Origin of the sequence: Pseudomonas putida, assembly GCF_001976065.1 — a bacterium.
In the GTDB taxonomy this organism is placed as follows: domain Bacteria; phylum Pseudomonadota; class Gammaproteobacteria; order Pseudomonadales; family Pseudomonadaceae; genus Aquipseudomonas; species Aquipseudomonas serbica.
In genome coordinates this window covers 116,704-174,374 of sequence record NZ_MNAH01000004.1, presented here as the reverse complement: position 1 = coordinate 174,374, position 57,671 = coordinate 116,704, and the positions used below count along the sequence as shown (strand labels likewise).

The window sequence follows — 57,671 nt, the reverse complement described above, 5'->3', positions numbered from 1 at the left end:
TTGCGGCGCCAACCTCGATGGCTTGATGCGCGCGTCCGACATCGCCATGTACGAAGCCAAGCGCGCCGGCCGCCAGCAGTATCGGTTCTACGACCACGAAATGAACGGCCGGGCTCGCTCGCGACTGATGCTCGAGGAAAGCGTGCGCACGGCCATCGAGAATCGTGATTTCAATCTTGTGTATCAGCCTCAGGTGGCTGTTGCCGATGGGCGGCTTCGTGGGTTCGAGGCGTTGCTGCGCTGGCAGCACCCGAGCGTCGGCGACGTGCCCCCAGGGTTGTTTTTGCCGCTGCTGGAAGAGGCGCGGTTGATCAGTCGCCTGGGCAGCTGGATCTACCAGCGCAGTGCCGGGCAGCGCAAAGCTTGGGAGGCGCTGTTTGCCGAGGACCTGGTGGTGGGCGTCAGCTTGAGCAGCACACAGTTTGCCATGCCCCATCTGGTCACCGAGTTGCGCCAGGTACTGGAGCGGCATGGTTTGCAGTCGCGTCACCTGGAGGTCGAGGTGACGGAAGAGGCCTTGATGCATAACCCGGAGGAAACCCGGAAGCAGCTGCGTTTACTGCGCAATCTTGGGGTCCGGGTGGCGCTGGACGACTTCGGTTCCGGCCCGTGTTCGCTGTCTCATTTGCGCGACCTGGAACTGGATACGCTCAAGCTTGATCGCCATCTGATCAGCCGGCTTCCGGATTCCTCCAGGGACGCCGCCCTGGTGCGCAATGTGATCGACCTGTGCAAGGAGTACGGGATGCTGGTGGTTGCCGAAGGGGTCGAAACCCTGGCGCAATACCAGTGGCTGCAAGCCAATGGCTGTGAGTATGTGCAAGGTTTCCTGGTGGCGCGGCCGATGATGGCCGAAGACACCGGGCTCTTTGTGCAGCCCTTCGACTGGGGCGCGCTGACCGGCTGAATTCGCTACACTGGCGACCTTTTGCTGATTTGTGTTGCCGCTGCGATGACCGCGTTGAAATACCTCCAGGCCTACCCGGCTACCTTGCAAGACCAGGTGCGTCAGATGATCACCGACGGTCGGCTGGGCGATTACCTGAGCCAGCGTTACCCGCAAAAGCATGGAGTGCAGAGCGACAAGGCGCTGTACACCTATGCCCTGGACCTCAAGCAGGAATACCTGCGTAACGCCCCTTCCATCGACAAGGTCCTGTTTGACAACCGTCTGGACCTGACACACCGCGCACTCGGACTGCACACCACCATCTCGCGGGTGCAAGGCGGCAAGCTCAAGGCCAAGAAAGAAATCCGCATCGCCTCATTGTTCAAGGAGGCGCCATCGGAGTTTCTGAAAATGATCGTGGTGCATGAGTTGGCGCACTTCAAGGAGTCCGACCACAACAAGGCCTTCTACAAACTGTGCGAGCACATGTTGCCCGGTTATCACCAGGTGGAGTTCGATGTGCGGGTGTACCTGACCTGGCGCGACCTGCAATGAATCGATCCGACGAACAAGGAGCGCATGGATGGACGTAAGCAAGACCAAGAGCAGCTTCTACCGCCGCCTGTACGTGGCGTACCTGATCGACAGTGGCCTGGCCAGCAGCGTTCCGGCCTTGACCGAAGTCACCGGTATGCCCCGGCGCACAGCCCAGGACACCATTGCTGCCCTGGCGGACCTGGATATCGTCTGCGAGTTCGAGCAGGAAGAGGGCGCACGCAACCATGCCGGGCGTTATCGCATTCGCGGGTGGGGGGCGATCGATCGCGGGTGGATCGAGCGTAATCTTCGGCAGATCAAGGCGGTGCTGGAGTATCCCTGAGTTTCTGCGGTGATTGATCGGACGCCTTCGCGAGCAGGCTCGCTCCCACAGTAGATATTTGGCTTAACAAAGATCGACTGTGGGAGCGAGCCTGCTCGCGATAGGGCCCTCAGGAACGCCGCATGCCGATATGTGGAATCCCGTCCTCGACATACTCCTCACCCGCCACGACAAACCCGTACCGCCCGTAATACCCCTGCAAATGCGCCTGGGCCGAGAGGTAGACCGGCATGTCTGGCCAGCGTTTTGCGATCTGCTTCAGCGCCTGGGCCATCAACTCATGGCCCAGCCCGGTGCCTCGCGCCTGTGGCGCAATGATCACCCGCCCGATCACCACGTCACCGCCCTGTAGCTCGGGATCGAGCAGGCGCAGGTACGCCACCAGCCGATCTTCGTCCCAGGCCATCAAATGGCAGGTGTCACCCTCCAGATCCTGGCCATCGATGTCCTGATAGATGCATTTCTGTTCGATGACGAACACTTCGGCGCGCAGTTGCAAAATGGCATACAGCTGCTCCTTGCCCAGATCGCTGTGGTGTTTGCAGACCCAGTTGATTGTCATGTGCTGATTCCCTGAAAACGTCTTGGTGATACTAAGCGCCTCGGCGATGGATGTCTTTATGGCGTAGGAATCTGTGACAAAGACCAAAATGCCATCATTCATTTGGCGCGACGCTGTCTTCTTTGTGTAATCTGAATCTAGCGCTGTGCAGAGCTGCAACGCGCTGACATTGAGTGCCTGGGGGTGCCGGTACGGGTCTTGGCGTTTTCGCTGAAAAACACGTCGGGCAGCCGCCCGCTAAGGATTTTCTGGCATGCCGCGATTGCATCGAGCCTTTGCTTTGCTTGGATTGCTGTTGCTGACTGAAAGTGTGGCTGCAGAAAAGTTGCGGCTGGTGGCGGATGCCTGGCCACCCTTTACCGACGCCACCTTGTTCAATGGTGGGTTGGCCACGGACATTGTCAGTACCGCCCTGGCGCGGTCCGGCTATGCCAGTGATTTCCAGCAGGTGCCGTGGGCGCGGGCGTTGCTTGGGTTGGGCGAGGGCCGTTATGACGTTTTGGTCAACGCCTGGTTCAATGAGGAGCGCACAGGGCTCGGGCAGTTTTCGGACGAGTACCTGATCAATCGGGTGCGCTTTCTCAAGCGTAAGGATGCACCCATCGAATTCAACCATTTGCAGCAGCTGTATACCAATCCGATTGCGGTGGTGCGTGGCTACGCCTATTCACCGAGTTTCGATCAAGATGTGTCGTTGCAGAAGATTCCGGTACACAACTTTGCCATGGCCGTGCGCATGGTCGCTGCCGACAGGGTCAAGCTGACCTTGGAAGACGAATACGTCGCTCGTTATTATCTGGCCCGAGAGTCGCCCAAGGTTCGCAACGCCGTGGAGTTCTTGCCCAAACCGCTGAGCGAGAACGGCCTGCACATTCTGGTCAGCCTGAAAAATCCGCAGCACGAGCAGATCGTCGCCGGTTTTGATCGTGCCATCCTGGCAATGAAGGCCGATGGCACGTATGCGCGGATCATGAAGCGACACGGAATGTGAAGTGTGACACCTCTCAATCCTCGCTCGTGTCCTTGATCAAATGCGCCGCCAGCGTGCGCAACGGTCCCAACTGTCGGCAGATCAACGCCAGTTGCGTCTGCACCAGTCGCTGGCCCTCATCGATCTCGTCGGGCATTTGCTCGAGCGCGTTGGCCAGCGCTTCTTCCTCATCGCTCTGAATGGCAATGGCGGATTTGCTTGCCAGCCCCTGGGCTATTTCATCGATGCTGGACGCCAGTTTCACCCCCGCGCCTTCGATCAGCTGTTCGCGCACATTCTGCGGTAATTGAGTTTCCCGGTGGGCGCCCAGTCCGGACAAATAGCTGAGCAAGGTGTGCGACAGCACCAGGAAGCGAAACCCGACATCCGCTTCCTTCCGGAAATGCCCCGGCTCCATCAGCATGTTGGCCAGGGTGGTCGACAACGCCGCGTCGGCGTTGTGTGCGTTGCGCCGCGCCAGGCGATACGCCAGGTCGTCGCTTTTGCCAGCGGCGTATTGCTGCATGATCTGGCGCAGGTAGATGCTGTTGCAGGTCAGGGTGTTGGCCAGCACTTTGTTCAGGCGCCGACCCTGCCAGTCCGGCAGGAACAGGAACACCGCCAGGCCGGCAATCAGGCTGCCGAGCAGGGTATCGAACAGCCGAGGCAGGAACAGCCCGTAACCGTCGCCCACCTGGTTGAAGCAGAACAGCACCATCAGCGTGATCGCCGCTGTCGCCAGGGTGTAGCGGGTGGTGCGGTTGGTGAAGAACACCACCCCGGCGGCAATCGCGAAACAGGACTGGATCAGCGGGTTCGGGAACAGATCGAACAGTGCCCAGGCCAGCGTCAGGCCGATCGCGGTGCCGATGATCCGCTGGCCGAGCTTGCGCCTTGTTGCACCGTAGTTCGGCTGGCAGACAAACAGCGTCGTGAGGATGATCCAGTAACCCTGGGAGGGGTGAATCAAATGCACCATGGCGTAGCCGATGCTCAAGGCCAGGGGCAAGCGCAGGGCATGGCGGAACAGCAGCGAGGTGGGCGTCAGTTGGGTGCGCAAGCGTATCCAGACATCCTTGAAGTTGCGCGGCGAGCGGTCGAGCAGGCTGCTGTCGGTGGCGTCGGCCAGGGTGTCGGGATTGCTGGCATCACTGAGCAGGCGGTCGAGCGTGCCGAGGTTGGCCGCCAGCGCCCGCAGTGAGCGCAGTAGCCCGCGCCAGGCGGGATTGCTCTGGATGCGCAGGTGTTCGAGGGAGGCGTGCAGGTCGCCGAGGGCCTCGGCAAAACTCGCGTCGTAGGTGAACGGCTGGCGCATCTGGATCGACTCGGCCAGCGCCCGGCACGCCTTGCCTTGCTGGCGCAGCAGGCGCTGGCAGCGGAACAGCACATCGCTGTGGAAGAACGCTTCGGCCAGGGCGTTGTACGGGTAATGCGAGGAACTGGCGCGTTCGTGGATGTCCTGGGCGAGGAAGTACAGCTTCAGGTAGCGGCTGACTTTTGAGCCTGGGCGACCGTTGCCGACCCGATGCAGGATGATTTCCTTGGCGGCGTTCAGCGCCGCAACCACGCGGCCGTTTTGCTGGGCCAGTTCCAGGCGCCGGGCTTCCACGTCCATCTGCCGGATCGGCTCGAACAGCGAAGACTTCAACTTCAGGTAAAACCCCAGCTCACGGAACAGCCGCGCCAGGCTTTGTTGCACCGGCTGGTTGGAAAACAGCGCCTGCCACAACACCGACAGCAGGCCGTACCAGGCTGCACCGGCCACCAGCAGCACCGGCTCATGCCAGAAATCGGTGACCGCGCCACCGCGCTGGTCGACGCCGATCATGGTGTAGACCGACAGAATCAGGGTCGCCGAGGCAATCGCCCCATAACGTTCGCCCAAGGCGCCGAGCATCGTCAGGCAGAAGGCGGCCAGGGCGAAGGCGATGATAAAGAGAATGGGGTAGGGGAACAGCAGTTCGACCGACAGCGCGGCGACGGCGAAACACACCAGCGTCACTGCCAGAGCGTTGAGGCGGCCCTGCCAGCTGTCATCGGTTTCGGCCAGGGCGCTGGCGATAATCCCCAGGAATAACGGGATCAACAGTCCCATTTCATCCTGATACCAGCACAAAGCCATGGTGCCGGTCAGGGCGATGAACACCCGCACGCTGTAACTGAATTTATCCAGCGCCCAAAGCCGGCGCAGAGACTGACGGAACGAGGTCGATGACATGAAGTGCGAAGGCCTTCCGAGGCAATGACGCTAAATTGAGCCAATGATGACGCCGACGCAATGGCGGCAATCACATCTGACAGCAAAATCTGTTCCTTCCCTATGTCTGTTACATCGCCTTCGCTGGCAAGCCAGCTCCTACAGGTCTTGCGCGGTCTTGTAGGAGCTGGCTTGCCGGCGAAGAACGATGGCGCGGTCGATCAGGCGTACTGCGCGGCGGCGTAGCCGGAGGCCCAGGCCCACTGGAAGTTGAAGCCGCCCAGGTGCCCGGTGACGTCCAGCACTTCACCGATGAAATACAGGCCAGGGCTCTTCAGCGACTCCATGGTCTTGGACGACACCTCGTTGGTATCGACGCCGCCCAGGGTCACCTCGGCGGTGCGGTAGCCTTCAGTGCCTGCCGGTACCACTTTCCAGTTCGCCAGTTTCTCGGCGATGGCGGCGATTTCCCCGTGGGTGTATTGCTTCATCGGCTTGGAGACGAACCAGTTGTCCGCCAGCAGATTAGCCATCTTCTTGGTGAAGATTTCGCCGAGCAGGGTTTTCAGTTCGCTGTTGGGGCGTTCGGCCTGTTGCTGTTGCAGCCAGGTTGGTACGTCGTGGTCCGGCATCAGGTTGATTTCCACCGTGTCGCCGGATTCCCAGAACGAAGAAATCTGCAAGATCGCCGGGCCACTCAGGCCGCGGTGGGTGAACAGGATATTCTCGCGAAAGCTCTGGTCATTGCAGCTGACCAGGCAGTCCACCGAGGTGCCGGACAACTCGGTGCACAGTTCCTTGAGTTGATCGGTGATGGTGAACGGCACCAGGCCGGCGCGAGTCGGCAGCAGGTCGTGGCCGAATTGCTTGGCCACCTGGTAGCCAAAACCGGTTGCGCCCAAGGTCGGGATCGACAGGCCGCCGGTGGCGATCACCAGTGATTCGCAGGTGACCTGGCCGAGGGTGGTGTCCAGCAAGTAGCCTTTCTCGAGCTTCTCGATGGTCTGGATCGAGGTGTCCAGGTGCAGACTGACGCCGACCTGATCGCACTCGTTGAGCAGCATTTCGAGGATGTCGCTGGATTTGTTATCGCAGAACAGTTGGCCGAGCTTTTTCTCGTGGTAGGGCACGCCGTGCTTGGCCACCATGCCGATAAAATCCCACTGGGTGTAGCGGGCCAGGGCGGATTTGCAGAAGTGCGCGTTCTGCGAGAGAAAATTGCCAGGTTCAGTGTACATGTTGGTGAAATTGCAACGGCCACCGCCCGACATCAGGATTTTCTTGCCGGCCTTGTTGGCATGGTCGAGCAACAGCACCTTGCGCCCGCGCCCGGCGGCGGTCAGTGCACACATCAACCCTGCGGCGCCAGCGCCAATGATCACGACTTCGGTAGAGCGCAAAACGGTGTCCTCAACTGTACTCGATCGTTCCCACGCTCTGCGTGGGAATGCCGCCATGGACGCTCTGCGTCCGCTGATATGTGACGCAGAGCGTCACGGGATGCGTTCCCACGCAGAGCGTGGGAACGATCAGGGTCAGAGGATGCGCACGCGCAACGAACGGCCCTTGATCTTGCCGTCGTTCAGGCGTTGCAGGGCTTGCTTGGCGACGCCGCGTTCCACGGCCACGAAGGCCTGGAAGTCGAAGATCGCGATCTTGCCGACCTGGGCGCCCGGGATGCCGGCTTCACCGGTCAGTGCACCAAGGATGTCGCCTGGACGAACCTTGTCCTTGCGGCCGCCAGCGATGCACAGGGTGCTCATCTGCGGCAGCAGCGGGCCACCGCCCTGGGAGGTGAGGTTGTCCACCTGGTCCCAGTTCAGCGGGCTCTTCTGCAGCTGCTCGATGGCCTGGGCGCGGTGCGCTTCGGACGGGGCGACCAGGCTGATGGCGAGGCCTTTCTCACCGGCACGGCCAGTACGGCCAACACGGTGGATGTGGATTTCCGAATCCCGGGCCAGTTCGACGTTGATCACCATGTCCAGCGAATCGATGTCCAGGCCGCGGGCGGCAACGTCAGTCGCCACCAGCACGGAAGTACTGCGGTTGGCGAACATCGCCAGTACCTGGTCACGATCGCGCTGTTCCAGATCACCATGCAGGCCAACGGCGGAGATGCCCTTGGTTGTCAGGTGATCAACGGTTTCCTGGACCTGCTGCTTGGTGAAGCAGAACGCCACACAGGACGCCGGACGGAAGTGGCCCAGCACCTTGGTCACGGCGCTCATGCGATCATCCGGGGAAATTTCGTAGAAGCGCTGCTCGATCTGCGTGTCGTCGTGAAACGCCTCGGCCTTCACTTGCTGCGGGTTGCGCATGAATTTCGAGGCCAGCTGCTTGATGCCCACCGGGTAGGTGGCGGAGAACAGCAGGGTCTGGCGACGCTCGGGGGCCTGCATGATGATTTCTTCGATGGAGTCGTAGAAACCCATGTCGAGCATGCGGTCGGCTTCGTCGAGGATCAGGGTGTTGAGGCCGTGCAATACCAGCGAGCCCTTGCGCAGGTGCTGCTGGATGCGCCCCGGGGTGCCGACGATGATGTGCGCGCCGTGTTCCAGCGAAGCGATCTGCGGGCCGAGGGACACGCCGCCGCACAGGGTCAGGACCTTGATGTTGTCTTCGGCACGGGCCAGGCGACGGATTTCCTTGGCGACCTGGTCGGCCAGCTCGCGGGTCGGGCACAGGATCAGCGCCTGGCAACCGAAGTAGCGCGGATTGATCGGGTTGAGCAGGCCGATACCGAAGGCGGCGGTCTTGCCGCTGCCGGTCTTGGCCTGGGCGATCAGGTCCATCCCCTTGAGGATCACCGGCAAGCTTTGCGCCTGGATCGGCGTCATCTGGGCATAACCGAGGGAGTCGAGGTTAGCCAGCATGGCGGCGGACAGCGGCAAAGTATTAAATTCGGTGGCGATGGTGGTCACGGGACTGGCCTGCAAAACAAAATGTCGCGCAGTGTACCAGCCCGATGGCCATTCGCCCTAAGGCTCTATGTGTTCTTCCGGACGCTTGACGCGCCGTCCGTCTTCCTTTGAGAGCTGCGAGAAGATGGTCGCGGCCAGCATTGCCATGATTCCGACGGTCACAAACGTCAGTTGGAACGCACCCAGCACCGTCTCAACACCATCGTTTCCGATCTCTGCGGTAAAGCCGCCGAGCAGCGCACCGGCACAGGCCACCCCCAGGCTCAGGGAGAGTTGAGCGACCACCGACAGCAGACTGTTGCCGCTGCTGGCACTGGCATCGTCGAGGTCGATCAGGGTCACGGTGTTCATCGCGGTGAACTGCAAGGAGTTGATCGCCCCCAGGACTGCCAGCAGGCACAACAGCAGCCAGTACGGCGTCTGCTCGCTGACCAGGCCCATGCTCGCCAGCATGATTCCCAGCGCCAGGGTGTTGCCGGTCAGCACGATGCGGTAGCCCAGCCGTTCGATCAGCGGTCGCGCCACCCACTTGGCGATCATCGCTGCAGCGGCCAGCGGCAGCATGCTCATCCCGGCCTGGGACGGCGAATACCCCAACGCCACTTGCAGCAACAGCGGTACCAGGAACGGCAGGGCACCGCTGCCGAGGCGGGCGAAGAGGTTGCCGAGAATGCCGACGGCAAAAGTGCGGGTCTTGAACAACGACGGCGCAAACAACGGATTGTCGATGTGCCCGGCGCGCAGCCAGTAGGCCGCCAGGCAGGCCATGCCGCCGAACAACAACAGCATCACCCGCAGGTGTGGCAGGTGCAGTTCGCCCAAACCTTCCATGGCGACCGTGATCAGGATCATCGCCGCGCCGAACAGCAGGAAACCCAGGCTATCGAAACGGGTCCGTTCGGAGCCGCGCAGGTCGGGGATGAATTTCCACACCGCGTAGCAGCCCACCAGTCCCACCGGCAGGTTGATCAGGAAAATCCAGTGCCAGGTCAGGTACTCCACCATCCAGCCGCCCATGGTCGGGCCGATCAACGGCCCGAGCAGGCCGGGAATGGTGATGAAACCCATGATCCGCACCAGTTCCGAGCGCGGGTAGGCGCGCAGCACCACCAGTCGTCCGACCGGCAACATCAACGCGCCGCCCAGGCCCTGGATCACTCGTGCACCGATCAGCATGCTCAAGCTGCTGGACAAGGCGCAGAGCAACGAGCCGAAACTGAACAGCAGGATCGCGCTGAAGAAGATTTTTTTCGTGCCAAAACGGTCAGCGATCCAACCGGAGGCGGGGATCAGCAAGGCGACCGTGAGCATGTAGGCAATGATCACGCCCTGCATGCGCAACGGGTCTTCCGCCAGGTCGCTGGCCATGGCCGGCAGGGCGGTGTTGAGGATCGTCCCGTCGAGGGACTGCATGAAGAACGCAATGGCGACGACCCAGGGCACCCAGCGGGCGGTGACTGGATCGAGAGGCGGGCGGTTGGGCATGGGACCTCTTGTGGTGGTCAGGGAACCGAACCCTGTGGGAGCGGGCTTGCTCGCGAAGGGGCCATCACATTCAACATCAATGCTGAATGACCCACCGCTTTCGCGAGCAAGCCCGCTCCCACAGGGGGATTGTGTTTACAGGGTCAACGTCAGCCGCCGGACGATCGCCCCCGGCAACAACGCCGATGCCGTCGCCCGCTGGCTATAGGTACTCGCCGACAACAGCAATTCGCGCTCCGCGGTCAGTGCTTCCAGCTGCGAACCCAGCAGGCTGTAGGCGCTGTCGTCGAAACGCATGGTGCTGACCGGCGCCTGGATCTCGCCGTTTTCGACCCAGAACGTGGCAAACCGCGTCATGCCGGTCAGGCGCGCCGCCGGTTGATCCGAGAAGTTCAGGTACCACAGGTTGCTGATGTACAGGCCGGTACCGAGTTGCTTGAGGATCTGTGCCTCAGGCAAGTTCCCGGCCTGCATATTCAGGGCCGTTGGCGATTCCCCGCCGCTGGCGCCGTTGGCGGTCAGTCCGTACTCGGCGGCGCTGCGTGATCCGACCAGTTGCGCACCGGCCCTGCCTTCGACGATCAAGCCCAGGTCGCTTCGCGGATAACCTTCGTCGGAGAACGCCGGGCTCAGCGAACCGCTGACTTTTTCGTCCAGCGAAACCAGCGGGCTAAACGCCTGGTCGCCGCCGTAGAGCTTCTGCAGTGGGCTGCTTTTGCTGGCGATCGACTGTGCCGAAAAACCGCCCCAGCACAGCATGCCCATGATTTCTTCCAGCGCGGCGGGCGCCAGGTAAGCGCGGTATTGGCCTGGGGCCAGGGTGCGCAGTGGCCGTCCCAGGTACTCAAGCTGCTCCCGAGCCTGCTGGAAGCGTTTGGCAAAGCCTGCGCTGTTCCAGTCGTGCCCGGCGTAGCTGGCCTTCACCGCCTGGCCGTTTTCATGGAACAGGCTGAAGTCGAAGTTGAAGCTGTTGGCCTGGTGCCAGCCGAACGCGCCGGCGGAACTGGCGAAACCACGGCTGATCGGCCCGGCGGCGTAGAACCCGACCAAGTCCAGGCCTTCGGCGGCCTGGGAGATTTCGGCGACCACTTGCTCGGTGTCCGGCAGCGGATGATCCTGCACGTTTTTGCTTTGCCAACCGTTGTGGTTTAGCAGCAGGTAGGGGTCCTGGGGCAGCAACGGCAAGGTTTCGCGCAGCTGTTGCAGGCCTTCGGCCAGGCGCTGATGGTCGACCGCAGGATCGCCCGCCAGGGTGATCTGCAGGTCGGCGTGGCGACCATCGTTGATCAGTTTCAAGCCGACGCTCGCCTGTTGCACCTGCCCGGCCTGACGCACCTTGGCGTGGTTGAAACGCACGAAGGCCGACGATTCGGCGGCATAGCTGAGGGTGAATTGCTCCGGTTCGTGCAGCGCTTCGCTTAATCCGGCGACCAGTGCCTTGAACGACTCGGCCTGGGCTTTCGACGTAGTCATCAGCTGTCTCCCCCAAATACATCAACGTTGCTGAACACGCAGGCTGGCGAAGCGTGGCCGACGCGGATCACTTGATTCGGCTCGCCCTTGCCACAGTTCGGTGTGCCCAGGACCTTGAAGGTGCTGGCGTCGCCGACTGCGCTGAGGCTTTTCCAGAACTGTGCGGAAATCGCCCGGTAGTTCGGGTTTTTCACCACGCCCTTGAGTTCGCCGTTTTCGATCAACTGGCCCCATTCGCAACCGAACTGGAACTTGTTGCGCGCATCGTCGATGGACCAGGAGCGGTTGGTGCTCATCAGGATGCCGTGTTCGATGTTGCCGATCAGTTGCTCGAGCGGCTGGTCGCCAGGCTCGATGTTGAGGTTGGCCATGCGGTCGATCGGCGGGCGGTTCCAGCCGCAGGCACGGCTGTTGGCGACCCCGTCCAGGCCGGCGCGGAACTGCGAGAGGGCACCGCCCAAGGGACGCAGCAAGAGGCCTTGGCGAATCAGGAACTGTTTGTTGGCCGCCGTGCCGTCGTCGTCGTGGCCGTAGCTGGCAAGCTGCTCGGGAATGTCCGGGTCGAAAGTCACGTTGAGCAGGCCGGAACCGTATTGCAGGTGACCGAAATCACTGGCTTTGACAAAACTGGTACCGGCGTAATTGCGCTCATCGCCGAGGATACGGTCCAGTTCAAGCGGGTGGCCGATGGATTCGTGGATCTGCAGCATCATCTGGTCGGGCATCAGCAGCAGGTCGCGCGGCCCCTGCGGCGTGTTCGGTGCCAGCAGTAATTGCAGGGCCTGATCGGCAATTTTTGCCCCAGCGCCGATCAGTCCGCAGCGGCTGATGACATCGAAGCCACCCTGCTGGCCGAAGTTTTCCCGGCCGAGCGTGCGGGTCTGGCTGTCGTTGCCATCGTAGGCGGTGACGTCGAGGCCCGGGTAGACGAAGCGCTGTGCCTGGCGCAGTTCGGCGCCGGCGCTGTTGAGGTAAATCTGTTCGACGTTAGTGATGCCGATGCTGACCTGCCAGCTCACCAGGCGTTCGTCCTTGGGCACGGCGGCGGATTCGGCGCTGAGCAGCTGGTAGCAGTCGCTCAGGGACGGGAAGGGCTGGTCGAGGTTCGGTGAAAAATAATCGGCACGCTCGCTGGATACTGCTTGTTCGCGCAGGTCCAGCAGGGCGTGAGGCTTGAGTCGGCGCGCCTGCTGTTCGGCGCGCTCGAGGGCCGCTTGCAGGCCCTGTTGCGACAGGTCATTGGTGGCGGCATAGGCTTCCACGCCATTGACCCGCACGGTCAGCATCGCCCCTTCGTCGCGGCTCAGGCTCGGCGGTTCGGCGACGTTCTTGCGCACCGACAGGTACTGGCCGGACTCGCGCACAAAACGCAGGGAAAAGAATTCGGCGCCCGTGCGCAAGGCAGCGAAGCGCTGCCTGAGCTGGGGGTGGAAATCGAACATTCGGGAACCTCCTTGGTATGGAGTGGCGGTGCAGCGGTGCGGCGAGGGGATGAAACGATTGCGCGGCACTAGAGTAGGCCTGCATGGGGGGAGGATCAAGTTTGGATCGGTAGAGGTGTGTTGTTTGGTCGGGCCTCTTCGCGAGCAGGCTCGCTCCCACAGTGTTTTTGTGTTGAATCACGATTGAGCGATCAACGCAGAACAATGTGGGAGCGAGCCTGCTCGCGAATGGCCGTGACGCGGTCTAAAGCCTTACGCCGTCTGGCCCACTTCACGCATAGGCTTGCCCTTCACCGGCGCGTCGCCCGCTACGTAGTAGTTGGCCTTGCTGCGCGGCAATGGCTGGCGGCCGCGGATCTTGTCGGCGATTTTCTCGGCCATCATGATCGTCGGCGCATTCAGGTTGCCGGTGGTGATGATCGGCATGATCGAGGCATCGACCACGCGCAGGCCTTGCATGCCATGCACGCGGCCTTCGCCATCGACCACGGCCATTTCGTCGGTGCCCATCTTGCACGAGCAGGACGGGTGGAACGCGGTTTCGGCGTGCTCGCGGATGAACTTGTCCAGCTGCTCATCGGTTTGCACTTCGATGCCCGGGCTGATTTCGCGGCCGCGGAAGGCATCCAGCGCCGGTTGCTGCATGATTTCACGGGTCAGGCGGATGCCGTCGCGGAACTCCTGCCAGTCCTGCTCGGTGGCCATGTAGTTGAACAGGATGCTCGGGTGCTGGCGTGGGTCCTTGGACTTGGCCTGGATACGCCCGCGGCTTGGCGAACGCATGGAGCCCATGTGCGCCTGGAAGCCGTGTTCTTTCACACCGTTGCTGCCGTTGTAGTTAATCGCCACCGGCAGGAAGTGGTACTGGATGTTCGGCCATTCGAATTCCGGACGGGTACGGATAAAACCGCCCGCTTCGAACTGGTTGCTGGCGCCGATGCCGGTGCCGTTGAACAGCCACTCGGCACCGATGGCCGGCTGGTTGTACCAGAGCAGCGACGGGTACAGCGAGACCGGTTGGGTGCAGGCGTATTGCAGGTACAGTTCAAGGTGGTCCTGCAGGTTTTCACCGACGCCTGGCAGGTCGTGGACCACCGGAATGTCGAGCTTGTTCAGCAGTTCAGCCGGGCCGACGCCGGAGCGTTGCAGGATCTGCGGCGAAGCGATGGCGCCGGAGCACAGCAGCACTTCCTTGCGCGCCTTGGCTTCGACGCGCTCTTCGGCGTCACCGACCAGGTAACGCACGCCGACCGCACGCTTGCCTTCGAACAGAATCTTGTCGGTCAGGGCGTGGGTGACGATGGTCAGGGTCGAGCGCTTCTTGGCCACGTCCAGGTAACCGCGGGCGGTGGAGGCACGACGACCTTTCGGCGTCACGGTGCGGTCCATCGGGCCGAAGCCTTCCTGCTGGTAGCCGTTCAAGTCTTCGGTGCGCGGGTAACCGGCTTGCACGCCGGCTTCAACCATGGCGTGGAACAGCGGGTTGTTGCCGGCTTTCGGCGTGGTCACGCTGACCGGGCCGTCGCCACCGTGGTAGTCATTCGGGCCGATGTCGCGGGTTTCCGCTTTACGGAAATACGGCAGGCAGTCCAGGTACGACCAGTCTTCCAGGCCTGGCAATTTTGCCCAGCCGTCGTAGTCCATGGCGTTGCCGCGGATGTAGCACATGCCGTTGATCAGCGAGGAACCGCCCAGGCCCTTGCCGCGTCCGCATTCCATGCGGCGACCGTCCATGTGCGGCTCTGGATCGGTTTCGTAGGCCCAGTTGTAGCGACGGCCTTGCAGCGGGAACGCCAGGGCGGCCGGCATTTGCGTGCGGAAGTCGAAACGGTAGTCCGGGCCGCCCGCTTCGAGCAGCAGGACGGTGACGCCGGCGTCTTCGGTCAGGCGGGTCGCCAGGGTGTTACCGGCCGAGCCGGCACCGATGATGATGTAGTCGAATTCTTGGGACATTGAATGCACCCTCTTTGATAGTGGTCAGGTCGGGCTTCGGCGAGTGCTGCGCACTCGATTCGCGAGCAGGCTCGCTCCCACAATGGAATGAGGTCTCCTGTGGGAGCGGGCTTGCTCGCGAAGAGGCCCTCGCGAGCAATACAGGTCTCGGGTCTTAGAACACCGAGACGTAATCGCCCAACTCGACCTGTACCGATTTGATGCGGGTGAAGTTGTTCAGCGAGCTGATGCCGTTCTCACGGCCAACACCCGACTGCTTGTAGCCGCCAACCGGCATCTTCGCGTCGGACTCGCCCCAGGCGTTGATCCAGCAGATACCGGCTTCCAGCTGATGAATCACGCGGTGGGCGCGGTTCAGGTCCTTGGTGACGATACCGGCGGCCAGGCCGAAGTCGGTGTCGTTGGCGCGGCGGATCACTTCTTCTTCGGTTTCGTACGACAGGATCGCCATGACTGGGCCAAAGATTTCTTCACGCACGATGGTCATGTCGTCAGTGCAGTCGGTGAACACGGTCGGCGCCACGAACGCGCCCTTGGCGAATTCGCCCTCGGTCAGACGCTCGCCGCCGCACAGCAGGCGGGCACCTTCTTCCTTGCCCTTGGCGATGTAGCCCAGCACGCTTTCCATGTGGGCAAAGCTGACCAGCGGACCGAAGTTGGTGTTTTCGTCTTGCGGGTTACCGACGCGGATGCGTGCAACGCGCTCAACGATCTTGGCTTCGAAAGCGGCTTTCAGGTGCGCCGGCACGAACACGCGAGTGCCGTTGGTGCAGACCTGGCCGGAGCTGTAGAAGTTGGCCATCATCGCGGTGTCGGCGGCGCGGTCGAGGTCGGCGTCGTCGCAGATGATCAGCGGCGATTTACCGCCCAGTTCCATGGTCACGTCCTTGAGCGAAGAGCTCGAAGCGCTGGCCATGACTTTCTTGCCGGTGTCGGTACCGCCGGTGAACGAGACTTTTTCGATGCGCGGGTGCTCGGTCAACCAGGTGCCGACTTCACGGCCGCTGCCGGTCAGGACGTTGAACACGCCGGCTGGCAGGCCGGCTTCGGTGTAGATCTCGGCCAGTTTCAGCGTGGTCAGCGAGGTGACTTCGCTTGGCTTGAAGATCATCGCGTTACCGGCCGCCAGGGCAGGTGCGGATTTCCACAGGGCGATCTGGATCGGGTAGTTCCACGCGCCGATACCGGCTACGACGCCCAGCGGCTCGCGACGGGTGTAGACGAAAGAGGTGGTGCGCAGCGGAATCTGCTCACCTTCGATGGCCGGAACCAGGCCAGCGTAGTACTCCAGCACGTCAGCGCCGGTGACGATGTCGACGTAGCGGGTTTCGGAGTACGACTTACCGGTGTCCAGGGTTTCCAGGGCAGCCAGTTCATCGTTGCGCTCGCGCAGGATGTCCACGGCGCGACGCAGGATGCGCGAACGCTCCATGGCGGTCATTGCGGCCCAGATTTTCTGGCCCTTTTCGGCGCTGACCACAGCGCGCTCGACGTCTTCCTTTGTCGCGCGTTGCACTTTTGCGAGGACTTCACCGTTAGCCGGGTTGATGGCTTCAAACGTGGCATCGCTGCCAGCATCCGTGTAGCCGCCGTCGATGTAGAGTTTTTGCAGTTCGAAACGGGCCATAAAGTCCTCGCAAGTGCATTGGTTGTTGGCACGGTGCGGGTGTCGAGCGTTCTATGTGTGCTCTAACTCACCCGCTTGGCCAGTTGGAAATCCATGTATTCGTAAGCGATCTGGTGCGCCTGCTCAGTGTCGAAAGCATCTCCCGACAGTGCGCCGCGCAACCACAAACCGTCGATGAGGGCTGCCAGGCCACGGGCTGCACTGCGCGCATCATCGAGCGGCAGTACGCGGCGGAACTGGCAGCACAGGTTGGAATACAGACGGTGATCGTTGATCCGCTGCAACCTGTGCAAAGACGGGTGGTGCATGCTGGTGGCCCAGAAGGCCAGCCAGGTTTTCATTGCCGGGCCATTGACCTGGCTGGCGTCGAAGTTGCCTTCGATGATCACCTGCAGATGCGCCCGCGGGCTTGCATCTGTCAGCGCCTGACGGCGCGCGGTGACGTTCTCGCTGAGGACACTCATCAGGTACTGCGCCGTGGCAGCGATCAGGCCGTTCTTGTCCTGAAAGTAATGACTGATGATGCCATTCGAGACACCGGCCAAACGGGCGATCAGCGCAATGCTGGCGTCCCCCATTCCGACCTGGTCGACCGCCAGCAATGTGGCTTCGATCAACTGCTGGCGACGGATGGGTTGCATACCGACCTTGGGCATCTTGCACATCTCCTTAGGCCTTCCATCAGACGCAAGGCGTCTATCGGATTGAGGGCCAGTCTATTTTGTTTTGATTGAACGTTCAATCAACAAAGAATAAGATCTGCGACAAATCGTCGCTGCCTACAGAATTTTCCTACGCGTAGCGGCGAAAAAAACGACTTCCGAAAATGCTCGAAACCTACGCGCCACAGCGCTCAAGGGGCTTCGGGCCCTTTGGGGTTGTCTTTATATCACCCGCTGGTCGGCTGCCCACTAACCGATTGGTCGGGTACCCCGTTTGTCTTGCGTTCTTCTCTCGCACTGCCCGGAGCATCTGTGCCATGAGTTCTGCCTCGCTAATAAAGACCCCGCCCGAGAAGGTGACGGTCAACGGTTGGGTGTTCTACACCTCTACCGCGTTGATTCTATTGTTGACCGCCATTCTGATCATCGCCCCGCAAGAGGCGGGCAGACTGCTCGGTATGGCGCAAGCCTGGTTGTCCCGCAGCTTCGGCTGGTACTACATGGTGGTGATTGCCGCCTACCTGATCTTCGTGGTCGGCCTGGCGTTCTCGTCCTACGGCAAGCTCAAGCTGGGCAGCAAGGACGACACCCCGGACTTCAGCTACGGCGCCTGGGCGGGGATGCTGTTCTCCTCGGGCATCGGCATCTCGCTGCTGTATTTCGGCGCGTCCGAGCCGCTGGACCACTACTTCAACCCGCCGGAAGGCGTGGCCGGCAGCAACCTGGCCGCCCGTCAGGCGGTGCAGCTGACGTTCCTGCACTGGGGCCTGCATGGCTGGGCGATCTACGCCTTGGTCGGCCTGGCGGTGGCGTACTTCGCCTACCGGCATAACCAGCCGCTGGCGCTGCGTTCGGCGTTGTACCCGCTGGTGGGCGAGCGTTGGGTCAAGGGCGCGGCCGGTCATGCGGTGGACGGCTTCGGCATGTTCGTGACGCTGCTGGGCCTGGTGACCAACCTGGGGATCGGTTCGCTGCAAGTGTCGTCGGGCCTGGAAAACATGTTCGGCATGGAGCACAGCAACACCAACCTGCTGATCGTGATCATCGTGATGAGCACCGTGGCGACCATCGCTGCCGTGTCCGGGGTGGAAAACGGCATTCGTCGCCTGTCCAACCTCAACATCGTGCTGTTCAGCGGCCTGCTGATTTTCGTCCTGCTGTTCGGCCCGACCCTGCACCTGCTCAACGGCTTCGTGCAAAACGTCGGTGACTACCTCAACGGCGTGGTGATGAAGACCTTCGACCTTTATGTGTACGAAGGCGACAGTGAGAAGTCTGACCGCTGGTTGGGCCTGTGGACCCTGTTCTACTGGGCCTGGTGGATTTCCTGGGCGCCATTCGTCGGCATGTTCATCGCGCGTATTTCCCGTGGTCGCACGGTGCGTGAGCTGGTCGCTGGCGTGTTGCTGATTCCGCTGGGTTTCACCCTGGCGTGGCTGTCGATCTTCGGTAACTCGGCCCTGGACCTGGTGATGAACCACGGGGCGGTGGAGCTCGGAAAGACGGCGCTGGAACAGCCGTCCATGGCGATCTACCAATTGCTTGAGCATTACCCCGCATCGAAAGTGGTGATCGGCGTGTCGATTTTCGTGGGGTTCGTCTTGTTCCTGACGCCAGCGGATTCCGGCGCGGTGATGATGGCCAACCTCTCGTGCAAGGGCGGCAATGTCGACGAAGATGCGCCGCACTGGCTGCGGATCTTCTGGTCGGTCGTGATCACCCTGGTGACCATCGGCCTGCTGTTCGCCGGTAACTTCGAAGCCATGCAAACCATGGTGGTGCTGGCCGGCCTGCCGTTTTCGGTGGTGTTGGTGTGCTTTATGTTCGGTTTGCACAAGGCCATGCGCCAGGACGTGCAGATCGAACAGGAGCAAGCGGAACTGGCGGCCCGTGGCCGTCGTGGTTTCAGCGAGCGTTTGACCCAGCTGGACCTGCAACCGAGCCAGTCGGTGGTGCAGCGCTTCATGGACAAGCATGTGAGCCCGGCCTTGCAGGATGCGACGACGCAAATGCGCGCCCAAGGCCTGGAAGTGCAGACGCTGCTGGGCAAGTCCAAGCGTTGCATGGGCGTTCGGGTCGAGATGGAGGAGGGCAACCCGTTTGTCTACGAAGTCAGCCTGGACGGCTATCTGGCCACGCCAACCGAGTCGGCTCAATCCGATGAGGCGCGTCAGCGTTACTATCGCGCCGAGGTGTACCTGCACAACGGCAGCCAGGACTACGACCTGATGGGCTTCACTCAGGATCAGATCACCCGTGACGTGCTCGATCAGTTTGAAAGCCATCGGCAGCTCCTTGGCCGCGTCTATAGCTGAGTTGTGAAGTGATGCGGTGTTTCTGTCTGAGGCACCGCATCGCATTCTTCGCGAGCAAGCCCGCTCCCACATTGGATTTGTGAACACCGCAGATCAAATGTGGGAGCGGGCTTGCTCGCGAAGGGGCAATCAGCCGCAAAGCTGAATGTCCCTATACCCCACAAACAAAAACGCCGCGATCTCTCGCGGCGTTTTTGTGTCTGTTGCCTTACCCCAGGTTCTTGCCGAGCAGCGCGTGGTACAGCTCGCTGTCGCCGAGAATCCCGACAACCTTGTTGTTGTCGTGCAGCACCAGTTTGTTGCCGGTCTGATAACGAATCTGCAGCGCATCGCGCATGCCGATATTGGAATCCACCAGTGTCGGCCGGCGACCCAGGCCTTCGACTGCCTGCCCTGGAATCCAGTTCTGCAGATCCAGGCTCGAGCCGTTCTGGCGTGCGCCCTTGATGGTGTTGCCTTCGGCCAGGTCCAGCCACGAATCGCCACCCGGGTCCAGGCACACCGAACCGTTGATGCGCTTGCAGTTGTCCAGGGTGCGCATCAGGCTGCGACCGCACAGCACGTTCAGTGGGTTGGTGTGGGCAACGAAAGTGCGCACGTAGTCGTCTGCCGGGTTGAGGACGATTTCTTCCGGCTTGCTGTACTGGATGATCCGGCCATCTTTCATGATCGCGATACGGCTGCCCAGCTTCAGGGCTTCATCGAGGTCGTGGCTCACGAACACGATGGTCTTGCTCAGCTTGCGCTGCAGCTCCAGCAGTTCGTCCTGCAGGCCCTGGCGGATCAGTGGGTCGAGCGCCGAGAACGGCTCGTCCATCAGCAGGATGTCGGCATCCATCGCCAGCGCACGGGCCAGGCCCACACGTTGCTGCATGCCACCGGACAGTTCGTCAGGCTTCTTGTTGCGCCATTGGGTCAGGCCCACCAGCTCGAGTTTTTCATCGACCAGCTTACGGCGTTCCTTCTCCGGACGGCCCTGCATTTCCAGGCCGAAGCTGATGTTCTCGCGCACCGTCAGCCAAGGCATCAGGGCGAACTTCTGGAACACCATCGCGATGCGCTTGGTGCGCATCATTTTCAGTTCGGCCGGGGTACAGGAAGCAATGTTGATCTGCTTGCCTTCGTGTTCGACGAACAGCTTGCCGCGGCTGACGGTGTTGAGGCCGTTGATGCAGCGCAGCAGGCTGGATTTGCCGGAGCCGGACAGGCCCATCAGCACGCAAATTTCACCTTTTTCGATGTCGAGGCTGGCTTTTTCCACGCCCACGATCTGACCGGTTTTTTTCAGGATCTCGCTGCGGGTCAAGCCTTGATCGAGAAGCTTCAGGGCTTCGCGCGGATCCTTGGTGAAGATCACGTCCACGTCTTCGAAGCGAATTATGCTCATGCGTCACCCCCTACTTTGGCGTCGGGTTGTTTGCAGATACGGTCGAGCATGATCGCCAGCAGTACGATCGCCAGGCCTGCTTCGAAGCCCAGGGCGATATCAGCGGTATTCAGTGCGTTGACCACGGGTTTGCCCAAGCCGTCAGCGCCCACCAGTGCCGCGATCACCACCATCGACAACGACAGCATGATGCACTGGGTGATGCCGGCCGCGATGCTTGGCATGGCGTGGGGCAGTTCGATGCGCGAGAGCAGTTGACGACGCGAGCAGCCGAAGGCCTTGCCGGCGTCCATCAGTTCTTGCGGGACATCGCGGATACCCAGGTAAGTCAGGCGGATGGGCGCGGCAATCGCGAACACCACCGTCGAGATCAGGCCCGGGACCACACCCAGACCGAAGAGAGTCAGGGTAGGAATGAGGTAGACGAAGGTCGGCACGGTCTGCATCAGATCGAGCACCGGACGCATCATGGTATAGAACATCGGTTTGTGCGCGGCGACGATACCCAAGGGTACGCCGATGACCACGCAGACCAGGGTGGCGAATAACACCTGGGCGAGGGTTTCCATGGTTTCCTGCCAGTACCCCAGGTTGAGGATCAGCAGGAAGGAGGCAACGACGAAGGCGGTCAGGCCCCATTTGCGCTGGATGAAGTGGGCAAGTATTGCGATTAGGCCGATCAAGACCAGCGGGTTGAACCAGGTCAGCGCAAACGTCACGCCGTGGATCATCGTTTCCAGTGACACGGCGATTGCGTCGAAGGTGTTGGCGCCGTGTTGCGTCAACCATTCAACGAAGCCTGCGATGTACTGGCCTAGAGGTATTTTCTGATCAATCAGCATGGTAGTGAACGTCCGCATGCAAGGAAATAAACAGCCCGGGCGGCTTGCCGCCCGGCGTAAGCGATGCTCCCTAAGCTCAAGGCTGTGCGAGCTTGGCTTTCACGGCTTCCAGGCCAGGTTTACCGTCAATGGTGGTCACGCCAGCGAGCCAGGTATCGAGCACCTGGGGATTCTTTTTCAGCCAGGCCTTGGCGGCCGCGTCAGGCTTCATTTTGTCGTCCAGGATGTTGCCCATCAGTTCACTTTCCATGTCGACGGTGAACTCCAGGTTCTTCAGCAACTGACCGACGTTGCTGCATTCCGTGGCGTAGCCCTTGCGGGTGTTGGTCGCCACGGTGGCGGCGCCAAAGTCGGGGCCGAAGAAATCGTCGCCGCCGGTCAGGTATTGAATCTTGAAACGCTTGTTCATCGGGTGCGGGGCCCAACCCAGGAACACCACGGCGGTATCGCGTTTCTGCGCGCGGTCGACCTGCGACAGCATGCCGGCCTCGCTGGACTCGACGACCTTGAAGCCGGCGTCCTTGAGGCCGAAGGCGTTCTTGTCGATCATACTCTGGATCAGGCGGTTGCCGTCGTTGCCCGGCTCGATGCCGTAGATCTTGCCGTCCAGTTCCTTCTTGAACTTGGCGATGTCGGCGAAATCATGCAGCCCTTTGTCGTACAGCGCCTGGGGCACGGCGAGGGTGTACTTGGCGCCCTGGAGGTTGGTGCGCACGGTTTCCACGGTGCCGGCATCGCGGTAGGCCTTGATGTCGTTTTCCATGGTAGGCATCCAGTTGCCCAGGAAAACGTCCATGTTCTTGCCGTCGGCCAGGGACTTGTAGGTCACGGGCACGGAAATCATGGTGGTCTTGGTCTTGTAGCCAAGGGCGTTGAGCACGACGCTGGTGGTCGCGGTTGTCGCGGTAATGTCGGTCCAGCCGACATCGGAGAAGTTTACGGTGTTGCACTGGGCCGGTTCGGCAGCTTGCGCCAGAACCGGCAGACTAAGCAGGGCGGCCAACAACAACGACGGGGAACCTTTCATGGATGGACTCCTTGGTGTTTTTTTTGGCAGTGTTTCCGATTGGAACCACCGCACTTATAGGTTGCGGTTGGATGGCGTTTTGGAGACAGCTCTACCACGGCGCCTTGCAATCGAGTCGATACGATCATGTACCAGTGAAAATCTGACGCCTACAGGGTGCGTCGTAACCAGTACAGGGATGGTCGCATCCAGTGTCGGTGACGTCGTTTACAGCTTTTTTCAGCCTCCTTTGTCCGTCTGAGCCGCAAAAAAACGGCGCAAACACGACGTAAAAGACACGCGGCGTTCGTGGACATGAGTGCGTCGGTGTGAGACGTCGAGCGACAGGACAAAAGCCTGATGATGCGGCCATCCCGACGGATTGCAGCTTGAGCGTAGCAGCTCCGTCACCGGGCGCTTTTGCGCCTGGAGTTGGCACATCCAGGAGTCCGGCAGCAATGGCTATCAGTGTTTTCGACCTGTTCAAAATCGGCATCGGTCCTTCCAGTTCTCACACCGTGGGGCCTATGCGGGCGGCGGCGCTGTTCGTGCAGGGTTTGCGTGAGCGGGGCCTGCTTGAGCAGGTTCGGCGTGTGCAGGTGCAGCTCTTTGGTTCACTGTCGGCCACCGGCATCGGCCACGGCAGCGACAATGCCGTGATCATGGGGCTGATGGGCGAGTGGCCAGATGCGATCGATCCGTCGCAAATCGGCATCCGCATCGACACCCTGCGCGAAACGGACACCTTGTTGCTCGACGGCCGTTTGCCGGTCCCGTTCATCTGGTCCAGGGACATGCGCCTGATCGACGAAAACCTGCCGTTTCACCCCAATGCCATGACCTTGATTGTCGAAGGCGATGACGGCGAGTTGCATCGCGATACCTACTATTCGGTCGGCGGCGGTTTTGTCGTCGATGAGGCGCAAGCCAGCAGCGGAGTGGTCGATATGGATCGCACCGAGCTGCCTTACGATTTCTCCAGCGCGGCGCAGCTGCTGGACTTGTGTAAAAAACACAACCTGCGGGTGGCCGAACTGATGATGGCCAACGAGAAGGTCTGGCGCAGCGAAGAGGAGATCCGCAGTGGTCTGATGCACCTGTGGCGCGCCATGCAGGATTGCGTCGAGCACGGCCTCAAGCACGAGGGCATTCTGCCTGGCGGCCTGAACGTGCGCCGGCGCGCGGCCAAATTGCATCGCAGCTTGCAGGAGCTGAACAAACCCAACGTGATCGGCTCGACGCTGAGCGCCATGGAGTGGGTCAACCTGTTCGCCCTCGCGGTCAACGAGGAGAACGCTGCCGGCGGGCGCATGGTCACGGCGCCGACCAATGGCGCGGCGGGGATTATTCCGGCGGTGTTGCACTACTTCATGAAGTTCAGCGAGGACGTGACCGACGCCAATGTCGTCGACTATCTGCTCGGCGCGGCTTCGGTCGGGATTCTGTGCAAGAAGAACGCCTCGATCTCCGGTGCCGAAGTCGGATGCCAGGGCGAAGTCGGCTCGGCCTGCGCCATGGCGGCGGCGGGGTTGGCGCAAATCCTTGGCGCCACACCGGAGCAACTGTGTAACGCGGCGGAAATCGGCCTGGAGCACAACCTGGGGCTGACGTGCGATCCGGTGGGCGGCCTGGTGCAGGTGCCGTGCATCGAGCGCAACGCGATCGCCGCGGTGAAAGCGATCAATGCGGCGCAGATGGCTTTGCGCGGCGATGGTCAGCACTTTATCTCGCTCGACCGGGTGATTCGCACCATGCGCGATACCGGTGCCGATATGCATGACAAATATAAGGAGACGTCGCGGGGTGGGTTGGCTGTGAGCGCGGTGGAGTGCTGATATCGAGTCGCCTCCATTCGCGAGCAAGCCCGCTCCCACATTGAAATGCATTCCCCTGTGGGAGCGGGCTTGCTCGCGAAGGCGTCAGACCAGTCAAAACTGCGCGGTAATTGAACACCCGATTTAAAACGCGCCACCTTTTGGCGCGTCGCTTACAGATAAGTACCTGACTTCAAAATCAGGACCGCCCGGTCTCTGACCACCCGTCAGCTGTGCCTGCGGTGACACTCTTCCCGGACTCGCCACAGCCCTGTTCCCACAAGTGCTACCGATTTGCTCACACGCAACGGGGCAGAGCGCCAGACGCCATTGATGGCACTTATAACCCCTACTCCCTGCGCGTCATATATAGACACATTCCGACGTCGTTTTTAGGAGTTATTGAACGCGCATTCAAATTTAGGCATGGCAATTGCTCTGTCATTACAAAGCCCGTCTCCCACGCGAGAACGATGGCAATAACAAGAGCCTCCGCCTGAGGCCATCACCCGCTTTGTGTGAGGAGATACCGCGATGACGACGTTCAACTCCGGGGCCCAACCCCAGAACCGTGCGCCTCAATCCATCGGCTTTCTGCTGCTGGACAATTTCACGCTGATTTCCCTGGCGTCCGCAGTCGAACCGCTGCGCATGGCCAACCAGTTGTCAGGCCGTGAGCTGTATCGCTGGACCACCCTCACCGTCGATGGCGGTCAAGTCTGGGCCAGTGACGGTCTGCAAATCACGCCTGATGCCTCCATGCACAAAGCGCCTCCCATGGACACCGTGATTGTCTGCGGTGGTATCGGTATTCAACGCACTGTTACCCGCGAACACGTGTCATGGCTGCAGAGCCAGGCGCGACAGTCCCGTCGCCTGGGTGCGGTCTGCACCGGCAGCTGGGCCCTGGCGTGTGCCGGCCTGCTGGACGGTTTCGATTGCAGTGTGCACTGGGAGTGCCTGGCGGCGATGCAGGAGGCGTTTCCACGGGTGGCCATGAGTACCCGCCTGTTCACCCTCGACCGTAACCGCTTCACCAGTTCTGGCGGCACCGCGCCGCTGGACATGATGCTGCACCTGATCAGCCGCGATCACGGGCGCGAGCTGTCGGCCGCGATCTCGGAAATGTTCGTCTACGAGCGCATCCGCAACGAACAGGATCACCAGCGCGTACCGCTCAAGCACATGCTCGGCACCAATCAGCCGAAGTTGCAGGAAATCGTCGCGCTGATGGAAGCCAACCTCGAAGAACCGATCGACCTCGATGAGCTGGCGGTTTACGTTGCCGTGTCCCGTCGTCAGCTGGAGCGGCTGTTCCAGAAGTACCTGCACTGCTCGCCATCGCGTTACTACCTGAAACTGCGCTTGATTCGCGCGCGGCAACTGCTCAAGCAGACACCAATGTCGATCATCGAAGTGGCGTCGGTCTGTGGCTTCGTGTCCACGCCGCACTTTTCCAAGTGCTACCGCGAATACTTCGGCATTCCGCCGCGTGACGAACGCGTCGGTTCCAACACCACGCAGCAGGTGGCAATGATGCCGCTGCCACAGGCCCTGGTGCTGTCGCCGTTGTCCGGGCCGTTGTCGGCGTTGAGTCAGGCGCGCAATGAGTCGACGTTTGCCAGCGTAAGGCTCTAGACCGAGTCGCCTTCATTCGCGAGCAAGCCCGCTCCCACATGGGATCTGCGAACGACGCAGATCCCATGTGGGAGCGGGCTCGCTCGCGAAGGCGTATTAACGGGCGGTGTGGCTCTGTTGATATTCCGCCAACGCGGGCAACAACTGCTTATCAATGGCTTGGCGCACCGCCGGCAGGATCGTCGCGCTGCTGGTGTACATCTGCTTGACCATGGTGCGCAGCACGATGGCCCGCTCATCGTTCAAACCCCGCACGGCACACTCGCAAGCCTGCTGGGCGGTGGCGCCGGTCGGCACTTGGAAGCCCAATGACTTGAGCTGGCCCAACAGGTCTTCCTGGTCTATCAAATCGGCGTGCATCATGACGCTAATCCTTCTTCTGGGAATGATGTCGTGGTTCGATTCTGGTAGTGGCACGCAGTGGCGGCAAGGGCGATTTGTCGTGATGGCAGCATTGACTATGAACAGGTCGTTTTCGTGCTATTTCCCTGCGCTGAGAGTCGGCACACTGGACCCAGCTTGCTTCACGAGGGTTTGGTCACCTTCCCACGGCAGCTCCTCAACAGTACCCTCTGCCTCGATCCTGTCACGGCTTGATCGGGGCTTTTTTTTGCCTGTGAATCAACACGAAATGTAGTGTCGGGACTGACGCCTTCGCGAGCAAGCCCGCTCCCACATTGGATCGGCGTCGTTCAAAGATCCAATGTGGGAGGGGCTTGCTCGCGAAGAACGATGACGCGGTTTAGCGTTGTAACACGAGGATGCGCGATAACAACTCATCCCGATCTACATAACACCCCTGGAAATGCCGGGCGCCAGTGGCAGGATCAAACGCATTGCGCGCATGCAGGGTACGGCGGTTGTCGAAGCACCAGAGCTCGCCGGGATTAAGCCTTTGCATCAACCTGAATCGGGGCTCGCGAGTCATCGCAATGAAGCGGCGATAGGCGCGATACAGCTTGGGCATCTGCTCCACCGACGCATCGAACGGCCCTCGCAAAAAGTTCGCCATGCGAATCTCCGACACCTGCCCCAACGCGTCCAGGGCGATGATCGGCGCGAGGCAACGGTAGTCGCTGTGGCGGTCCTTGTTGCGAAACTCCACGGGGGTCTCGCACAGGCTCCTGAAGGCTTCCGGGTCCTCCAGGCGCAAGGCGTCGGCGATGGCAAAACCGTCGACGAAAATGCTCTCGCCCCCTTCGGCATCGTTGACCAGGCAATGCAGGAATTGCAGCCCCGGTTGCAACTCCCGGGTCGGCAAATCGCTGTGCAGTGGCAGGTTGAAAGCGGTGTAGGCGTTGCTGTCAGCATCGGCCTTGGATTGCACGTTGAACAGCACGCCGAAATTGCTCTCGCGGATGAATGAAATGCGCTGGGCCATCAGCTTCAGCGAGCCGGGCTCGGTGGGGACGCCGCGCACCTGGGTCAGGCCGGTGTCGCGCACGGCCAGCAGCCATTGCAACAGCGCCTGGTTGTCGTTCATCAGCGCTTGGTATTCGAACACCGGCAACTGCAAATCACTGTGCCAAAGCCTGGCTTTTGGCTTGCCGGCCAAGCGCTCGGCGCGCGATTCGTCATCATAGGCGTGGGCCCGCAACCAGCCAGGGTCGAAGCGGCTGAGATGGCCATCCTGCCATTGGATGCTCAGGCACCCTTCGGCATTGATGCTGGTTTCGACAGGCATCAGGCTTTCTGGCACATCGACGATTTCCAGCACCTGTTCGCGAGTCACCGTGTAGACGCATGACGGGCACGGGCAATTGTCCCGCAGCCAGGGGTGGTGGAAGGGGCTGGCGCGGTGGTCAGCCCACTTGACCAGGACATGATCGGCCATGGTCTGCACGCCTGCCAGCGCGCTGATCAATGGATAAGTACGGAAGTCGGCAAAAGCGGCGGCGGTGTTCATGCGATCTCCTTGTTATTTTTTTGCCGGTAATGCAATCACTCGGCCGATGTAGGCGGGAGCGGGCAGGTCGGTCTGTTCGGCGACGATGGCCTGCAGTTTGCCCAGGGTTTCTTCGCTGAATGGCGTGGAGCGTGGCCCGGCGAGGTCGACGTGCAGCAGCATCTGCTCGTTGCCCGCCAGCTCCTTGTCGTCGCCCACCAGATGCATGCTGTGATAGAGGTGCAGGCGCTTGGCGTCATGGGCGATGATCTGCGTGTGTACTTCGACCTCGGCGTCGAGCTTCACTTCATGCAGGTAATTGAGGTGCAGCTCCAGGGTGAACAGTGAGTTGCCGCTGGCTTCGCGGTTGTTGCTGTCCATGCCGAGGCGGTCCATCAGGGCGTCGGTGGCGTAGCTGAAGATCAGCAGGTAGAAGGCATCGCGCAGGTGGCCGTTGTAGTCGACCCAGTCGGGGATGATTTTGGTCTGGTAGGTGGTGAGGGTGGGCATGATTCCGGTTCCAATGTTGGTGGTGACTGGACCGCCGCTTTCGCGAGCAGGCTCGCTCCCACAAGGACGGCGCAAGCCTGTGGGAGCGAGCCTGCTCGCGAAGGGGCCAGACCTGCGGGGCTCATTATTCGGCAAATGCCATCCCATGCTTCTCTTTGGTGGTCTTCACCGCTTCCAGCACGGCCAGCAGACAGTCATCACGATAGCGCTCCAGCGCCGAAATGCTGTGTTTGCCCAGTTGATCGCTGGTGCCGTCCACCACATCGTCGATCAACTTGTCGGTCAGCTCAGGTGCTGGCAGATAGGTCCACGGCAACTGCAATGCCGGGCCGAACTGCGCCATGAAATGGCGCATACCGGCATCACCGCCGGCCAGCGTGTAGGTCAGGAACGTGCCCATGAACGACCAGCGCAGACCCGCGCCAAAACGGATCGCGTCGTCGATTTCGCCGGTCGTTGCCACACCGTCGTTGACCAGGTGCAGCGCCTCGCGCCACAACGCTTCGAGCAGGCGGTCAGCGATGAATCCCGGCACTTCCTTGCGTACGTGCAGCGGGCGCATGCCAAGGGATTCGTAGACTTTCATCGCTGCTCGCACGGCTTCGGGGGCGGTGTTCTTGCCGCCGACGACTTCCACCAGTGGCAACAGGTAAACCGGGTTGAACGGGTGCCCGACAACGCAGCGTTCCGGGTGGGTCGAGCTCTCGTAGAACTCGCTGGGCAACAGGCCGGAGGTGCTGGAGCCGATCAAGGCATTTGGCTTGGCCGCCGCACTGATCTTGCTGTGCAGTTCCAGTTTCAGTTCAAGGCGTTCAGGGGCGCTTTCCTGGATGAAATCGGCATCGCGCACGCACTCTTCGATGGTCGCGACAAAACGCAGGCGATCCTGCGAGGCGCCGGGTGCCAGGCCTTGTTTTTCCAGCGCGCCCCAGGCATTGGCGACGCGTTTGCGCAGGGCGGCCTCGGCACCCGGCGCCGGATCCCAAGCCACTACGTCCAGGCCATGGGCGAGGGCGCGGGACACCCAGCCGCTGCCGATGACACCACTGCCCAGCGCTGCGAAGGTTTTGATTTCGGTAATGAAGGTCATGGCAACTTCCTGAAGATTTCGGTGATCCACTGTAGGAGCCGGCTTGCCGGCGAAGGCGATTTCAGCACCGCAGAAAATGCGGCGGATGTACCGGCCTCTTCGCCGGCACGCCGGCGCCTACAGGGGTTGGGTGTAAGTGCAATCAACCGCGCTGGGTCAGGCCCATTTTCTTGCGGCCTTCAGCCGGGGTCAGGACGCGGGCACCGAGGCGGCTGAGGATTTCACCGGCGCGCTCGACCAGCTGGCCGTTGGTCGCCAGTACGCCCTTGTCCAGCCACAGGTTGTCTTCCAGCCCGACCCGCACGTTGCCACCCAGCAGCACGGCTTGTGCGGCCATCGGCATTTGCATGCGGCCGATGCCGAAACCGGCCCAGACCGCGTCGGCCGGCAGGTTGTCGACCATGGCTTTCATGGTGGTGGTGTCGGCCGGCGCGCCCCACGGGATGCCCAGGCACAGTTGGAACAGCGGGTTGTCGAGCAGGCCTTCCTTGATCAATTGCTTGGCGAACCACAGGTGACCGGTGTCGAAAATCTCCAGCTCGGCCTTCACGCCCAGCTCCTGGATGCGTTTGGCGCCAGCACGCAGCTGCGCCGGGGTGGAAACATAAATGGTGTCGCCATCGCCGAAGTTCAGCGTCCCGCAATCGAGGGTGCAGATTTCCGGCAGCAGTTCTTCGACATGGGCCAGGCGGGTCAGCGGGCCGATCAGGTCGGTATTCGGGCCGAACTCCATCGGCTTCTCACCTGGGCCGATTTCCAGGTCGCCGCCCATGCCAGCGGTAAGGTTGACAATGATGTCGACGTCGGCCTCGCGAATGCGCTCCATCACTTCGCGGTACAACGCCACGTCGCGGCTGAACTTGCCGGTTTCAGGGTCGCGGACATGGCAGTGAACCACGGTGGCGCCGGCCTTGGCGGCTTCCACGGCGGCAGCGGCAATTTGTTTCGGGGTGACCGGCACGTGTGGGCTCTTGGCGGTCGTGTCGCCAGCACCGGTGAGTGCGCAGGTGATGATGACGTCGTGGTTCATGAGGCGGTTCCTTACAGGCGTGATGAGTCGGTTCGCAGCCCTGTCGGGCTGCGAAGCGGTGTTCAGGTCAGGTTTATTTGCTGGTCAGCTTGAGGTTTTCAGCCGCCGGCTTGCCATCGAAGGTGGTCACGCCTTCGAGCCAGCGCTGTTTGTCTTGCGGGTGATCTTTCAGCCACTGTTTGGCCGACTCGAAGGCGTCCTTGTGATCCAGCAGCGGCTGCATCATCCGGCTCTCGTCTTCGGCGGTGAATGTCAGGTTGCTCAGCAGGCGACCGACGTTCGGGCACTGTTCGGCGTATTTCGGCGCAGTGACGGTCCAGACCGTGGCCATGCCTTCGTTCGGGCCGAGGGCGTCGTCGCTGCCGGTGAGGTACGTCATCTGCACGTTGACGTTCATCGGGTGCGGCGCCCAGCCGAAGAACACCACGGCTTCCTTGCGGCGCACGGCGCGATCCACGGCGGCGAGCATGCCGGCCTCGCTGGACTCCACCAGCTGGAACTTGCCGAGGCCAAACTGGTTCTTGGCGATCATCGCCTTGATCTGGGTGTTGGCGCCTGAACCTGGTTCGATGCCGTAGATCTTGCCGCCCAGTTCTTTTTCGAACTTGGCGATGTCGGCGAAGGTTTTCAGGCCCTTGTCGGCAAGATAGGTCGGAACGGCGAGGGTGGCACGGGCGTCTTGCAGGTTTGGCGCTTCAAGCACCTTGACCTGATTGGCGTCGACGAATGGGGTGATGGTCTGGGTCATCAGCGGGTTCCAGTAACCCAGGAACAGGTCCAGGCGCTGATCGCGGATCCCGGCGAAAATGATTTGCTGGGAGGCGCTGGTTTGTTTGGTGTTGTAGCCGAGGCCGTCGAGCAATACCTGGGTCATCGCACTGGTGGCGATCACGTCGGTCCAGTTCACCACGCCCATGCGCACGTTCTGGCATGAGGCGGGTTCCGCGGCCATGACGCTGGCACTCAGCAAAGCGGTACCACTGAGTGCAAGAACACAGCTGCTGATCAGTCGTTTCATTCTCAGGTTCCTCGGCAGTTTCATTATTGTGGGTCCGGTCGTCTTTGTGCGCCGGTGATGACACGTTACGCAGCAAATCAGCCATGAAAGCGCACTGCGGCGACCAGCACTTGCACTGCGGCGACCTGTGCTCTTGAATGGCTGTTGCAAGTGGCGTATCAACGTCCTCACGCTACCCGTCCATCGAGAGCGCCATGTCCCAGGATTTCTACTTCTTGTTGATGCCGGGTTTCTCGGCCATCGGATTTATCTCGGCCATCGAGCCGTTGCGGGTGGCCAATCGCTTTCGTGGCGAGCTGTATCGTTGGCATGTGTTGAGCGCCGATGGCGGGGCGGTGCTGGCCAGCAACGGCATGTCGGTCAACGCCGACGCGGCGCTGGAGCCGCTGAAGAAGGGCGCGACATTACTGGTAGTCGCTGGCTTCGAACCGCTGAAATTTGCCACCCCGGTGCTGGAGCACTGGCTGCGTCGGCTGGACATTGAAGGCGTGACCCTCGGCGCCATCGACACCGGCAGTTTTATCCTCGCCGAAGCCGGCCTGCTCGACGGCCATCGCCTGACCCTGCACTGGGAAGCCATTGACGCCTTCAAGGAGTCTTATCCGCAGCTCAGCGTCACCCAGGAGTTGTTCGAGATCGACCGTCGGCGCATCACTTCTGCTGGCGGCACCGCCTCCATCGATTTAATGCTGGATCTGATCGCCCAGGCCCACGGTCCCGAACTGGCGATCCAGGTCAGCGAACAATTCGTGCTCGGCCGCATCCGCCCGCGCAAGGACCACCAGCGCATGGAAGTCGCTACGCGTTATGGCATCAGTAACAAGAAGCTCGTTCATGTGATCGGTGAGATGGAGCAGCACAGCGAACCGCCGCTGAGTACGCTGGAATTGGCGGAATCGATCAAGGTGACGCGCAGGCAACTCGAACGATTGTTCCGCCTGCATTTGAATGACACACCGAGCAATTTCTATCTGCGATTAAGGCTGGAAAAGGCCCGGCAGTTGCTGCGGCAAACGGACATGAGTGTGCTGGAAGTGAGTATCGCCTGCGGGTTTGAATCGCCGTCGTATTTCACCCGCAGTTATCGGGCGAAGTTTGAGCGCTGCCCGCGGGAAGATCGGCGTACCGCAAAAGCCTAGACACCTTGGAACCCTGTGGGAGCGGGCTTGCTCGCGAAAGCGGTGTGTCATCAACAATGATGGCGACTGACACTGCGCCTTCGCGAGCAAGCCCGCTCCCACATTTTGATCTGTTTTCGCTTTTACTTCTTCACCAACGCCGTACACGCCGCCTTGTAAGCCTCATGCTGATACTTGTTCAGCGTCGCCGGTGGCTCAAAACCGTGCTTCTTGGCCTGGGCATTGATCGTCTGCGGCGACAACAGCGTCACCTCACAATTCTCCAGCAACTGGAAAACCCCTTCGATCTTGAACGTCGTCGGCCCACCCGCAAACTCACCTTTCTTGCTGCGCTTCTTGATCGCAATGCGATCAATCGAATTCTCCCGCACAAAAGACGCAACCTGAGCGGCGAACACTTTGACGTTGGCGGCTTCGTCGTCATCGTCGAGGGCGATTTTCTTGGTTGCGAGCGCCAAATGGCCCGGTGCCGAGCCTTCGAGGGTTGCCACGGCAATGATCGCTTCGCTGCCTTTGATTTCGATGCCGCAGACTTTCATGTTGAATCCCTTTTCTGGCTGAAGGCGTGAAGCTTACAGCTCAAGTTCAATAGCAGTCGTCACTCCTGCCCGATCGACTCCAAAAACTCCGACCGCTCATCGCTCATCCGCGCCACGCAATCGTTCTGCGCAATAGTGAACGCCTTGCTGCCGGCGGCGGCCGGGAAGGCTTCGATGGCGCAGTCGGCGTCGCGGGTTTTCAGCCATTGTTGTTGCGCGGCCTTGATTCGGGCGGTGATGTCGGCCAGTTGCGACGGGTTCTTGCCGTAGAGCGACTGCATGCGCTCGGCCAGGCTCTTGTAGTTCTCGCCCAGCAAGTCTTCGGCAGTGGTTTTGTTGAAGGCCGAGCACTCCAGGGTCTGGATGTCGTTTTCGACCTTGTCGCAGGGGGTGTCTTCGGACTCTTCGGCGGCGTGTACGCCGGTCGCCATCAGTGCCAATGCCAGGAAGATGAATTTCATGTGCGTTGCCGCTCCCATCCAGTGAAGCATCAAGTGATGCGGCGAATTCTGGCCCAAGCGGAAGGCCTTGAACAGGTCGGCAATTGTGCCTTGCGACGACCCTTTGTCGCGGATTGACGCTTTCGGCAATTCCCCTGTCGTTTTTGCACCCGGCTGTCCCGTCCCTCAGGCATATGCTGGCCCCAAAGCGCCGGCAGACGATTCGGCGCATGAATCGCCAACAAGGGGACAGCCTGATGAGCCCAGCCGAATTGCACGCCGACAGCATCGTTATCGACGGGCTGATCATTGCCAAGTGGAACCGTGAGCTGTTCGAAGACATGCGCAAGGGCGGTCTGACCGCCGCCAACTGCACCGTGTCGGTGTGGGAAGGCTTCCAGGCCACTGTCAACAACATCGCCGCCAGCCAGAAACTGATCCGCGAAAACAGCGACCTGGTGATTCCGGTGCGCACCACCGCCGACATCCGCAAGGCCAAGGAGCAGGGCAAGACCGGCATCCTCTTCGGCTTCCAGAACGCCCACGCCTTTGAAGATCAGATTGGCTACGTCGAGGTGTTCAAGCAGCTCGGCGTCGGTATCGTGCAGATGTGCTACAACACCCAGAACCTGGTGGGCACCGGTTGCTACGAGCGTGACGGCGGTCTCTCGGGCTTCGGTCGCGAAATCGTCGCCGAGATGAATCGCGTTGGCGTGATGTGCGACCTGTCCCACGTCGGCTCCAAGACTTCCGAAGAAGTCATCCTCGAGTCGAAGAAGCCGGTCTGCTACTCCCACTGCCTGCCGTCGGGCCTGAAGATCCACCCGCGCAACAAGTCCGATGAAGAGCTCAAGTTCATCGCCGACCACGGCGGTTTCGTCGGCGTGACCATGTTCGCGCCGTTCCTGGCCAAGGGCATCGATTCGACCATCGACGACTACGCCGAAGCCATCGAATACACCATGAACATCGTCGGCGAAGACGCCATCGGCATCGGCACCGACTTCACCCAGGGTCATGGCCAGGACTTCTTCGAATACCTGACCCACGACAAGGGCTACGCCCGCCGCCTGACCAGCTTCGGCAAGATCATCAACCCGCTGGGCATCCGCACCGTCGGCGAGTTCCCGAACCTCACCGAAACCCTGCTCAAGCGCGGCCATTCCGAGCGCGTGGTGCGCAAGATCATGGGCGAGAACTGGGTCAACGTTTTGAAAGACGTCTGGGGCGAATAAGCCGCCGCACTTCTGAATCCTTACCTGCGGCCATTCGCGCCGCAGGCAACACCAAAATTTTTCTGGAGTTAAGTTTCCATGGCCAAGATCGCCCCGCAATTGCCTATCGAAGTCGACAGCGAAACCGGTGTCTGGACGTCCGACGCCCTGCCGATGCTGTACGTGCCGCGTCATTTCTTCGTCAACAACCACATGGGCATCGAGGAAGTGCTGGGCGCCGACGCCTATGCCGAGATCCTCTACAAGGCCGGCTACAAGTCCGCCTGGCACTGGTGTGAAAAAGAAGCCGAATGCCACGGCCTGGAAGGCGTCGCGGTGTTCGAGCACTACATGAAGCGCCTGTCGCAGCGGGGTTGGGGCCTGTTCAAGATCCAGGACATCGACCTCGACAAAGGCACCGCCAGCGTCAAGCTCGAGCACTCCGCTTTTGTCTACGTGTACGGCAAGGTCGGGCGCAAGGTCGACTACATGTTCACCGGCTGGTTCGCCGGGGCCATGGATCAGATCCTGGCCGCTCGCGGCAGCAAGATCCGCACCGTGGCCGAGCAAGTCTACGGTGGCTCCGAAGAGGGCCACGAAGACGGCTTGTTCATCGTCAAGCCGTTGTAAGTCGAGGATCCCGCCATGGCTTTCGAAGCAATGTTCCAGCCGATCCAGATCGGCAAACTGACCATCCGCAACCGCGTGCTCAGCACCGCGCACGCCGAGGTCTATGCCACCGACGGCGGCATGACCACCGACCGGTACGTCAAGTATTACGAAGAGAAGGCCAAGGGCGGGATCGGCCTGGCGATCTGCGGCGGTTCGTCCGTCGTGGCCATCGACAGCCCGCAGGAATGGTGGAGTTCGGTGAACCTGTCCACCGACCGCATCATTCCGCACTTCCAGAATCTGGCCGACGCCATGCACAAGCACGGCGCCAAGATCATGATCCAGATTACCCACATGGGCCGGCGTTCGCGCTGGGACGGCTTCAACTGGCCGACCCTGATGTCGCCATCGGGCGTGCGCGAGCCGGTGCACCGTGCTACTTGCAAGACCATCGAGCCGGAAGAAATCTGGCGGGTGATCGGCAACTACGCGCAGGCCGCGCGCCGCGCCAAGGCCGGGGGCCTGGACGGTGTCGAGCTGTCGGCCGTGCACCAGCACATGATCGACCAGTTCTGGAGCCCGCGGGTCAACAAGCGTACCGACGAATGGGGCGGCACCTTTGAAGGCCGCATGAAATTCGGCCTGGAAGTGTTGAAAGCCGTGCGCGCCGAGGTCGGTGACGATTTCTGTGTGGGCATGCGCATCTGCGGTGACGAGTTCCACCCGGATGGCCTGTCCCATGAGGACATGAAACAGATCGCCAAGTATTACGACGACACTGGCATGCTCGATTTCCTCGGCGTCGTGGGCTCGGGTTGCGACACCCACAACACCCTGGCCAACGTTATCCCCAACATGAGTTATCCACCGGAGCCGTTCCTGCACCTGGCTGCCGGCATCAAGGAAGTGGTCAAGGTTCCGGTGCTGCACGCGCAGAACATCAAGGACCCGAACCAGGCCACGCGGATTCTGGAGGGCGGTTACGTCGACATGGTCGGCATGACCCGCGCGCACATTGCCGACCCGCACCTGATCGCCAAGATCAAGATGGGCCAGATCGACCAGATCAAGCAGTGCGTCGGCGCCAACTACTGCATCGACCGTCAGTACCAGGGACTGGATGTGCTGTGCATCCAGAACGCGGCGACCTCCCGTGAATACATGGGCCTGCCGCACATCATCGAGAAAACCACCGGCGTTAAACGCAAGGTGGTGGTGGTCGGCGCCGGTCCTGCCGGGATGGAAGCCGCCCGTGTGGCCGCCGAGCGTGGCCACGACGTCACGCTGTTCGAGAAGAAAGAGTTCATTGGCGGGCAGATCACGACTGCTTCGAAAGCGCCGCAACGGGACCAGATCGCCGGTATCACCCGCTGGTACCAGCTGGAGCTGGCACGGTTGAAAGTCGACCTGCGCCTGGGCACCGCGGCAGATGCGCCGACCATCATGGACCTGCGTCCGGACGTGGTGGTGCTGGCTGTCGGCGGTCACCCGTTCATCGAGCAGAACGAACACTGGGGCGCGGCTGAAGGCCTGGTGGTCAGCAGCTGGGACATCCTCGACGGCAAGGTTGCGCCTGCCAAGAACGTTCTGGTCTACGACACCATCTGCGAGTTCACCGGCATGTCCACCGCCGACTTCCTCGCCGACAAGGGCAGCCAGGTCGAGATCGTCACCGACGACATCAAGCCGGGCGTGGCCATCGGCGGTACGTCGTTCCCGACCTACTACCGCAGCATGTACCCCAAAGAAGTGATCATGACCGGCGACATGATGCTGGAGAAGGTCTACCGCGAAGGCGACAAGCTGGTGGCGGTGCTGGAAAACGAATACACCGGCGCCAAAGAGGAGCGGGTGGTGGATCAGGTGGTGATCGAGAACGGCGTGCGTCCGGACGAGGAAATCTACTACGCGATGAAGGAAGGCTCGCGCAACAAGGGCCAGATCGACGTCGAAGCCTTGTTCGCGATCAAGCCGCAACCTTGCCTTGCACAGAGCGGCGACGGTTACCTGCTGTTCCGCATCGGCGACTGCGTGGCCCAGCGTAACGTGCATGCCGCCATCTATGACGCACTGCGGTTGTGCAAGGATTTCTAAGAGCTTGTTGATAACCCTGTGGGAGCGAGCCTGCTCGCGAATGCAATCTGTCAGCCGCCATTGATGTCGACTGACCCACCGCTTTCGCGAGCAGGCTCGCTCCCACAGGAATCGGGCAAGGCATCCAGGTAGTTTGGCCTGCAAGACCCTGCGGTCTTTGGGAGCTCCACCATGTTGAACACCCTTCTTCCAATCCTGTTGTTCGCCGCCCTGGGCCTCGCGGTCCTGGGCGCGTTGCGGCGGGTAGCCATGTGGCGCCGGGGCCGGGCCTCGAAGGTCGACCTGATCGGCGGCCTGTTCGCCATGCCCAAGCGCTACATGGTCGACCTGCACCACGTGGTGGCGCGGGACAAATACATCGCCAACACCCACGTCGCCACGGCCGGCGGTGCGGTGGCGTCTGTCGTGCTGGCGATACTGGTGCACGGTTTCGGCCTGCATAACCGCTTCCTCGGCTATGCGCTGCTGCTAATGTCGGCAGTGATGTTCGTCGGCGCGATCTTCGTTTACCTGCGTCGGCGCAACCCGCCTGCGCGCCTGTCGAAAGGCCCCTGGATGCGCCTGCCGAAAAGCCTGCTGGCATTCTCGGTGTCGTTCTTCCTGGTGACCCTGCCGGTGGCCGGGATCCTCCCGGAAAATTTCGGCGGTTGGCTGCTAGCGGTGATCCTCGGTATCGGTGTGTTGTGGGGCGTGTCCGAGTTGTTCCTCGGCATGACCTGGGGTGGGCCGATGAAGCACGCCTTCGCCGGTGCCCTGCACCTGGCCTGGCACCGTCGCGCCGAGCGCTTTGGCGGCGGTCGTTCCACCGGCTTGAAACCGCTGGACCTGAACGACCCGAGCGCACCGCTGGGCGTGGAAAAACCCAAGGATTTCACCTGGAACCAGCTGCTCGGCTTCGACGCCTGCGTGCAGTGCGGTAAATGCGAGGCCGCGTGCCCGGCGTTCGCCGCCGGCCAGCCGCTGAACCCGAAAAAACTGATCCAGGACATGGTTGTCGGCCTGGCTGGTGGCACTGATGCCAAGTTCGCCGGCAGCCCGTATCCGGGCAAACCGATTGGCGAGCACGCTGGCAATCCGCATCAACCGATCGTCAACGGTCTGGTGGATGCCGAAACCCTGTGGTCGTGCACCACCTGCCGCGCCTGCGTCGAAGAGTGCCCGATGATGATCGAGCACGTCGATGCCATCGTCGACATGCGTCGGCATCTGACCCTGGAAAAAGGCGCCACGCCAAACAAGGGCGCCGAAGTCCTGGAAAACCTGATCGCCACCGACAACCCGGGCGGTTTCGCCCCCGGCGGACGGATGAACTGGGCGGCAGACCTGAACCTCAATCTGCTCAGCGAAAAGAAATCCACCGACGTGCTGTTCTGGGTTGGCGACGGCGCCTTCGACATGCGCAACCAGCGCACTCTGCGCGCCTTCGTCAAAGTGCTGAAAGCGGCGAAAATCGACTTCGCCGTGCTCGGCCTCGAAGAGCGCGACAGCGGCGACGTGGCCCGGCGCCTGGGTGACGAGGCAACCTTCCAGTTGCTGGCCAAACGCAACATCCAGACCCTGGCCAAGTACAGCTTCAACCGTATCGTCACCTGCGATCCGCACAGCTTCCACGTGCTGAAAAACGAATACGGCGCGTTCGATGGCAACTACCTGGTGCAGCACCACAGCACCTACATGGCAGAAATCATCGGCGCCGGCGCGCTGAGCCTCGGTCAACACAAGGGCGACAGCGTGACTTATCACGACCCATGCTACCTCGGCCGTTACAACGGCGAATACGAGGCACCGCGCCAGGTCCTGCGCGCGCTCGGCATCGAAGTGAAAGAGATGCAACGCTCCGGTTTCCGTTCGCGCTGCTGCGGCGGTGGCGGCGGCGCGCCGATCACTGACATTCCAGGCAAGCAGCGTATCCCCGACATGCGCATGGAAGACATCCGCGAGACGGGCGCCGAACTGGTGGCCGTGGGCTGCCCGCAGTGCACCGCGATGCTGGAAGGCGTGGTAGAGCCGCGCCCCTTGATCAAGGACATTGCCGAACTGGTGGCCGACGCGTTGCTTGAAGACCAGGCACCGAGCAAGCCGGCCACACCAGCCCAACGTGAACCTGCGGAGGTGCATTGATGAGCGACATTATCCGCCGCGACCCCCGGGCCGAATGGATCGCCCGCAACCGCCTGCATCCGCTGCACGCGGCCATGCAACCGGCGCAGCACAGCTGGATGGGGCCTAACGGCATCATCCGCAAGAACCCCCACGGCATCGGCTTCATCGGCCCCAACGGGATCAAGCGCATCGACCGCAGCGGCGCCCAGCAAGGCGGCGCGACCAAGCGTACCGCCGCCGTCGAAGTGCAATTGCCGCTGCATCAGGTGCCTGCACCGGCCTTCTACATCAGCGTGGTGCCGGACATGGTCGGTGGCCGCTTGAGCAGCCACGACCGCGACTTGCTCGGCCTGGCTCATCAATTGGCCGGCAAGGACGGCGCGGTATTGGCCGTGGTCTTTGGCGAACACAAAGAAAATGCCTTCGCCACGGCTGGCGTCGATCGCCTGCTGGTGCTCGAAGGCGAGCAATTCAGTGGTTATGCACCGGAACAACGGGTCCAGGGTCTGCGGGCTGTGGATAACCAGTTCAGCCCCCGTCACTGGTTGCTTCCGGACAGTCGCACCGGTGGTGGCGAACTGGGTCGGCGCTTCGCCGCCGCCTTGGGCGAACGCCCGGCTACGCGGGTCTGGCAGGTCAAGGACCAGGAATGCATCGGCCGTGCTGGCGCCGGGTTGCAAGACCTGGCGCGACCGCTCGCACGCTTGATTCTGGCCGCTGTGGAATGCGCTGAGCCGGTCAGCGAAACCCGTCACGAAGCCTTGCCGGTAGAGTTATCCACAGCCGTCGTCCGCAGTCTCTCGCGCATCGAGGATCTGGGGGCGGTGGCGGTGGACCCGGCGGCGATACCGATGGCCGAAGCGGAATTCATCTTCTCCGGCGGCAACGGGGTCAAGGATTGGGGACTTTTCCACAGGACCGCCGAAGCCTTGGGCGCCACCGAAGGCGCGTCCCGGGTAGCGGTGGACGACGGTTTCATGGCGCGCGATCGTCAGGTCGGCGCGTCCGGTACCTGGGTCACCGCACGGGTCTACGTGGCGGTGGGGATCTCCGGGGCGATCCAGCACCTGCAAGGCATCGGTGCCTGCGACAAGGTGGTGGCGATCAACCTCGACCCGGGCTGCGACATGATCAAACGGGCCGACCTGTCGGTGATCGGCGAGAGCGCCGAGATTCTTCAAGCCTTGATCGCGGCGGTAGAGGCTTACCGCAACGACGCCAAGCGCGATGCGGCTTAAGGGAAGGAAAGGGTTATGAGCACGAAAATCATCAGCCTGGTGTCCATCGGCGCCCACCCGACTTCCGGTCGACCACGACGTGCGGAACAGGATGCGCGGGCGGTGGAACTGGGTTTGCAACTGGCTGGGGATAACTTGCAGGTGCTGCATGCCGGCGATGTCGCCGAGCCTGCATTGCGCGCGTATCTGGGCATGGGCCTTGAGCAACTGCACGTACTGGAACAACCGGAGGGCGCCGATGCGCTGCCGGCGTTGACCGCGTATTTACGTGATGCCGGCGCTCAAGTCGTTTTGACCGGCAGCCAGGCGGAAACCGGTGAGGGCTCGGGCATGTTGCCGTTCCTGCTGGCCGAAAGCCTTGGCTGGCCGCTGGTGGTGGGGCTCGCGCAGGTCGAGTCGATCGATGCAGGCTCGGCGCTGGTATTGCAGGCGTTGCCCCGCGGCCAGCGTCGTCGCTTGAAAGTTCGTCTGCCGTTCCTGGCGACTGTGGATAACGCCGCACCCAAGCCTCGGCAGAGCGCCTACGGCCCGGCCCGACGCGGGGTCTTGCAGGCCGCGGACGTGGAGATCGTCGACGATGAACTACTGGCGGTCGCCACCCTGCAACCGGCCAAGCCACGACCCAAACGCTTGAAGGTGATCAAGGCCAAGAGTGGTGCCGACCGCATGAAAGCCGCGACGGCCAAGGCCAGCGGTGGGGGTGGGCAGGTGTTGAAGGGCGTTACGGCTCAGGCGGGGGCTGAAGCGATTCTCAAATTGCTGATCGAAGAGGGCGTGGTGCGGTGACATTGAACTTCAAGCTGCAGCACCCGGAAAAATAACGTTCCCTCCGGCGCGTTGCTGCGCCATAAGCGCCCACGTTGAAACGGGCGCCCAATGATTGGTGGAGTTCCCATAAATGGCGGTTGAGTTTCGTTCGGCAGTGCGCGCGGATGCGCGAGAAATTGCGCGTTTGTTCCAGATTTCCTCGGAGGGGGCTGCGGATTACATCTGGAGCCAGATAGCGGAGCCTGGCCAGGATCTGTTGGACGTTGGAGCCCAGCGTTACGCCCGCGACGATGTGGACTTCTCCTGGCAGAACTGCCTGATCGCGCAAGCGAATGGGCAAGTCATCGGCATGCTGCACAGCTACGCGATGCGTCACGATCCGTTCGCGGCGCCGGTGACCGACCCGGTGCTGGCGCCGTACGCCACTATGGAAATCCCCGACACCCTGTATATTTCCAGCCTGGCGCTGCATGAGGGCTGGCGCAACCAGGGGCTGGGCAAGCAGTTTCTTGCGTACGCCTACGACCGCGCCAACCGGCTCGGGCTCAATGGCCTGAGCCTGATCGATTACGCCGCGAACACCGGCGCCCGGCGCTTCTATGAGCGCCACGGCTTTCGCATCGTCGATACCTGCCAAATCACGCCGCATCCGATGATTCGGGTTACGGGTGAAGCCTATCTGATGTATCGGCCCTAGCGGGTTCGGTGGCAGGCGACCCTAGCAGAACTGATAGTGTTGCCTTTAATGGCGGTTTGTTAGGGTACCGATCAGTTGGTACCCGCTTTCTCGAACCGGGCCTTTCAATGCCAGGTATCACCCCGCGGGTTATCAGGTCTCATCAAGGACGCTACTGATGCCCGTCGCCCGCAACGCCCAACCTCTAAAACCCTCCGTGACAGATATTCGGTCCCCTCGAACCCTGCTGCTCGCCAGCGACCTGCAGCAAAGCGTGCTGGCCGAACTGGACCGCAGCGGACCGAACCCCTTCGCGTATTCCCCCTATGGCCTGCAAAGCGGCCTGAGACGGAGTGAGACGCACCTGGGGTTCAACGGACAGTTCAAGGAAGGGGCTACGGGTTGGTATCACCTGGGCAATGGCCATCGGGTCTATAACCCGGGGTTGATGCGGTTTCACAGTCCGGATCGGTTGAGTCCGTTTGGGAGGGGCGGGGTGAATGCCTATGTCTATTGCGCGGGAGATCCGGTCAACTTCACAGATCCCACAGGAGAATATGGGCAAGTCATTGCCAGAACCATCCAGCTGTGGGCCACCACCGCGTTGCATGCCGGGATAGTGACGACCAATCTCGTGGGAGCGAAAGCGGTCGGCTGGATGCTGCACGCTGCGCGGCTGAGTACCGTGGCATCAAGCACTGCTATGGTCGGTACGGTTGGCCAGTTAGCGGGATTACCTGCTGCTGTTTATGTTTCTAACGCTGCTACGACAGTGTCTGCGGTAGCAACCATGGTTCGATACGTTCCGGCGATAGTGAATGGTCTACGTGGACGAACGCTGTGGACGACCGTTAGAAATAACGTCCGAAACCTCGTCAAGGGAACGGCATTTCCAACTCCGCCGAAGTTACCCGCTGCTGTCCCTGCGCATGCGCAGGCTTCCGATACGGTTGTCATTCCAATGCGAAGGATTGAAAGTGCTCAGGCGCAGGGTGATCCAGTTACCTCTGGCCTTTCCATCAGACAAGCCGGGACACCCGATTTGAAACGCAGGAAGTCCTTTTAGCACTGCTGCACTTATCCCCTGAATTCCATGAAGGGGAAGCGCTGAGGGGGTTACCCACAATCCCTGTTAGCGTTTCTGTGGATAACATGTTCGCGCCTCGTTGCAACCCTTGCAAACCGTGCCCTGCAGTCGGATGGCTAAAAAACAACCAGTCTAACCTGTGGTTTTTTATGGTGTTTTCCTGGGGGAAAGGCTGTTGATTGATCAGCACTTGCCCCCAATCTCTGTTGGCGCTTCTGTGGATAAGATGTTCGCTTAACGCTGTAGGCCTTTAGATTCATGTCTTTCAGGCTGTTGGTTGAAAAATGATCAAATCGCCTTTATTCACCCACTAACCGCCCACAAAGCTAGAAATATCGCGGCTTTCAGCGGTTTTCCACAGCGCGCTCGAAGTTGCCCCCAATCTCTGTTGGCGCATCTGTGGATAAGGTGTTCGCGAACCTCTGCAGGCCAGGCGCAGTGCGGCTTTCGAGTCTTAGATCAAAAAATGATCAGTGGCTACGAGAAACGCTGGATTTGGATAAGTCACGGATTTTCTTTGCTTTGTGTGGAAAAAATCTGCGCATTTCCACAGTTGTCCCCATTTGCTGTGGGTGGAGGTGTGGATAACTTGTTCGCGGAAGGCTGAGAGGCGCGCGTTGCATAGCTCCGAACGAAATAGATCATATTTCGTACAGTTCTAAAAAATGTGGAATATCGCGGGGAAAGGATTCGGTGTTTGGGAGAACGCCATCGCGAGCAGGCTCGCTCCCACAGGGGATTTGTGAACGACACAATGCCAATGTGGGAGCGAGCCTGCTCGCGATGCTTTAGACCTTGATCAGCCTTGAACAGGAACCCCTTTGAGATACGGCGCAGGCTCAGCCCCGAGGTTGCTCAGCAGGCGCTCGCTGTACCAATCCACAAAATTCACCACACCAAACTCATAGGTCTTGGAGTAAGGCCCTGGTTGGTACGCAGTGGAGTTGATCCCGCGCTGGTTCTCTTCAGCCAGGCGACGGTCCTGGTCGTTGGTGGCGTCCCAGACCTGGCGCATGCGCTCCACGTCGTAGTCCACACCCTCAACGGCATCCTTGTGGACGATCCACTTGGTGGTGACCATGGTTTCCTGGGCGCTGATCGGCCACACGGTGAACACGATGATGTGGTCGCCCATGCAGTGGTTCCACGAGTGCGGCAGGTGCAGGATGCGCATCGAGCCCAGGTCGGGGTTCTTGATGCGACCCATGAGCTTGGCGCAGCCCTGTTTGCCGTCCAGGGTCATCGACACGGTGCCCTTGAGCAGCGGCATGCGCACGATGCGGTTACGCAGGCCGAAGCTGGCGTGGGCGTAAGGGATCTTTTCGGCTTCCCAGGCAGCAGCAGAAGCGGCCACGTGATCCTTGAACGCCTGGTCGGCCCGTGGGTCGGTGACGTCGTCCCATTCCAGCAGGGTTTTCAGCAGTTCCGGGTGCGACGCGTTGCAGTGGTAGCACTCGCGGTTGTTTTCCAGCACCAGTTTCCAGTTGGCTTTTTCCATCAAGGTGGTGGTGATTGCCACCTTGGTGTTTTCCATGTCGTACGGTTCCATGTAATGGCTGAGCGTCGAGAGGAAGTCATCGATGGCCGGTGGATTCTCCGCCAGGCTGATGAAGATGTAGCCGCCAGCGGTCTTCACGTTCACCGGTTTCAGGCCGTATTGCTTCATGTCGAAATCGGCGCCCATTTCAGTGCCGGCGAACAGCAGGCGACCGTCGAGTTCGTAGGTCCACTGGTGATAGTGGCAAACCAGCTTGGCGACCTTGCCTTTTTCGCTGGTGCACAGGCGCGAGCCACGGTGGCGGCAGACGTTATGGAATGCGTGCACTACACCTTCCGCGCCACGAATCACGATGATCGGGTTCTTGCCAACTTGCAGGGTCAGGTAGTTGCCCTTGGCAGGGATTTCGCAGGTCATGCCGGCGATCAACCATTCTTTCTGAAAGATTTCCTGCATGTCGATATCAAACAGGCGCTCGTCAGAGTAGAACGGCTGTGGCAGCGAGAAGGTGCGCTCGCGCTCTTGCAGCATCTGCGCGGTGGCCTTGCGTGCGGGTTCCAGCGGATCGCCCAGGCTCAGGGTAGTAGTGACGTCCATCGTGTATTTCCTCAAGGCCATCTGCGTGGCCGCGAAAAGTGGCTGATCAGGTGTACTGCTGTGGGTAGCTACGCAAGGTGTAAAGAATGTGTCTTGGTATGGGGCGAGTGTGGGGCCGGCGCTGGCCAGAACCTTATCCATGGGCGACATGGTGCAATCTGTTCCCGACGCGCAAGCCCCGGTAGTTGGGGGCTGGTCGCGATAAGCATGTGAATGTCGCAGATAGGTAAATGGGTGTTTCGCGCTATACGCAGAATCGCCAACATGAAGGCCGACAGTCGGCCGTGGAGATCAGCATGTCCAACAGCTTCCTGAACCCGGTAACCACCCAGACCTGGGCCAATGGTCGGCACATCGTCCGTTGCGTCAAAGTCATCCAGGAAACCTGGGATGTGCGTACCTTCTGCTTCATGGCCGACCAGCCGATCCTGTTCTTCTTCAAGCCGGGGCAGTTTGTCACCCTGGAGCTGGAAATCGAAGGCCAGCCGATCATGCGTTCATACACCATTTCCAGCTCGCCGTCGGTACCGTACAGCTTTTCGGTGACCATCAAGCGTGTGCCGGGCGGCAAGGTGTCCAACTGGCTGCACGACACCTTGCACGAAGGCCAGGAGCTGGCGGTGCACGGGCCGGTCGGGTTGTTCAATGCCATGGATTTCACCGCGCCAAAGGTGCTTTACCTCAGCGGCGGTGTGGGTATCACGCCGGTCATGTCCATGGCACGCTGGTTCTACGACACCAACGGCAATGTCGACATGGTGTTTATCCACAGCGCCCGTTCGCCCAAGGACATCATTTACCACCGCGAGCTGGAACACATGGCGTCGCGGATCGATAACTTCAGCCTGCACCTGATCTGCGAGAAGCATGGCATGGGTGAGCCCTGGGCCGGTTATCGCGGTTACCTCAACCAGCGAATGCTTGAATTGATGGCGCCGGACTTCCTTGAGCGCGAAGTGTTCTGCTGCGGCCCGACACCGTACATGAATGCGGTCAAGCGTTTGCTGGAAGGCGCTGGCTTCGACATGTCGCGTTACCACGAGGAGTCCTTCGGCGCGACCCCTCCAGAGGCGCGTGCCGACGCAGTGGAACACGCCGAACAGGCGGCCGATGCACCGGAACTCGATGTGGCGGACCTGCATCAGGTGGAATTCGTCGCATCGGGGAAAAGCATTCGCATTGCGCCGGGCGAAACCGTTCACGCAGCGGCGGCGAAGGCGGGTTTGCTGATCCCGAAAGCCTGCGGCATGGGCATCTGCGGCACCTGCAAAGTATTGAAGCTGGGCGGCGAAGTGGAGATGGAACACAACGGCGGGATCACCGAGGAAGACGAAGCCGAAGGGTACATCCTGTCGTGCTGCAGTGTGCCGAAGGGGGATGTGCGGATCGAATTTTGACCCTGGTACTATCGACACATATTCAAGTGTGTTTAATAAGTGCTGTCAGTTACACAAGACACTCGCCCTGTCCCAATGATGAAAGGGGCAGGGCAAGCTTTTTAACTTAGCGCTTCTTCAGCGTTTAATTACTTGGGTGTTACTGGTTTCACCCGTGCACCCAAATATTCAAGATTAAATGTGCTGCCTGGCACGCTTGCGAATTCGTTGCGAATGAATTCATAACCAAGGTTGTCCTTCAGGATTTCCTCTCCTTTGTTCAGGGCTAGCATCGATTTATAAGATTCATCATCTGTCGAGGGGGCTGGCCAGAAATCACCCACGACCACTTCCGGAATCGCTACCGCAATTGAAGAAATGGCGTAGCGACCCGCTTCTACAGTCCAGGCTTTACTCAAAATACCGACTGTGAGGTCTGCGGCCTCAATGGTGTCGCCTGGCTTGAGGGCCAGGCTTTCTGCGCTTGAAGAAAGAATGTTTTTAATCGTTGGAATTTCAATTGCCGATTCTGTTGCATTGTTCATGTTCATTTTTAATATCCTTTCCGAAAATATCCTTGGATAAAAATTACTCGGCATTTATTGCGTGAAACGCGTTTGCTGAGTCTGAACGAGATTAAGAGGCATCAGGAAGTCGGTCTAGCTATCAGGTTGCATAGCTAGTCAAGTGTGAGGCGATGTGGGTTTCGATCGTTCCCACGAGTGGGAACGATCTCAGGCGCAGGGCAGATGAACTTAGTGAGACATCACTTCGCGAATGTCTTTCGCCAATTCCCGCACGCGCTCTTCCTCGGTATCCCACGAGCACATGAAGCGGGCGCCGCCGTTGCCGATGAAGGTGTAGAAGCGCCAGCCTTTGGCGGTCAGCGCGGCGATGGCCGGTTCCGAGAGTTGCAGGAATACGCCGTTGGCCTGCACCGGGAACATCAGTTCGACGCCCGGGATATCGCTCACCAACTCGGCCAGCAATTGTGCGCAGTGGTTGGCGTGGCGGGCGTATTTGAGCCAGGCGTCGTTTTCCAGGATCCCGACCCAGGGTGCGGAAAGGAAGCGCATCTTGGATGCCAGTTGCCCGGCCTGTTTGCAGCGATAGTCAAAGTCTTCAGCCAGCGTGTGGTTGAAGAACAGGATCGCCTCGCCCACGGCCATGCCGTTTTTTGTGCCGCCGAAGCACAGCACGTCAACGCCGGCCTTCCAGGTCAGGTCCGCTGGCGTGCAGCCGAGGAACGCGCAGGCGTTGGAGAACCGCGCGCCGTCCATGTGCAGGTTCAGGCCCAGTTCCTTGCAGGTGGCGCTGATGGCGCGGATTTCGTCCGGGGTGTAGACGCTGCCGACTTCGGTGGCCTGGGTCAGGGTCACGACGCGGGGTTTCGGGTAGTGGATGTCCTGGCGCTTGAGCGCGACTTCGCGGATCGAATCCGGGGTCAGCTTGCCGTTTTCGGTGCGGGCGATCAGCAGCTTGGAGCCGTTGGAGAAGAATTCCGGTGCGCCGCATTCGTCGGTTTCGACGTGGGCGGTTTCCGAGCAGATCACGCTGTGGTAACTCTGGCACAGCGACGACAGGGCCAACGAGTTGGCGGCAGTGCCGTTGAAGGCAAAGAACACTTCGCAGTCGGTTTCAAACAGTTTGCGGAAATCGTCGGACGCGCGGGCGGTCCACTCGTCGTCGCCGTAAGCGCGCTGGTGGCCATGGTTGGCCTGTTCCATGGCAGCCCAGGCTTCAGGGCAAATGCCGGAATAATTGTCGCTGGCGAATTGTTGGCTCTTATCGGTCATGGCCTGCTTCCGTGGTCGGGACGCTTATGGTGAAGCGTCTCGTGGTCAATGATGTCGCGCACTGTACCCAAGATCGTCAGGAGAGCACACGGGATGTCGCTGTCAGAAAATTACAAGGATGCCGGGCAATTATGCACGTGACTACACACTTAAAGCAGCGCGACGGTGCACTGGATTTGCTCAAGTGGCTGGCGCTTTTGAGCATGGTGCTCGATCACCTGCGATATGTCGGTTACTCCGTCGATTTGTTGTATGTCCCGGGGCGCCTGGCATTCCCTTGGTTTTGCCTGGCGATGGCAGCGAATCTGGCGCGAGCATCGACAGTTACATCGGGCGGCCAGTGGCGTTATCTGGGTTGGTTGTTGCTGTTTAGCGCGGTGAGTGAAATTCCATACCGGATGTTCATTCCTGAGCACGACACGCTGAACGTGATGCCCACCCTGGTCCTTGGCCTGCTGGTGGCGCGTGGCTGGCAACAGCCGACGCTGCAATCGCGGTTGCTGGCGGCAGGCGCCGTGCTGTTGGCGGTACTGTTCACGCAGAAGCTGATGTTCGGCTTCTTTGGGGTTCTGTTGCCATTGGCGCTGCTGCTGGTGATTCGTCGCCCCTGGTATTACGCGTTGCTGCCGGGGCTGGTTTGCCTGGCGGCCAATCAATGGCAGGTGCTGTTTTACGCCGCGCGGTTGGGTACCAGCGCGGCCATTCCCGCCATCGTCACTTGTCTGATTGCGCCATGGCTGGGGCTGTTCCTGTTGCGACACCTGCATGACGTAAAAGCCCCACCGATGCGCCGCTGGGCATATGCGCTCTATCCCGCACATTTCCTCATGTTGCTAGCACTACGCCAGGCTATCGCCTAACCCTTGTAGGAGCTGGCTTGCCAGCGATAGCGGTGGGTCAGCCGACATCAATGTTGAATGTGAGGCCGCCATCGCGAGCAGGCTCGCTCCCACAGGGGATCTGCGCAAGATCGACGGTCGTGTTCTACATGCCATTTCTCGCCATGTCGTAAACGCACCTTTGCGTGGCGCCCGTAGGCATTTGGCGACTCCAAGCCAGTCATACCATCGCTATCAAAGGGCACTGCCGAAAAGCCAGTGCCTCACCGAGACGAATGGCGCACCGCCGCCGCTGGGAGAGACGCGATGTTCAGCAAGCAAGACCAGATCCAGGGTTACGACGATGCACTGCTGGCGGCGATGAATGCCGAGGAGCAACGCCAGGAAGATCACATCGAGCTGATCGCGTCAGAGAACTACACCAGCAAACGCGTCATGCAAGCGCAAGGCAGCGGCCTGACCAACAAATACGCCGAAGGCTATCCGGGCAAGCGCTACTACGGTGGCTGCGAGCACGTCGACAAGGTCGAAGCCCTGGCCATCGAACGCGCCAAGCAGCTGTTCGGTGCCGACTACGCTAACGTGCAGCCGCACTCCGGCTCCTCAGCCAACAGCGCCGTGTACCTGGCCCTGCTGCAAGCCGGCGACACCATCCTCGGCATGAGCCTGGCCCACGGTGGTCACCTGACCCACGGTGCCAAGGTGTCGTCCTCGGGCAAGTTGTACAACGCCGTGCAGTACGGCATCGACACCAAGACCGGACTGATCGACTACGACGAAGTCGAGCGCCTGGCCGTCGAGTGCCAGCCGAAGATGATCGTTGCCGGTTTCTCGGCCTACTCCAAGACCCTCGACTTCCCGCGCTTCCGCCAGATCGCCGACAAGGTCGGTGCCCTGTTGTTCGTCGACATGGCCCACGTTGCCGGTCTGGTTGCTGCCGGCCTGTACCCGAACCCGCTGCCGTACGCCGACGTGGTCACCACCACCACCCACAAGACCCTGCGCGGTCCACGTGGCGGCCTGATCCTGGCCAAGTCCAACGAAGAAATCGAGAAGAAGCTCAACGCTGCAGTATTCCCCGGTGCCCAGGGCGGCCCGCTGATGCACGTGATCGCCGGTAAGGCAGTGTGCTTCAAGGAAGCGCTGGAGCCAGGCTTCAAGGCCTACCAGCAGCAAGTGATCGACAACGCCCAGGCCATGGCCGGCGTATTTATCAAACGCGGCTACGATGTAGTGTCCGGCGGCACCGATAACCACCTGTTCCTGGTCAGCCTGATCCGTCAGGGTCTCACCGGCAAAGAGGCGGACGCAGCACTCGGTCGCGCCCACATCACCGTGAACAAGAACGCTGTCCCGAACGATCCACAGTCGCCGTTCGTGACCTCCGGCCTGCGCATCGGCACCCCGGCGGTGACCACTCGCGGCTTCAAGGTCAGCCAATGCGTCGAACTGGCCGGCTGGATCTGCGACATCCTCGACAACCTCGGCGATGCCGATGTCGAGGCCAATGTTGCCCAGCAAGTATCGGCACTGTGCGCGGACTTCCCGGTTTATCGCTGAGCGCGGTTTTGGAGTAAATGACTATGCAACGCTACTCAGGCTTCGGCCTCTTCAAACACTCCCTCAGCCACCACGAAAACTGGCAGCGCATGTGGCGCACGCCGACCCCGAAAAAGGTCTACGACGTGGTCATCGTCGGCGGTGGCGGGCATGGCCTGGCGACCGCCTACTACCTGGCAAAAGAGCACGGGATCACCAACGTGGCCGTGGTCGAGAAAGGCTGGTTGGGCGGCGGTAACACCGCGCGCAACACCACCATCGTGCGCTCCAACTACCTGTGGGACGAGTCGGCGCACCTGTACGAACACGCGATGAAACTGTGGGAAGGCCTGTCCCAGGACCTGAACTACAACGTGATGTTCTCCCAGCGCGGTGTCTACAACCTGTGCCACACCCTGCAGGACATACGTGATTCCGAGCGTCGGGTCAGCGCCAACCGCCTCAACGGCGTCGACGGCGAACTGCTCGATGCCAAGCAAGTCGCCGACGAGATTCCGTACCTCGACTGCTCGAAGAACACCCGCTACCCGGTGATGGGCGCCACCGTCCAGCGTCGCGGCGGCGTGGCCCGTCACGATGCCGTGGCCTGGGGCTTTGCCCGGGCGGCCGACGCATTGGGCGTGGACCTGATCCAGCAGACCGAAGTGATCGGCTTCCGCAAGGAAAATGGCGTGTGCATCGGTGTTGAAACCAACAAGGGCTTCATCGGCGCCAAGCGCGTCGGCGTCGTGACCGCCGGTAACTCCGGGCACATGGCCAAGCTCGCCGGTTTCCGCCTGCCGATCGAATCCCACCCGTTGCAAGCACTGGTGTCCGAGCCGATCAAGCCGATCATCGACAGCGTGATCATGTCCAACGCGGTGCACGGTTACATCAGCCAGTCCGACAAGGGCGACCTGGTGATCGGCGCCGGTATCGACGGCTACAACGGCTACGGCCAGCGTGGTTCGTACCCGGTGATCGAGCACACCGTGCAGGCTATCGTCGAGATGTTCCCGGTGTTGTCCCGCGTGCGCATGAACCGCCAGTGGGGCGGCATCGTCGACACCACCCCGGATGCGTGCCCGATCATTTCGAAAACCCCGGTGCCGAACATGTTCTTCAACTGCGGTTGGGGCACCGGCGGCTTCAAGGCCACACCTGGCTCGGGCAACGTATTTGCCGCCAGCCTGGCCAAGGGTGAAATGCACCCATTGGCTGCACCTTTCTCCATCGACCGTTTCCACAACGGTGCGTTGATCGACGAACACGGCGCTGCTGCGGTTGCCCACTAACAGGAGAAATCCCCATGTTGCATATCTTCTGTCCTCACTGCGGCGAACTGCGCTCCGAAGAGGAATTCCATGCATCCGGCCAGGCGCACATCCCGCGTCCACTGGATCCGAACAGCTGCACCGACGAGGAGTGGGGCGACTACATGTTCTTCCGCGATAACCCTCGCGGTCTGCACCACGAGCTGTGGGATCACGTCGCCGGTTGCCGTCAGTACTTCAACGCCACCCGTGACACCGTGACCTACGAGATTCTTGAAACCTACAAGATCGGCACCAAGCCACAATTCACCGACAAGACCGATAGCCCGAAAGCGGCCGCCACGGCTCTGGGAGAGAAGGTATGAGCCAGATCAATCGCCTGTCCAACGGCGGACGGATCGACCGCAACAAAGTCCTGACCTTCACCTTCAACGGCCAGAGCTACAAAGGCTTTGAGGGCGACTCCCTGGCCGCTGCACTGCTGGCCAACGGCGTCGACATCATCGGTCGCAGCTTCAAGTATTCCCGCCCGCGTGGCATCTATGCCGCCGGTGCCGAAGAGCCGAACGCTGTACTTCAGATCGGCGCCACCGAAGCCACGCAAATTCCGAACGTACGCGCCACGCAACAAGCGCTGTACCAGGGCCTGGTCGCCACCAGCACCAACGGCTGGCCGAACGTTAACAACGACATGATGGGGATCCTCGGCAAGGTCGGCGGCAAGCTGATGCCACCGGGCTTCTACTACAAAACCTTCATGTACCCGCAATCGTTCTGGATGACCTACGAGAAGTACATTCGTAAGGCCGCAGGTTTGGGCCGCTCGCCGACCGAGAACGATCCGGACACCTACGACTACATGAACCAGCACTGCGACGTGCTGATCGTCGGCGCCGGCCCGGCAGGCCTGGCCGCTGCACTGGCCGCTGCGCGCAGCGGTGCTCGCGTCATCCTGGCTGACGAGCAGGAAGAGTTCGGCGGCAGCCTGCTCGACTCCCGCGAAAGCCTCGACGGCAAGCCTGCGACCGAGTGGGTCGCCAGCGTCATCGCCGAATTGAAGGACACTCCGGACGTGCTGCTGTTGCCGCGCGCCACCGTTAACGGCTACCACGACCACAACTTCCTGACCATTCACGAGCGCCTCACCGATCACCTCGGCGACCGCGCCCCGATTGGCCAGGTGCGCCAGCGCATCCACCGCGTTCGCGCCAAGCGCGTGGTGCTGGCGACCGGCACTCACGAGCGTCCACTGGTCTACGGCAACAACGACGTGCCGGGCAACATGCTCGCTGGCGCTGTCTCGACTTACATTCGCCGCTACGGCGTAGCACCGGGCAAGAAGCTGGTGCTGTCGACCAACAACGACCATGCCTACCGCGTGGCACTGGATTGGCTCGATGCCGGTCTGCAGGTCGTGGCCGTCGCTGACGCCCGCAGCAACCCGCGTGGTGCGCTGGTGGAAGAGGCGCGTGCCAAGGGCATCCGCATCCTCACCGGTAGCGCCGTGATCGAAGCCCGTGGCAGCAAGCGCGTGACCGCTGCGCGCGTGGCGGCGATCGATGTCAAAGGACATAAAGTCACCAGCCCGGGCGAATGGCTCGAATGCGACCTGGTCGCCAGTTCCGGCGGCTACAGCCCGGTGGTTCACCTGGCCTCGCACCTGGGCGGCAAGCCGATCTGGCGCGAAGACATCCTCGGTTTCGTACCGGGTGAAGCGCCACAGAAACGCGTGTGCGTCGGTGGTATCAATGGCGTCTACGGTCTCGGCGATTCCCTGGCCGACGGTTTTGAAGGCGGTGTTCGCGCAGCCAGCGAAGCCGGCTTCGGTCCGGTCGAAGCCAAGTTGCCGAAGGCCCTGGTCCGCCAGGAAGAGCCGACGCTGGCATTGTTCCAAGTGCCTTATGAGAAAGTCACTGCGCGTGCGCCGAAGCAATTTGTCGACTTGCAAAACGACGTCACCGCGGCCGGTATCGAACTGGCGACCCGCGAAGGCTTCGAGTCGGTCGAGCACGTCAAGCGCTACACCGCGCTGGGCTTCGGCACCGATCAAGGCAAGCTTGGTAACGTCAACGGCTTGGCCATCGCCGCCCGTTCGCTGAACGTGACCATCCCGCAGATGGGCACCACCATGTTCCGTCCGAACTACACGCCGGTGACATTTGGCGCCGTGGCCGGTCGTCACTGTGGGCACATCTTCGAGCCGGTGCGTTTCACCGCGCTGCATCAATGGCACCTGAAAAACGGCGCCGAGTTCGAAGACGTCGGCCAGTGGAAACGTCCTTGGTACTTCCCGAAATCCGGCGAAGACATGCACGCCGCCGTGAAGCGCGAATGCAAAGCCGTACGCGACAGCGTCGGCCTGCTGGACGCTTCGACCCTGGGCAAGATCGACATCCAGGGCCCGGACTCGCGTGAGTTCCTCAACCGCATCTACACCAACGCCTGGACCAAGCTCGACGTGGGCAAGGCGCGTTACGGCCTGATGTGCAAGGAAGACGGCATGGTGTTCGACGACGGCGTAACCGCCTGCCTCGCCGACAACCACTTCGTGATGACCACCACCACCGGCGGCGCTGCACGTGTGCTGCAATGGCTGGAAATCTACCACCAGACCGAATGGCCGGACCTGAAGGTGTACTTCACTTCCGTGACCGATCACTGGGCAACCATGACCCTGTCCGGGCCGAACAGCCGCAAGCTGCTTAGCGAAGTCACCGACATCGACCTGAGCAACGAAGCCTTCCCGTTCATGACCTGGAAAGAAGGCCTGGTCGGCGGCGTTCCTGCGCGGGTGTTCCGGATTTCGTTTACCGGTGAGCTGTCGTACGAAGTCAACGTGCAAGCCGACTATGCGATGGGTGTGCTGGAAAAAATTGTCGACGCTGGCAAGAAATACAACCTGACCCCTTACGGCACTGAAACCATGCACGTACTGCGGGCCGAGAAGGGCTTCATCATCGTCGGCCAGGACACTGACGGCTCGATGACACCGGACGACCTGAACATGGGCTGGTGCGTTGGTCGCACCAAACCGTTCTCGTGGATCGGCCAGCGCGGCATGAACCGTGAAGACTGCGTGCGTGACCAACGTAAGCAACTGGTAGGCCTGAAGCCGATCGATCCGAACAAATGGCTGCCGGAAGGTGCACAGCTGGTGTTCAACACCAAGCAGGCGATCCCGATGACCATGGTCGGCCACGTGACCTCCAGCTATGCGCACAACTCCCTCGGTTATTCGTTTGCCATGGGCGTGGTCAAGGGCGGCCTGAACCGCATGGGCGAGCGTGTGTTCGCGCCACTGGCGGACGGCAGCGTGATCGAGGCGGAAATCGTTTCTTCGGTGTTCTTCGATCCGAAGGGCGAACGGCAGAACGTGTAAGGGTTCGGGTTTTGTGGGGTGCCGTCTGCCGCCTTCGCGAGCAGGCTCGCTCCCACAAGGGTTACGCGATCTCCTGTGGGAGCGAGCCTGCTCGCGAAGGCGGCAGAACAGGCCCCACAGAAGCCAACAGAATTAGGAAAGGTGCTTTATGACCGCAGCCAATGTTTACCAACAACGCCCAACCACCGGGGCCAAGGCCGAGTCGTCGCTGCATCACGCAGACCTGCCAAGCCTGGTGGGCAAGGGTCGCAAGAACGCCGGTGTGACTGTGCGGGAAAAGAAACTCCTCGGCCACTTGACCATCCGTGGCGATGGCCACGACGCCGCGTTCGCCGCTGGCGTGCAGAAGGCCCTCGGGATCGAACTGCCTGGCGCACTGACCGTCACCGTCAAAGGCGAAACCAGCCTGCAATGGATGGGACCGGATGAATGGCTGCTGATCGTGCCGACCGGCGAAGAGTTCGCCGCCGAGCAAAAACTGCGCGAAGCGCTGGGCGACCTGCACATCCAGATCGTCAACGTCAGCGGTGGCCAGCAGATCCTCGAACTGAGCGGCCCGAACGTGCGCCAGGTGCTGATGAAATCCACCAGCTACGACGTACACCCCAACAACTTCCCGGTGGGCAAGGCTGTCGGCACGGTGTTCGCCAAGTCGCAACTGGTGATCCGTCACACCGCCGAAGACACCTGGGAACTGCTGATCCGCCGCAGCTTCTCGGATTACTGGTGGTTGTGGTTGCAGGATGCTTCTGCCGAATATGGCCTAAGCGTCCAGGCGTAATGATCGTTCCCACGCTCAGCGTGGGAACGCATCCCGGGACGCTCCGCGTCCCAAGAACGGACGCAGAGCGTCCATGGCGGCATCCCCTCGCAGAGCGTGGGAACGATCACAGGAGTCACTGCACTATGAGCCGCGCCCCAGACACATGGATCCTGACTGCCGACTGCCCCAGCGTGCTCGGCACCGTGGACGCGGTGACGCGCTTTCTGTTCGAGCAGGGCTGCTACGTCACCGAACACCACTCCTTCGATGACCGGCTCTCGGGCCGTTTCTTCATTCGCGTGGAATTCCGCCAACCGGACGGCTTCGACGAGCAGTCGTTCCGCGCCGGCCTGGCCGAGCGCGGCGAATCCTTCGGCATGATCTTCGAACTGACGCCGCCGCATTATCGGCCGAAAGTGGTGATCATGGTTTCCAAGGCCGATCACTGTCTCAATGACCTGCTCTACCGTCAGCGCATCGGCCAGTTGTCGATGGACGTGGCCGCCGTGGTCTCCAACCACCCCGACCTCAAGCCGTTGGCCGACTGGCACCAGATTCCGTACTACCATTTCCCGCTGGACCCGAACGACAAGCCGTCCCAGGAGCGTCAGGTTTTGCAGGTGATCGAAGAATGCGGCGCTGAACTGGTGATCCTTGCCCGCTACATGCAGGTGCTGTCGCCGGAGCTGTGCCGCAAGCTCGATGGCAAGGCAATCAATATCCACCACTCCCTGCTGCCCGGCTTCAAGGGGGCCAAGCCGTATCACCAGGCCTACAACAAGGGCGTGAAACTGGTTGGCGCCACGGCGCACTACATCAACAACGACCTCGACGAAGGGCCGATCATCGCCCAAGGCGTCGAGGTGGTGGACCACAGTCATTACCCGGAAGATTTGATCGCCAAGGGGCGGGATATCGAAGGCCTGACCCTGGCGCGGGCCGTCGGGTATCACATTGAACGACGAGTGTTTCTCAACGCCAATCGCACGGTCGTTCTCTAGTTCGCTTTCGCGAGCAGGCTCGCTCCCACAGGTTTTGTGTTGGTCACAGACTTGTGTACACCCCCGATCAACTGTGGGAGCGAGCCTGCTCGCGAAGAGGCCC

General features: G+C 61.0%; 48 protein-coding genes (1 of these 48 running past the window's edge). 24 read left to right on the top strand and 24 right to left on the bottom strand.

All coding sequences use genetic code 11. From position 1 onward, the window contains the following. The 3 genes in view from BKX96_RS15985 to BKX96_RS15975 are tightly spaced (at most 45 nt apart) and all read left to right on the top strand, a layout consistent with a single transcriptional unit that may run on beyond the window. Window positions 1–907, top strand: the final stretch of a protein-coding gene (locus tag BKX96_RS15985) for a putative bifunctional diguanylate cyclase/phosphodiesterase (RefSeq protein WP_077184662.1). It extends 1,217 nt beyond the left edge of the window; 907 of the gene's 2,124 nt are visible here — the last part of the coding sequence; its start codon lies beyond the left edge, outside the window; its stop codon occupies window positions 905–907. A gap of 45 nt (window positions 908–952) precedes the next feature. Next, window positions 953–1,444 (top strand): M48 metallopeptidase family protein, encoded by a 492-nt coding sequence (locus BKX96_RS15980; RefSeq protein ID WP_046818281.1) that lies wholly within the window; start codon window positions 953–955, stop codon window positions 1,442–1,444. A gap of 28 nt (window positions 1,445–1,472) precedes the next feature. Next, window positions 1,473–1,769, top strand: a complete 297-nt coding sequence (locus tag BKX96_RS15975) for a winged helix-turn-helix domain-containing protein (RefSeq protein WP_046818280.1) — start codon at window positions 1,473–1,475, stop codon at window positions 1,767–1,769. 109 nt (window positions 1,770–1,878) lie between these two features. Here BKX96_RS15975 and BKX96_RS15970 read toward each other — a convergent pair whose 3' ends face one another. Beyond that, complete coding sequence (locus BKX96_RS15970) at window positions 1,879–2,331, bottom strand: GNAT family N-acetyltransferase (RefSeq protein ID WP_046818279.1); 453 nt, start codon at window positions 2,329–2,331, stop codon at window positions 1,879–1,881. A 253-nt stretch (window positions 2,332–2,584) separates the two neighbouring features. Here BKX96_RS15970 and BKX96_RS15965 point away from each other — a divergent pair, with 253 nt between their 5' ends. After that, a complete protein-coding gene (locus tag BKX96_RS15965; RefSeq protein ID WP_046818278.1) occupies window positions 2,585–3,322 on the top strand; it encodes a substrate-binding periplasmic protein in 738 nt (245 codons plus the stop codon). A 13-nt stretch (window positions 3,323–3,335) separates the two neighbouring features. On the opposite strand, the gene yccS is transcribed toward BKX96_RS15965, so the two are convergent. The 9 genes from yccS to betI form a co-directional block, all read right to left on the bottom strand. Next, a complete protein-coding gene (gene yccS / locus BKX96_RS15960; protein WP_077184659.1) occupies window positions 3,336–5,519 on the bottom strand; it encodes a YccS family putative transporter in 2,184 nt (727 codons plus the stop codon). 200 nt (window positions 5,520–5,719) lie between these two features. Then, window positions 5,720–6,898 carry a BaiN/RdsA family NAD(P)/FAD-dependent oxidoreductase gene (locus tag BKX96_RS15955; protein WP_077184658.1) on the bottom strand — a complete coding sequence of 393 codons (1,179 nt, stop codon included), beginning with the start codon at window positions 6,896–6,898 and terminating at the stop codon, window positions 5,720–5,722. 135 nt (window positions 6,899–7,033) lie between these two features. Next, window positions 7,034–8,371 carry an ATP-dependent RNA helicase DbpA gene (dbpA, locus tag BKX96_RS15950; RefSeq protein ID WP_248686050.1) on the bottom strand — a complete coding sequence of 446 codons (1,338 nt, stop codon included), beginning with the start codon at window positions 8,369–8,371 and terminating at the stop codon, window positions 7,034–7,036. A 105-nt stretch (window positions 8,372–8,476) separates the two neighbouring features. Next, window positions 8,477–9,904 carry a multidrug transporter subunit MdtD gene (gene mdtD, locus BKX96_RS15945; protein ID WP_077184653.1) on the bottom strand — a complete coding sequence of 476 codons (1,428 nt, stop codon included), beginning with the start codon at window positions 9,902–9,904 and terminating at the stop codon, window positions 8,477–8,479. Between the two features lie 135 nt (window positions 9,905–10,039). Next, window positions 10,040–11,377 carry a TldD/PmbA family protein gene (locus BKX96_RS15940; protein ID WP_077184651.1) on the bottom strand — a complete coding sequence of 446 codons (1,338 nt, stop codon included), beginning with the start codon at window positions 11,375–11,377 and terminating at the stop codon, window positions 10,040–10,042. Further along, on the bottom strand, window positions 11,377–12,819 hold the full coding sequence (locus BKX96_RS15935; RefSeq protein ID WP_077184649.1) for a TldD/PmbA family protein: 1,443 nt from the start codon (window positions 12,817–12,819) through the stop codon (window positions 11,377–11,379). The genes BKX96_RS15940 and BKX96_RS15935 overlap by 1 nt, the downstream gene beginning before the upstream one ends. A gap of 252 nt (window positions 12,820–13,071) precedes the next feature. Next, the gene (gene betA, locus BKX96_RS15930) at window positions 13,072–14,772 is read right to left on the bottom strand and encodes a choline dehydrogenase (RefSeq protein ID WP_046818271.1); all 1,701 of its coding nucleotides are present in this window, start codon (window positions 14,770–14,772) and stop codon (window positions 13,072–13,074) included. A gap of 154 nt (window positions 14,773–14,926) precedes the next feature. Further along, window positions 14,927–16,399 (bottom strand): betaine-aldehyde dehydrogenase, encoded by a 1,473-nt coding sequence (gene betB, locus BKX96_RS15925; protein WP_046818270.1) that lies wholly within the window; start codon window positions 16,397–16,399, stop codon window positions 14,927–14,929. A 62-nt stretch (window positions 16,400–16,461) separates the two neighbouring features. Further along, window positions 16,462–17,055, bottom strand: a complete 594-nt coding sequence (gene betI / locus BKX96_RS15920; RefSeq protein WP_077184647.1) for a transcriptional regulator BetI — start codon at window positions 17,053–17,055, stop codon at window positions 16,462–16,464. A gap of 380 nt (window positions 17,056–17,435) precedes the next feature. Here betI and BKX96_RS15915 point away from each other — a divergent pair, with 380 nt between their 5' ends. Beyond that, window positions 17,436–19,376: a BCCT family transporter gene (locus tag BKX96_RS15915; protein ID WP_256721550.1), complete on the top strand. Its 1,941-nt coding sequence runs from the start codon at window positions 17,436–17,438 to the stop codon at window positions 19,374–19,376. Window positions 19,377–19,584: 208 nt separating this feature from the next. On the opposite strand, the gene choV is transcribed toward BKX96_RS15915, so the two are convergent. The 3 genes from choV to BKX96_RS15900 form a co-directional block, all read right to left on the bottom strand. Next, entirely contained in the window at window positions 19,585–20,763 is a 1,179-nt protein-coding gene (gene choV, locus BKX96_RS15910; RefSeq protein ID WP_046818267.1) for a choline ABC transporter ATP-binding protein, read from the bottom strand. Beyond that, window positions 20,760–21,605, bottom strand: coding sequence for a choline ABC transporter permease subunit (choW, locus tag BKX96_RS15905; protein WP_034147473.1), 846 nt, complete (start codon window positions 21,603–21,605; stop codon window positions 20,760–20,762). Before choW ends, choV begins: the two co-directional genes overlap by 4 nt. Before the next feature lie 76 nt (window positions 21,606–21,681). Continuing rightward, window positions 21,682–22,632 carry a choline ABC transporter substrate-binding protein gene (locus tag BKX96_RS15900; RefSeq protein ID WP_077184642.1) on the bottom strand — a complete coding sequence of 317 codons (951 nt, stop codon included), beginning with the start codon at window positions 22,630–22,632 and terminating at the stop codon, window positions 21,682–21,684. A gap of 437 nt (window positions 22,633–23,069) precedes the next feature. On the opposite strand from BKX96_RS15900, the gene BKX96_RS15895 reads away from it, so the two are divergent. Both BKX96_RS15895 and gbdR read left to right on the top strand, forming a co-directional pair. After that, entirely contained in the window at window positions 23,070–24,446 is a 1,377-nt protein-coding gene (locus BKX96_RS15895; RefSeq protein ID WP_046818264.1) for an L-serine ammonia-lyase, read from the top strand. A 513-nt stretch (window positions 24,447–24,959) separates the two neighbouring features. Continuing rightward, on the top strand, window positions 24,960–26,063 hold the full coding sequence (gene gbdR / locus BKX96_RS15890; RefSeq protein WP_007975492.1) for a choline metabolism transcriptional regulator GbdR: 1,104 nt from the start codon (window positions 24,960–24,962) through the stop codon (window positions 26,061–26,063). Window positions 26,064–26,159: 96 nt separating this feature from the next. Here gbdR and BKX96_RS15885 read toward each other — a convergent pair whose 3' ends face one another. From BKX96_RS15885 to BKX96_RS15860, 6 genes are all read right to left on the bottom strand, one after another. After that, window positions 26,160–26,426, bottom strand: coding sequence for a hypothetical protein (locus BKX96_RS15885; protein WP_046818263.1), 267 nt, complete (start codon window positions 26,424–26,426; stop codon window positions 26,160–26,162). 379 nt (window positions 26,427–26,805) lie between these two features. Then, window positions 26,806–27,969, bottom strand: a complete 1,164-nt coding sequence (locus BKX96_RS15880) for a gamma-butyrobetaine dioxygenase (RefSeq protein ID WP_077184640.1) — start codon at window positions 27,967–27,969, stop codon at window positions 26,806–26,808. A gap of 12 nt (window positions 27,970–27,981) precedes the next feature. Next, complete coding sequence (locus BKX96_RS15875) at window positions 27,982–28,458, bottom strand: thioesterase family protein (RefSeq protein WP_077184637.1); 477 nt, start codon at window positions 28,456–28,458, stop codon at window positions 27,982–27,984. Window positions 28,459–28,582: 124 nt separating this feature from the next. Beyond that, entirely contained in the window at window positions 28,583–29,548 is a 966-nt protein-coding gene (locus BKX96_RS15870; protein ID WP_077184635.1) for an L-carnitine dehydrogenase, read from the bottom strand. Window positions 29,549–29,690: 142 nt separating this feature from the next. Continuing rightward, entirely contained in the window at window positions 29,691–30,578 is an 888-nt protein-coding gene (gene cdhC / locus BKX96_RS15865) for a 3-dehydrocarnitine:acetyl-CoA trimethylamine transferase CdhC (RefSeq protein WP_077184634.1), read from the bottom strand. Between the two features lie 73 nt (window positions 30,579–30,651). Then, on the bottom strand, window positions 30,652–31,596 hold the full coding sequence (locus BKX96_RS15860; protein ID WP_046818258.1) for a choline ABC transporter substrate-binding protein: 945 nt from the start codon (window positions 31,594–31,596) through the stop codon (window positions 30,652–30,654). Between the two features lie 194 nt (window positions 31,597–31,790). On the opposite strand from BKX96_RS15860, the gene BKX96_RS15855 reads away from it, so the two are divergent. Continuing rightward, window positions 31,791–32,735, top strand: coding sequence for a GlxA family transcriptional regulator (locus tag BKX96_RS15855; RefSeq protein ID WP_046818257.1), 945 nt, complete (start codon window positions 31,791–31,793; stop codon window positions 32,733–32,735). A 122-nt stretch (window positions 32,736–32,857) separates the two neighbouring features. Here BKX96_RS15855 and BKX96_RS15850 read toward each other — a convergent pair whose 3' ends face one another. Both BKX96_RS15850 and BKX96_RS15845 read right to left on the bottom strand, forming a co-directional pair. Further along, window positions 32,858–33,274, bottom strand: a complete 417-nt coding sequence (locus tag BKX96_RS15850; protein WP_046818256.1) for a DUF3010 family protein — start codon at window positions 33,272–33,274, stop codon at window positions 32,858–32,860. Between the two features lie 59 nt (window positions 33,275–33,333). After that, window positions 33,334–33,735: a lysozyme inhibitor LprI family protein gene (locus BKX96_RS15845; RefSeq protein WP_046818721.1), complete on the bottom strand. Its 402-nt coding sequence runs from the start codon at window positions 33,733–33,735 to the stop codon at window positions 33,334–33,336. A gap of 236 nt (window positions 33,736–33,971) precedes the next feature. Between BKX96_RS15845 and BKX96_RS15840 the strand changes: the two genes are divergently transcribed. The 8 genes from BKX96_RS15840 to BKX96_RS15805 all read left to right on the top strand — a co-directional run bounded on the left by BKX96_RS15840 (window position 33,972) and on the right by BKX96_RS15805 (window position 43,485). Continuing rightward, window positions 33,972–34,949 (top strand): dipeptidase, encoded by a 978-nt coding sequence (locus BKX96_RS15840; RefSeq protein WP_008033250.1) that lies wholly within the window; start codon window positions 33,972–33,974, stop codon window positions 34,947–34,949. Between the two features lie 78 nt (window positions 34,950–35,027). Further along, entirely contained in the window at window positions 35,028–35,558 is a 531-nt protein-coding gene (locus tag BKX96_RS15835) for a 4-vinyl reductase (RefSeq protein WP_046818255.1), read from the top strand. A gap of 15 nt (window positions 35,559–35,573) precedes the next feature. Continuing rightward, window positions 35,574–37,634, top strand: coding sequence for a dimethylglycine demethylation protein DgcA (gene dgcA, locus BKX96_RS15830; RefSeq protein WP_046818254.1), 2,061 nt, complete (start codon window positions 35,574–35,576; stop codon window positions 37,632–37,634). Window positions 37,635–37,805: 171 nt separating this feature from the next. Then, window positions 37,806–39,755, top strand: a complete 1,950-nt coding sequence (gene dgcB / locus BKX96_RS15825; RefSeq protein ID WP_077184631.1) for a dimethylglycine demethylation protein DgcB — start codon at window positions 37,806–37,808, stop codon at window positions 39,753–39,755. Next, window positions 39,755–40,975, top strand: coding sequence for an electron transfer flavoprotein subunit alpha (gene etfA, locus BKX96_RS15820; protein ID WP_046818252.1), 1,221 nt, complete (start codon window positions 39,755–39,757; stop codon window positions 40,973–40,975). The genes dgcB and etfA overlap by 1 nt, the downstream gene beginning before the upstream one ends. Before the next feature lie 15 nt (window positions 40,976–40,990). Further along, a complete protein-coding gene (gene etfB / locus BKX96_RS15815) occupies window positions 40,991–41,761 on the top strand; it encodes an electron transfer flavoprotein subunit beta (RefSeq protein WP_046818251.1) in 771 nt (256 codons plus the stop codon). 112 nt (window positions 41,762–41,873) lie between these two features. Then, entirely contained in the window at window positions 41,874–42,440 is a 567-nt protein-coding gene (locus BKX96_RS15810; protein WP_077184629.1) for a GNAT family N-acetyltransferase, read from the top strand. A gap of 157 nt (window positions 42,441–42,597) precedes the next feature. After that, a complete protein-coding gene (locus tag BKX96_RS15805; RefSeq protein ID WP_077184627.1) occupies window positions 42,598–43,485 on the top strand; it encodes an RHS repeat-associated core domain-containing protein in 888 nt (295 codons plus the stop codon). 820 nt (window positions 43,486–44,305) lie between these two features. Here BKX96_RS15805 and gbca read toward each other — a convergent pair. Next, the gene (gene gbca / locus BKX96_RS15800; RefSeq protein WP_046818249.1) at window positions 44,306–45,601 is read right to left on the bottom strand and encodes a glycine betaine monooxygenase oxygenase subunit; all 1,296 of its coding nucleotides are present in this window, start codon (window positions 45,599–45,601) and stop codon (window positions 44,306–44,308) included. Between the two features lie 296 nt (window positions 45,602–45,897). Here gbca and gbcB point away from each other — a divergent pair, with 296 nt between their 5' ends. Then, window positions 45,898–46,998 (top strand): glycine betaine monooxygenase reductase subunit, encoded by a 1,101-nt coding sequence (gene gbcB, locus BKX96_RS15790; RefSeq protein WP_046818719.1) that lies wholly within the window; start codon window positions 45,898–45,900, stop codon window positions 46,996–46,998. 128 nt (window positions 46,999–47,126) lie between these two features. Here the strand turns inward: gbcB and BKX96_RS15785 are convergent, their stop codons facing one another. Beyond that, window positions 47,127–47,528: a hypothetical protein gene (locus BKX96_RS15785; RefSeq protein ID WP_046818248.1), complete on the bottom strand. Its 402-nt coding sequence runs from the start codon at window positions 47,526–47,528 to the stop codon at window positions 47,127–47,129. 204 nt (window positions 47,529–47,732) lie between these two features. Then, window positions 47,733–48,773 (bottom strand): threonine aldolase family protein, encoded by a 1,041-nt coding sequence (locus BKX96_RS15780; RefSeq protein WP_046818247.1) that lies wholly within the window; start codon window positions 48,771–48,773, stop codon window positions 47,733–47,735. Between the two features lie 131 nt (window positions 48,774–48,904). Between BKX96_RS15780 and BKX96_RS15775 the strand changes: the two genes are divergently transcribed. The 7 genes from BKX96_RS15775 (at window position 48,905) to purU (ending at window position 57,568) form a co-directional block, all read left to right on the top strand. Then, on the top strand, window positions 48,905–49,633 hold the full coding sequence (locus BKX96_RS15775) for a TraX family protein (protein ID WP_046818246.1): 729 nt from the start codon (window positions 48,905–48,907) through the stop codon (window positions 49,631–49,633). A gap of 285 nt (window positions 49,634–49,918) precedes the next feature. Continuing rightward, on the top strand, window positions 49,919–51,172 hold the full coding sequence (glyA, locus tag BKX96_RS15770) for a serine hydroxymethyltransferase (RefSeq protein ID WP_046818245.1): 1,254 nt from the start codon (window positions 49,919–49,921) through the stop codon (window positions 51,170–51,172). A 23-nt stretch (window positions 51,173–51,195) separates the two neighbouring features. Continuing rightward, complete coding sequence (locus BKX96_RS15765) at window positions 51,196–52,446, top strand: sarcosine oxidase subunit beta (RefSeq protein WP_008057117.1); 1,251 nt, start codon at window positions 51,196–51,198, stop codon at window positions 52,444–52,446. A 14-nt stretch (window positions 52,447–52,460) separates the two neighbouring features. Further along, entirely contained in the window at window positions 52,461–52,790 is a 330-nt protein-coding gene (locus tag BKX96_RS15760; RefSeq protein WP_046818244.1) for a sarcosine oxidase subunit delta, read from the top strand. Continuing rightward, window positions 52,787–55,804 (top strand): sarcosine oxidase subunit alpha, encoded by a 3,018-nt coding sequence (locus tag BKX96_RS15755; RefSeq protein WP_077184625.1) that lies wholly within the window; start codon window positions 52,787–52,789, stop codon window positions 55,802–55,804. Before BKX96_RS15760 ends, BKX96_RS15755 begins: the two co-directional genes overlap by 4 nt. A gap of 148 nt (window positions 55,805–55,952) precedes the next feature. After that, window positions 55,953–56,585, top strand: coding sequence for a sarcosine oxidase subunit gamma (locus tag BKX96_RS15750; protein ID WP_046818242.1), 633 nt, complete (start codon window positions 55,953–55,955; stop codon window positions 56,583–56,585). 125 nt (window positions 56,586–56,710) lie between these two features. Beyond that, window positions 56,711–57,568 carry a formyltetrahydrofolate deformylase gene (gene purU, locus BKX96_RS15740; RefSeq protein WP_046818241.1) on the top strand — a complete coding sequence of 286 codons (858 nt, stop codon included), beginning with the start codon at window positions 56,711–56,713 and terminating at the stop codon, window positions 57,566–57,568. Window positions 57,569–57,671 lie beyond the last annotated feature (103 nt).

Bases quoted from the DNA above. Each gene is read 5' to 3' on its own strand.
- BKX96_RS15980 (WP_046818281.1), top strand. From the start codon at position 953: ATGACCGCGTTGAAATACCTCCAGGCCTACCCGGCTACCTTGCAAGAC.
- BKX96_RS15975 (WP_046818280.1), top strand. From the start codon at position 1,473: ATGGACGTAAGCAAGACCAAGAGCAGCTTCTACCGCCGCCTGTACGTG.
- BKX96_RS15970 (WP_046818279.1), bottom strand. From the start codon at position 2,331: ATGACAATCAACTGGGTCTGCAAACACCACAGCGATCTGGGCAAGGAG.
- BKX96_RS15965 (WP_046818278.1), top strand. From the start codon at position 2,585: ATGCCGCGATTGCATCGAGCCTTTGCTTTGCTTGGATTGCTGTTGCTG.
- yccS (WP_077184659.1), bottom strand. From the start codon at position 5,519: ATGTCATCGACCTCGTTCCGTCAGTCTCTGCGCCGGCTTTGGGCGCTG.
- dbpA (WP_248686050.1), bottom strand. From the start codon at position 8,371: ATGCTGGCTAACCTCGACTCCCTCGGTTATGCCCAGATGACGCCGATC.
- mdtD (WP_077184653.1), bottom strand. From the start codon at position 9,904: ATGCCCAACCGCCCGCCTCTCGATCCAGTCACCGCCCGCTGGGTGCCC.
- BKX96_RS15940 (WP_077184651.1), bottom strand. From the start codon at position 11,377: ATGACTACGTCGAAAGCCCAGGCCGAGTCGTTCAAGGCACTGGTCGCC.
- BKX96_RS15935 (WP_077184649.1), bottom strand. From the start codon at position 12,819: ATGTTCGATTTCCACCCCCAGCTCAGGCAGCGCTTCGCTGCCTTGCGC.
- betA (WP_046818271.1), bottom strand. From the start codon at position 14,772: ATGTCCCAAGAATTCGACTACATCATCATCGGTGCCGGCTCGGCCGGT.
- betB (WP_046818270.1), bottom strand. From the start codon at position 16,399: ATGGCCCGTTTCGAACTGCAAAAACTCTACATCGACGGCGGCTACACG.
- betI (WP_077184647.1), bottom strand. From the start codon at position 17,055: ATGCCCAAGGTCGGTATGCAACCCATCCGTCGCCAGCAGTTGATCGAA.
- choV (WP_046818267.1), bottom strand. From the start codon at position 20,763: ATGAGCATAATTCGCTTCGAAGACGTGGACGTGATCTTCACCAAGGAT.
- choW (WP_034147473.1), bottom strand. From the start codon at position 21,605: ATGCTGATTGATCAGAAAATACCTCTAGGCCAGTACATCGCAGGCTTC.
- BKX96_RS15900 (WP_077184642.1), bottom strand. From the start codon at position 22,632: ATGAAAGGTTCCCCGTCGTTGTTGTTGGCCGCCCTGCTTAGTCTGCCG.
- BKX96_RS15895 (WP_046818264.1), top strand. From the start codon at position 23,070: ATGGCTATCAGTGTTTTCGACCTGTTCAAAATCGGCATCGGTCCTTCC.
- gbdR (WP_007975492.1), top strand. From the start codon at position 24,960: ATGACGACGTTCAACTCCGGGGCCCAACCCCAGAACCGTGCGCCTCAA.
- BKX96_RS15885 (WP_046818263.1), bottom strand. From the start codon at position 26,426: ATGATGCACGCCGATTTGATAGACCAGGAAGACCTGTTGGGCCAGCTC.
- BKX96_RS15880 (WP_077184640.1), bottom strand. From the start codon at position 27,969: ATGAACACCGCCGCCGCTTTTGCCGACTTCCGTACTTATCCATTGATC.
- BKX96_RS15875 (WP_077184637.1), bottom strand. From the start codon at position 28,458: ATGCCCACCCTCACCACCTACCAGACCAAAATCATCCCCGACTGGGTC.
- BKX96_RS15870 (WP_077184635.1), bottom strand. From the start codon at position 29,548: ATGACCTTCATTACCGAAATCAAAACCTTCGCAGCGCTGGGCAGTGGT.
- cdhC (WP_077184634.1), bottom strand. From the start codon at position 30,578: ATGAACCACGACGTCATCATCACCTGCGCACTCACCGGTGCTGGCGAC.
- BKX96_RS15860 (WP_046818258.1), bottom strand. From the start codon at position 31,596: ATGAAACGACTGATCAGCAGCTGTGTTCTTGCACTCAGTGGTACCGCT.
- BKX96_RS15855 (WP_046818257.1), top strand. From the start codon at position 31,791: ATGTCCCAGGATTTCTACTTCTTGTTGATGCCGGGTTTCTCGGCCATC.
- BKX96_RS15850 (WP_046818256.1), bottom strand. From the start codon at position 33,274: ATGAAAGTCTGCGGCATCGAAATCAAAGGCAGCGAAGCGATCATTGCC.
- BKX96_RS15845 (WP_046818721.1), bottom strand. From the start codon at position 33,735: ATGAAATTCATCTTCCTGGCATTGGCACTGATGGCGACCGGCGTACAC.
- BKX96_RS15840 (WP_008033250.1), top strand. From the start codon at position 33,972: ATGAGCCCAGCCGAATTGCACGCCGACAGCATCGTTATCGACGGGCTG.
- BKX96_RS15835 (WP_046818255.1), top strand. From the start codon at position 35,028: ATGGCCAAGATCGCCCCGCAATTGCCTATCGAAGTCGACAGCGAAACC.
- dgcA (WP_046818254.1), top strand. From the start codon at position 35,574: ATGGCTTTCGAAGCAATGTTCCAGCCGATCCAGATCGGCAAACTGACC.
- dgcB (WP_077184631.1), top strand. From the start codon at position 37,806: ATGTTGAACACCCTTCTTCCAATCCTGTTGTTCGCCGCCCTGGGCCTC.
- etfA (WP_046818252.1), top strand. From the start codon at position 39,755: ATGAGCGACATTATCCGCCGCGACCCCCGGGCCGAATGGATCGCCCGC.
- etfB (WP_046818251.1), top strand. From the start codon at position 40,991: ATGAGCACGAAAATCATCAGCCTGGTGTCCATCGGCGCCCACCCGACT.
- BKX96_RS15810 (WP_077184629.1), top strand. From the start codon at position 41,874: ATGGCGGTTGAGTTTCGTTCGGCAGTGCGCGCGGATGCGCGAGAAATT.
- BKX96_RS15805 (WP_077184627.1), top strand. From the start codon at position 42,598: ATGCCCGTCGCCCGCAACGCCCAACCTCTAAAACCCTCCGTGACAGAT.
- gbca (WP_046818249.1), bottom strand. From the start codon at position 45,601: ATGGACGTCACTACTACCCTGAGCCTGGGCGATCCGCTGGAACCCGCA.
- gbcB (WP_046818719.1), top strand. From the start codon at position 45,898: ATGTCCAACAGCTTCCTGAACCCGGTAACCACCCAGACCTGGGCCAAT.
- BKX96_RS15785 (WP_046818248.1), bottom strand. From the start codon at position 47,528: ATGAACATGAACAATGCAACAGAATCGGCAATTGAAATTCCAACGATT.
- BKX96_RS15780 (WP_046818247.1), bottom strand. From the start codon at position 48,773: ATGACCGATAAGAGCCAACAATTCGCCAGCGACAATTATTCCGGCATT.
- BKX96_RS15775 (WP_046818246.1), top strand. From the start codon at position 48,905: ATGCACGTGACTACACACTTAAAGCAGCGCGACGGTGCACTGGATTTG.
- glyA (WP_046818245.1), top strand. From the start codon at position 49,919: ATGTTCAGCAAGCAAGACCAGATCCAGGGTTACGACGATGCACTGCTG.
- BKX96_RS15765 (WP_008057117.1), top strand. From the start codon at position 51,196: ATGCAACGCTACTCAGGCTTCGGCCTCTTCAAACACTCCCTCAGCCAC.
- BKX96_RS15760 (WP_046818244.1), top strand. From the start codon at position 52,461: ATGTTGCATATCTTCTGTCCTCACTGCGGCGAACTGCGCTCCGAAGAG.
- BKX96_RS15755 (WP_077184625.1), top strand. From the start codon at position 52,787: ATGAGCCAGATCAATCGCCTGTCCAACGGCGGACGGATCGACCGCAAC.
- BKX96_RS15750 (WP_046818242.1), top strand. From the start codon at position 55,953: ATGACCGCAGCCAATGTTTACCAACAACGCCCAACCACCGGGGCCAAG.
- purU (WP_046818241.1), top strand. From the start codon at position 56,711: ATGAGCCGCGCCCCAGACACATGGATCCTGACTGCCGACTGCCCCAGC.